The organism is Mesorhizobium sp. WSM4823 (genome assembly GCF_055811195.1).
The window spans coordinates 290,373-346,395 of record NZ_JBVVQL010000005.1 but is presented as its reverse complement, the minus strand read 5'-3'; the positions used below and the strand labels follow the sequence as shown (position 1 = coordinate 346,395).

The 56,023-nt window shown below is 63.1% G+C and carries 52 protein-coding genes, 1 tRNA gene and 2 riboswitches (1 of these 55 running past the window's edge); of the genes, 31 read left to right on the top strand and 22 right to left on the bottom strand.

Annotation, left to right across the window (positions count from 1 at the left end; translation table 11 throughout):
* The 5 genes in view from AC0L26_RS16465 to cbiE are tightly spaced (each overlapping or abutting the next) and all read right to left on the bottom strand, a layout consistent with a single transcriptional unit that may run on beyond the window.
* Positions 1 to 220, bottom strand: the 5' portion of a protein-coding gene (locus tag AC0L26_RS16465) for a cobyrinate a,c-diamide synthase (RefSeq protein ID WP_473633477.1). It extends 1,094 nt beyond the left edge of the window; the window shows 220 of its 1,314 coding nt (coding positions 1-220); its start codon is at positions 218 to 220; its stop codon lies beyond the left edge, outside the window.
* Complete coding sequence (gene cobA / locus AC0L26_RS16460) at positions 217 to 1,035, bottom strand: uroporphyrinogen-III C-methyltransferase (protein WP_473633476.1); 819 nt, start codon at positions 1,033 to 1,035, stop codon at positions 217 to 219. The genes AC0L26_RS16465 and cobA overlap by 4 nt, the downstream gene beginning before the upstream one ends.
* A complete protein-coding gene (gene cobM / locus AC0L26_RS16455; RefSeq protein WP_473633475.1) occupies positions 1,032 to 1,796 on the bottom strand; it encodes a precorrin-4 C(11)-methyltransferase in 765 nt (254 codons plus the stop codon). The genes cobA and cobM overlap by 4 nt, the downstream gene beginning before the upstream one ends.
* Positions 1,793 to 2,179 (bottom strand): cobalamin biosynthesis protein, encoded by a 387-nt coding sequence (locus AC0L26_RS16450; RefSeq protein WP_473633474.1) that lies wholly within the window; start codon positions 2,177 to 2,179, stop codon positions 1,793 to 1,795. The genes cobM and AC0L26_RS16450 overlap by 4 nt, the downstream gene beginning before the upstream one ends.
* Positions 2,176 to 3,417, bottom strand: a complete 1,242-nt coding sequence (gene cbiE, locus AC0L26_RS16445; protein WP_473633554.1) for a precorrin-6y C5,15-methyltransferase (decarboxylating) subunit CbiE — start codon at positions 3,415 to 3,417, stop codon at positions 2,176 to 2,178. The genes AC0L26_RS16450 and cbiE overlap by 4 nt, the downstream gene beginning before the upstream one ends.
* 1 nt (position 3,418) lies before the next feature.
* Between cbiE and AC0L26_RS16440 the strand changes: the two genes are divergently transcribed.
* Complete coding sequence (locus tag AC0L26_RS16440) at positions 3,419 to 4,186, top strand: cobalt-precorrin-6A reductase (protein WP_473633473.1); 768 nt, start codon at positions 3,419 to 3,421, stop codon at positions 4,184 to 4,186.
* Here AC0L26_RS16440 and AC0L26_RS16435 read toward each other — a convergent pair.
* From AC0L26_RS16435 to AC0L26_RS16400, 8 genes are all read right to left on the bottom strand, one after another.
* Entirely contained in the window at positions 4,150 to 4,914 is a 765-nt protein-coding gene (locus AC0L26_RS16435) for a precorrin-3B C(17)-methyltransferase (protein ID WP_473633472.1), read from the bottom strand. The genes AC0L26_RS16440 and AC0L26_RS16435 overlap by 37 nt on opposite strands.
* Entirely contained in the window at positions 4,911 to 5,672 is a 762-nt protein-coding gene (locus AC0L26_RS16430; RefSeq protein WP_473633471.1) for a precorrin-2 C(20)-methyltransferase, read from the bottom strand. Before AC0L26_RS16430 ends, AC0L26_RS16435 begins: the two co-directional genes overlap by 4 nt.
* Positions 5,669 to 6,301 carry a precorrin-8X methylmutase gene (locus AC0L26_RS16425; protein ID WP_473633470.1) on the bottom strand — a complete coding sequence of 211 codons (633 nt, stop codon included), beginning with the start codon at positions 6,299 to 6,301 and terminating at the stop codon, positions 5,669 to 5,671. Before AC0L26_RS16425 ends, AC0L26_RS16430 begins: the two co-directional genes overlap by 4 nt.
* A gap of 2 nt (positions 6,302 to 6,303) precedes the next feature.
* On the bottom strand, positions 6,304 to 7,794 hold the full coding sequence (cobG, locus tag AC0L26_RS16420; protein ID WP_473633469.1) for a precorrin-3B synthase: 1,491 nt from the start codon (positions 7,792 to 7,794) through the stop codon (positions 6,304 to 6,306).
* On the bottom strand, positions 7,791 to 11,462 hold the full coding sequence (locus AC0L26_RS16415; RefSeq protein WP_473633468.1) for a cobaltochelatase subunit CobN: 3,672 nt from the start codon (positions 11,460 to 11,462) through the stop codon (positions 7,791 to 7,793). Before AC0L26_RS16415 ends, cobG begins: the two co-directional genes overlap by 4 nt.
* An 18-nt stretch (positions 11,463 to 11,480) precedes the next feature.
* The gene (gene cobW / locus AC0L26_RS16410) at positions 11,481 to 12,518 is read right to left on the bottom strand and encodes a cobalamin biosynthesis protein CobW (RefSeq protein ID WP_473633467.1); all 1,038 of its coding nucleotides are present in this window, start codon (positions 12,516 to 12,518) and stop codon (positions 11,481 to 11,483) included.
* Positions 12,515 to 12,949, bottom strand: a complete 435-nt coding sequence (locus tag AC0L26_RS16405) for a DUF1636 family protein (RefSeq protein ID WP_473633466.1) — start codon at positions 12,947 to 12,949, stop codon at positions 12,515 to 12,517. Before AC0L26_RS16405 ends, cobW begins: the two co-directional genes overlap by 4 nt.
* A 39-nt stretch (positions 12,950 to 12,988) precedes the next feature.
* Positions 12,989 to 13,192, bottom strand: a riboswitch (cobalamin riboswitch).
* Positions 13,193 to 13,221: 29 nt separating this feature from the next.
* Positions 13,222 to 14,421: a winged helix-turn-helix domain-containing protein gene (locus AC0L26_RS16400; RefSeq protein WP_473633465.1), complete on the bottom strand. Its 1,200-nt coding sequence runs from the start codon at positions 14,419 to 14,421 to the stop codon at positions 13,222 to 13,224.
* A gap of 333 nt (positions 14,422 to 14,754) precedes the next feature.
* On the opposite strand from AC0L26_RS16400, the gene AC0L26_RS16395 reads away from it, so the two are divergent.
* From AC0L26_RS16395 to AC0L26_RS16290, 22 genes are all read left to right on the top strand, one after another.
* Positions 14,755 to 15,120: an NADH-quinone oxidoreductase subunit A gene (locus tag AC0L26_RS16395; protein WP_023798850.1), complete on the top strand. Its 366-nt coding sequence runs from the start codon at positions 14,755 to 14,757 to the stop codon at positions 15,118 to 15,120.
* Complete coding sequence (locus AC0L26_RS16390; RefSeq protein ID WP_027156092.1) at positions 15,111 to 15,692, top strand: NuoB/complex I 20 kDa subunit family protein; 582 nt, start codon at positions 15,111 to 15,113, stop codon at positions 15,690 to 15,692. Before AC0L26_RS16395 ends, AC0L26_RS16390 begins: the two co-directional genes overlap by 10 nt.
* 8 nt (positions 15,693 to 15,700) lie before the next feature.
* Positions 15,701 to 16,306 (top strand): NADH-quinone oxidoreductase subunit C, encoded by a 606-nt coding sequence (locus tag AC0L26_RS16385; RefSeq protein WP_473633464.1) that lies wholly within the window; start codon positions 15,701 to 15,703, stop codon positions 16,304 to 16,306.
* Positions 16,307 to 16,315: 9 nt separating this feature from the next.
* Positions 16,316 to 17,506 carry an NADH-quinone oxidoreductase subunit D gene (locus AC0L26_RS16380; RefSeq protein ID WP_473633463.1) on the top strand — a complete coding sequence of 397 codons (1,191 nt, stop codon included), beginning with the start codon at positions 16,316 to 16,318 and terminating at the stop codon, positions 17,504 to 17,506.
* Positions 17,507 to 18,829: an NADH-quinone oxidoreductase subunit E gene (locus tag AC0L26_RS16375; protein ID WP_473633462.1), complete on the top strand. Its 1,323-nt coding sequence runs from the start codon at positions 17,507 to 17,509 to the stop codon at positions 18,827 to 18,829. It abuts the gene before it with no gap.
* Between the two features lie 10 nt (positions 18,830 to 18,839).
* Positions 18,840 to 20,144: an NADH-quinone oxidoreductase subunit NuoF gene (gene nuoF / locus AC0L26_RS16370; protein ID WP_473633461.1), complete on the top strand. Its 1,305-nt coding sequence runs from the start codon at positions 18,840 to 18,842 to the stop codon at positions 20,142 to 20,144.
* A 152-nt stretch (positions 20,145 to 20,296) separates the two neighbouring features.
* Positions 20,297 to 20,986 carry an NADH-ubiquinone dehydrogenase gene (locus AC0L26_RS16365; RefSeq protein ID WP_473633460.1) on the top strand — a complete coding sequence of 230 codons (690 nt, stop codon included), beginning with the start codon at positions 20,297 to 20,299 and terminating at the stop codon, positions 20,984 to 20,986.
* A gap of 75 nt (positions 20,987 to 21,061) precedes the next feature.
* Positions 21,062 to 23,143, top strand: coding sequence for an NADH-quinone oxidoreductase subunit NuoG (gene nuoG, locus AC0L26_RS16360; RefSeq protein ID WP_473633459.1), 2,082 nt, complete (start codon positions 21,062 to 21,064; stop codon positions 23,141 to 23,143).
* A gap of 2 nt (positions 23,144 to 23,145) precedes the next feature.
* Positions 23,146 to 24,189, top strand: a complete 1,044-nt coding sequence (gene nuoH, locus AC0L26_RS16355; RefSeq protein ID WP_095483491.1) for an NADH-quinone oxidoreductase subunit NuoH — start codon at positions 23,146 to 23,148, stop codon at positions 24,187 to 24,189.
* A complete protein-coding gene (gene nuoI / locus AC0L26_RS16350) occupies positions 24,189 to 24,680 on the top strand; it encodes an NADH-quinone oxidoreductase subunit NuoI (protein ID WP_473633458.1) in 492 nt (163 codons plus the stop codon). The genes nuoH and nuoI overlap by 1 nt, the downstream gene beginning before the upstream one ends.
* Positions 24,681 to 24,893: 213 nt before the next feature.
* Positions 24,894 to 25,514 (top strand): NADH-quinone oxidoreductase subunit J, encoded by a 621-nt coding sequence (locus AC0L26_RS16345; protein ID WP_292395718.1) that lies wholly within the window; start codon positions 24,894 to 24,896, stop codon positions 25,512 to 25,514.
* A gap of 1 nt (position 25,515) precedes the next feature.
* Positions 25,516 to 25,824 (top strand): NADH-quinone oxidoreductase subunit NuoK, encoded by a 309-nt coding sequence (gene nuoK, locus AC0L26_RS16340; protein WP_006335669.1) that lies wholly within the window; start codon positions 25,516 to 25,518, stop codon positions 25,822 to 25,824.
* Between the two features lie 11 nt (positions 25,825 to 25,835).
* A complete protein-coding gene (gene nuoL / locus AC0L26_RS16335; RefSeq protein ID WP_352932050.1) occupies positions 25,836 to 27,809 on the top strand; it encodes an NADH-quinone oxidoreductase subunit L in 1,974 nt (657 codons plus the stop codon).
* Positions 27,809 to 29,314: an NADH-quinone oxidoreductase subunit M gene (locus AC0L26_RS16330; protein ID WP_352932048.1), complete on the top strand. Its 1,506-nt coding sequence runs from the start codon at positions 27,809 to 27,811 to the stop codon at positions 29,312 to 29,314. Before nuoL ends, AC0L26_RS16330 begins: the two co-directional genes overlap by 1 nt.
* 18 nt (positions 29,315 to 29,332) lie before the next feature.
* The gene (gene nuoN / locus AC0L26_RS16325) at positions 29,333 to 30,769 is read left to right on the top strand and encodes an NADH-quinone oxidoreductase subunit NuoN (RefSeq protein WP_473633457.1); all 1,437 of its coding nucleotides are present in this window, start codon (positions 29,333 to 29,335) and stop codon (positions 30,767 to 30,769) included.
* Between the two features lie 4 nt (positions 30,770 to 30,773).
* Entirely contained in the window at positions 30,774 to 31,595 is an 822-nt protein-coding gene (locus AC0L26_RS16320) for a biotin--[acetyl-CoA-carboxylase] ligase (RefSeq protein ID WP_473633456.1), read from the top strand.
* A gap of 51 nt (positions 31,596 to 31,646) precedes the next feature.
* Positions 31,647 to 33,317 carry a ribonuclease J gene (locus tag AC0L26_RS16315; protein WP_473633455.1) on the top strand — a complete coding sequence of 557 codons (1,671 nt, stop codon included), beginning with the start codon at positions 31,647 to 31,649 and terminating at the stop codon, positions 33,315 to 33,317.
* A 98-nt stretch (positions 33,318 to 33,415) separates the two neighbouring features.
* On the top strand, positions 33,416 to 33,820 hold the full coding sequence (gene mce / locus AC0L26_RS16310) for a methylmalonyl-CoA epimerase (protein WP_473633454.1): 405 nt from the start codon (positions 33,416 to 33,418) through the stop codon (positions 33,818 to 33,820).
* Positions 33,817 to 34,098, top strand: coding sequence for a DUF1467 family protein (locus AC0L26_RS16305; RefSeq protein WP_473633453.1), 282 nt, complete (start codon positions 33,817 to 33,819; stop codon positions 34,096 to 34,098). Before mce ends, AC0L26_RS16305 begins: the two co-directional genes overlap by 4 nt.
* 670 nt (positions 34,099 to 34,768) lie before the next feature.
* Positions 34,769 to 36,097, top strand: a complete 1,329-nt coding sequence (proS, locus tag AC0L26_RS16300; protein ID WP_473633452.1) for a proline--tRNA ligase — start codon at positions 34,769 to 34,771, stop codon at positions 36,095 to 36,097.
* The gene (locus AC0L26_RS16295; protein WP_473633451.1) at positions 36,094 to 37,380 is read left to right on the top strand and encodes a lipoprotein-releasing ABC transporter permease subunit; all 1,287 of its coding nucleotides are present in this window, start codon (positions 36,094 to 36,096) and stop codon (positions 37,378 to 37,380) included. Before proS ends, AC0L26_RS16295 begins: the two co-directional genes overlap by 4 nt.
* Positions 37,377 to 38,060 carry an ABC transporter ATP-binding protein gene (locus AC0L26_RS16290; protein WP_174654574.1) on the top strand — a complete coding sequence of 228 codons (684 nt, stop codon included), beginning with the start codon at positions 37,377 to 37,379 and terminating at the stop codon, positions 38,058 to 38,060. The genes AC0L26_RS16295 and AC0L26_RS16290 overlap by 4 nt, the downstream gene beginning before the upstream one ends.
* Positions 38,061 to 38,409: 349 nt before the next feature.
* Here the strand turns inward: AC0L26_RS16290 and lipB are convergent, their stop codons facing one another.
* Positions 38,410 to 39,153 carry a lipoyl(octanoyl) transferase LipB gene (gene lipB, locus AC0L26_RS16285; protein WP_473633450.1) on the bottom strand — a complete coding sequence of 248 codons (744 nt, stop codon included), beginning with the start codon at positions 39,151 to 39,153 and terminating at the stop codon, positions 38,410 to 38,412.
* 304 nt (positions 39,154 to 39,457) lie between these two features.
* Between lipB and AC0L26_RS16280 the strand changes: the two genes are divergently transcribed.
* Together AC0L26_RS16280 and AC0L26_RS16275 are read left to right on the top strand one after the other, a co-directional pair.
* Positions 39,458 to 39,542 (top strand) — tRNA-Leu (locus AC0L26_RS16280).
* 382 nt (positions 39,543 to 39,924) lie between these two features.
* Entirely contained in the window at positions 39,925 to 41,634 is a 1,710-nt protein-coding gene (locus AC0L26_RS16275; protein WP_473633449.1) for a GH32 C-terminal domain-containing protein, read from the top strand.
* A gap of 28 nt (positions 41,635 to 41,662) precedes the next feature.
* Here AC0L26_RS16275 and AC0L26_RS16270 read toward each other — a convergent pair whose 3' ends face one another.
* From AC0L26_RS16270 to AC0L26_RS16250, 5 genes are all read right to left on the bottom strand, one after another.
* Positions 41,663 to 42,430, bottom strand: a complete 768-nt coding sequence (locus AC0L26_RS16270) for an HAD-IIB family hydrolase (RefSeq protein ID WP_473633448.1) — start codon at positions 42,428 to 42,430, stop codon at positions 41,663 to 41,665.
* Positions 42,427 to 43,764 carry a glycosyltransferase gene (locus AC0L26_RS16265; protein WP_473633447.1) on the bottom strand — a complete coding sequence of 446 codons (1,338 nt, stop codon included), beginning with the start codon at positions 43,762 to 43,764 and terminating at the stop codon, positions 42,427 to 42,429. The genes AC0L26_RS16270 and AC0L26_RS16265 overlap by 4 nt, the downstream gene beginning before the upstream one ends.
* A gap of 153 nt (positions 43,765 to 43,917) precedes the next feature.
* Positions 43,918 to 45,243, bottom strand: coding sequence for a sensor histidine kinase (locus AC0L26_RS16260; RefSeq protein WP_473633446.1), 1,326 nt, complete (start codon positions 45,241 to 45,243; stop codon positions 43,918 to 43,920).
* Positions 45,240 to 46,004: a response regulator transcription factor gene (locus AC0L26_RS16255; RefSeq protein ID WP_352932016.1), complete on the bottom strand. Its 765-nt coding sequence runs from the start codon at positions 46,002 to 46,004 to the stop codon at positions 45,240 to 45,242. Before AC0L26_RS16255 ends, AC0L26_RS16260 begins: the two co-directional genes overlap by 4 nt.
* 27 nt (positions 46,005 to 46,031) lie before the next feature.
* The gene (locus AC0L26_RS16250; protein ID WP_352932013.1) at positions 46,032 to 46,892 is read right to left on the bottom strand and encodes a MipA/OmpV family protein; all 861 of its coding nucleotides are present in this window, start codon (positions 46,890 to 46,892) and stop codon (positions 46,032 to 46,034) included.
* A gap of 421 nt (positions 46,893 to 47,313) precedes the next feature.
* Between AC0L26_RS16250 and mgtE the strand changes: the two genes are divergently transcribed.
* Positions 47,314 to 48,732: a magnesium transporter gene (mgtE, locus tag AC0L26_RS16245; RefSeq protein WP_352932011.1), complete on the top strand. Its 1,419-nt coding sequence runs from the start codon at positions 47,314 to 47,316 to the stop codon at positions 48,730 to 48,732.
* Positions 48,733 to 48,919: 187 nt separating this feature from the next.
* Positions 48,920 to 49,306 carry a MerR family transcriptional regulator gene (locus AC0L26_RS16240; RefSeq protein WP_023685221.1) on the top strand — a complete coding sequence of 129 codons (387 nt, stop codon included), beginning with the start codon at positions 48,920 to 48,922 and terminating at the stop codon, positions 49,304 to 49,306.
* Positions 49,307 to 49,574: 268 nt separating this feature from the next.
* Here AC0L26_RS16240 and AC0L26_RS16235 read toward each other — a convergent pair whose 3' ends face one another.
* Positions 49,575 to 50,081, bottom strand: a complete 507-nt coding sequence (locus tag AC0L26_RS16235) for a methyltransferase family protein (RefSeq protein ID WP_473633445.1) — start codon at positions 50,079 to 50,081, stop codon at positions 49,575 to 49,577.
* Positions 50,078 to 51,073, bottom strand: coding sequence for an acetyltransferase domain-containing protein (locus AC0L26_RS16230; protein WP_473633444.1), 996 nt, complete (start codon positions 51,071 to 51,073; stop codon positions 50,078 to 50,080). Before AC0L26_RS16230 ends, AC0L26_RS16235 begins: the two co-directional genes overlap by 4 nt.
* Positions 51,074 to 51,385: 312 nt before the next feature.
* On the opposite strand from AC0L26_RS16230, the gene AC0L26_RS16225 reads away from it, so the two are divergent.
* Entirely contained in the window at positions 51,386 to 52,585 is a 1,200-nt protein-coding gene (locus AC0L26_RS16225; protein WP_473633443.1) for an MFS transporter, read from the top strand.
* A 3-nt stretch (positions 52,586 to 52,588) separates the two neighbouring features.
* Here the strand turns inward: AC0L26_RS16225 and AC0L26_RS16220 are convergent, their stop codons facing one another.
* Positions 52,589 to 53,770 carry an aromatic ring-hydroxylating oxygenase subunit alpha gene (locus tag AC0L26_RS16220; protein ID WP_473633442.1) on the bottom strand — a complete coding sequence of 394 codons (1,182 nt, stop codon included), beginning with the start codon at positions 53,768 to 53,770 and terminating at the stop codon, positions 52,589 to 52,591.
* A 117-nt stretch (positions 53,771 to 53,887) separates the two neighbouring features.
* On the opposite strand from AC0L26_RS16220, the gene AC0L26_RS16215 reads away from it, so the two are divergent.
* From AC0L26_RS16215 to AC0L26_RS16205, 3 genes are all read left to right on the top strand, one after another.
* Positions 53,888 to 54,580 carry a gamma-glutamylcyclotransferase gene (locus tag AC0L26_RS16215; RefSeq protein WP_473633441.1) on the top strand — a complete coding sequence of 231 codons (693 nt, stop codon included), beginning with the start codon at positions 53,888 to 53,890 and terminating at the stop codon, positions 54,578 to 54,580.
* Between the two features lie 66 nt (positions 54,581 to 54,646).
* Positions 54,647 to 54,842, top strand: a riboswitch (cobalamin riboswitch).
* A gap of 37 nt (positions 54,843 to 54,879) precedes the next feature.
* A complete protein-coding gene (locus tag AC0L26_RS16210; RefSeq protein ID WP_091575531.1) occupies positions 54,880 to 55,059 on the top strand; it encodes a CbtB domain-containing protein in 180 nt (59 codons plus the stop codon).
* Between the two features lie 15 nt (positions 55,060 to 55,074).
* Complete coding sequence (locus AC0L26_RS16205; RefSeq protein WP_473633440.1) at positions 55,075 to 55,842, top strand: CbtA family protein; 768 nt, start codon at positions 55,075 to 55,077, stop codon at positions 55,840 to 55,842.
* The last annotated feature ends 181 nt before the right edge of the window (positions 55,843 to 56,023 follow it).

Genomic DNA, 56,023 nt, shown 5'->3' with positions numbered 1-56,023 from the left:
CCAGCGCGTTGAGCAACGCAGGCGGCATGGCCCAGCTGTCGAGATTGACGCCGGACAGGCCCGTGGCAGCGGTGTGGAAGCCGGGGTCGATATAGTCGGGACCGGATTTGGCGCCGCGCACTTTCAGGCCGCGCCGGGCGAGCGCGCGCAAGATGCCGATGGTGACGCTGGTCTTGCCCGAACCCGAACGCGGCGCGCCGATGATGATCGAGCGGGTCATGGCTCGCCCGCCAATGCTGCACGCATCGCGACGATGCCGCCGACAACGATCAGCGCCGGTGAGGTCAAGCCGGCGGCGGCCGCCTCGTCGGCGATGGTGGCGAGCGTGGCGACGACGATGCGCTCCTGCGGCGTGGTCGCGGCGACGATCACCGCGGCGGGCGTCGCCGGCGCCAGCCCGCCCTCGAGCAATGCGCCTGATATCAGCGGCAGATTGGCCATTCCCATATAGACGACGACCGGCTGGCCGGTGCGGGCGATTGCCGCCCAGTCGAGGTCGTCATCGGTGCCGGCGGCGTGGCCGGTTGCCAGGATTACCGCCTTGTTGATGCCGCGCATGGTGGCCGGGATGCCGGCGCCGGCAAGCGCGCTGAGGCCCGAAGTCAGGCCGGACAGAACGCGGAACGGAATGTTTTCACGGGCAAGTGCCAGCGCCTCTTCGCCGCCGCGCCCGAAAATATAGGGGTCGCCGCCTTTCAACCTGACGACGCGGCGGCCTTCGTGCGCCAGCCGCACCAGCAGAGCGGTGATGTCGTCCTGCTTCATCGACGGCTGACCGCCGCGCTTGCCGGCATAGAACAGCTCGGCACTGGCCGCCACTGCCACGACATCGGGAGACACCAGCGCGTCGTAAACGAGGGCATCGCACTGCCCAAGTGCCGCCAGCACTTCCAGCGTCAAGCAGCCGGGATCACCGGGGCCGGCGCCGGCCAGCCAGACATGACCCGGCTCCAGCTGGCGCGGCTTGAAGTTCAGCCGGGCCAAAGCCTGTTCGACTGAAGCGTTTCCATTTCTTTTTCCGGTACCGTCGTTCACAATCCGTCCCGTCCGCGAAAACGCCGCTGGTAGTGGGCGTCGTAAAGTGAACTCTCGCCAAAGCCTTCCGCTGCCAGCGAACGGCCGACGAAGATGATCGCCGTGCGTTCCATCGGATCGGCGGCCAATTGCGCCTCGATGGTGGCCAGCGTGCCGGTCAGCACGCGCTCGTCCGGCCAGGAGGCGCGGAAGACGACCGCAACCGGGCAATCGGCGCCATAGAACGGCGTCAATTCGGCGACGACACGGTCGATGGCGTGGATGGCAAGATGAATGGCCAGCGTCGCGCCGGTGCGGCCGAAGCCGGCCAGCGTCTCGCCGGGCGGCATTTTTGACGCACGGCCGGAGATGCGGGTCAGCACCAGGCTCTGCGCGACTTCAGGAATCGTGAGTTCGCGGCGCAGCGCTGCCGCGGCGGCAGCGAAGGAGGGCACGCCCGGCGTCAGCGTATAGGCGATGCCGTGCTTTTCCAGCCGGCGGATCTGCTCGGCGACGGCGCTCCACACTGAGAGGTCACCGGAATGCAGGCGGGAGACATCGTGGCCAGCCTCGTGGGCATCGAGATATGCCGCCTCTATCTCGTCGAGCGACATCGGCGCGGTGTCGATCAATTTTGTGCCGGGGGCGCAGTGCTGCAGCAGCTCGGGCGCGACGATCGAGCCGGCATAGAGGCAGACCGGGCAGCTTTCCAGCAGTCGGCTGCCGCGCAAGGTGATGAGGTCGGCCGCGCCCGGTCCGGCGCCGATGAAGTGGACGGTCATGCCGCGTCTCCACTGATGGCGATCGCGCAGGTGACCGGGCCGAGCACGGTGCGCGGCCCAAGCAGTTTCGCGCCTTTTCCGGCAGCGGCAAGCGCGGAGGCTTCGGAAACCGACGGTGTGCCGGCACGCTCCTGCGACAGGCTCGAGCGGTTGATTACGTGCGACGACGCGGCGATGAGCGCATCGTCCTCGACAACAATCACGGGCAGGGCGAGCTCCCCGCCCGCGGCGAAGATTGCCTGCTCGTCCTGCTTCAGAGAAGCGGTGGCGAGCGCCGAAAGCGCCGTCATCGCCAGGCCATGCGTTTCCAGCGCAGTTTCTATCGCGGCAAGCACATCCCTTGCGCTGACGTCTTTACGGCTGCCGATGCCCGCGACCATCATGGCTTGACCCAGCTCCATTGGGTGACCGGCATAGCTGGCCGCCAGGCTTGCATCGAACCAACCGGTGACACGCGCGATAGGGCGATGCGGGTGAGATCGCCACCGAGCGCAGCGTGACGAGCGAGAAGCAGCGCCTCCATTTCCAGCGTCACCGCATTGGCAACCAGGCGGCCGCCAACGCGCAGCGCCTTGATGGCCGCGGCCAGCACGCCGGTATCGCTGCCGCCGCCGCCGATGAAGATCGCATCGGGCGTGCCCAGCTTGGCAAGCGCCTTTGGTGCCGAGCCTTCGATCACGACGAGGCCGGGCACGCCACAGTGTGAAGCGTTGCGGTGGATGCGGGCGGCGCGGGTCGGGTCGGCCTCGACGGCAATGGCGCGCATCGAGGGATGGGCCAGCATCCATTCGATTCCTATCGAACCCGAGCCGGCGCCGATATCCCACAGCAACTCGCCGCGCCTGGGGGCGAGGGCAGACAGGGTAATGGCGCGGATCTCGCGCTTGGTGATCTGGCCGTCATGCTCGAACAAATGATCGGCAAGGCCTGAAGCCAGCGGCAGGATGCGTGCTTCGGAAGTTGAGTCAACCTCGATTGCCAGCACGTTGAGCGGGTTGATCTTTTCGAGATCGAAGGCGTCCGCTCGCGCCGACCGCAGCCTTTCGTTCGGGCCGCCCATTGCCTCCAGGATTGTCAGCCGTGAGGCGCCGAAGTCGAGTTCGGTCAGCAGCCCCGCAATCGCCGCCGGTGCATCGCCATCCGAGGTCAGCGCTAGGATGCGGCTGCCGGGGTGCAGCAGCGGCCGGATCAGGTCGAGCGAGCGGCCGTGCAGCGAAATGGTCTCGATATCCTGCAGCGCCCAGCCGAGGCGGGCGGCGGCCAGCGACAAGGCCGAAGGTGCGGGGATCACCTGCGTCTCTTGGGCAGGAACCTTGCGAGCAAGGGTGACGCCGACACCGTGGAAGAACGGATCGCTCGAGGCCAGTACGCAGACGCGTCTGCCGGAAAGCGCCAGCACGTCGCGCATTTCGGGATCGAAAGGGGCCGGCCACGCACGTGCTTCGCCTTTGGCGAGTGACGCGACAAGGGCAAGGTGACGCGTGCCGCCGAAGACGAATTCAGCCGCGGCTATCAACTGCTTGGCCTCGTCGCCGAGACCCGCTACACCGTCCTCGCCGATGCCGACGATTGTGAGCCATCTTGAGTTGAGCTTGGCGCCGCGCGGACCCTCAGCAGGCATGATGACCCACCGCATTCTGATCCTCGGCGGAACAACCGAAGCCCGGCAACTGGCGGGAAAGCTGGCCGCGCGCACCGATGTGTCGCTCACGCTGTCGCTGGCCGGCCGCACCGAAAACCCTGTCGCGCAGGACGTGCCTACCCGTACGGGTGGTTTCGGCGGCGCCGATGGGCTGGCGGCGTATCTCCGCGAGACCCAAATTGACCTGCTGATCGACGCCACGCACCCCTATGCGGCGCAAATCTCCGCCAACGCGGCGGAAGCGGCGGGCAACACCGGCGTGCCGATCGTTGCGCTGAGGCGCCCCGGCTGGGAGCCTGTCGAAGGCGACCGATGGACGCTGGTCGCCAATGTTGCCAGCGCGATGACGGCGCTGGGATCGGCTCCACGCCGCGTCTTCCTGGCGCTCGGCCGGCAAGAGGTGGCCGCTTTCGAAGCCGCGCCCCAGCATCACTATCTCATCCGCAGTGTCGATGCGGTCGAGCCAAGGCTTGCTGTGTCCGATGCGACCTATCTCTTGGCGCGCGGGCCGTTTCGGGAGCCGGACGAACGCGCGCTTCTCGAAAGCAGTGGCATCGATGTTGTCGTTTCCAAAAACAGCGGCGGCCAGGCGATCTACGGCAAGATCGCCGCAGCGCGGGCGCTCGGCATAGAGGTGGTCATGATCGGCAGGCCGGCGCTGCCGGATGTTACGTCGGCCGAGACCGTCGAAGCCCTTGATGCGATGGTCAGTCATTTTCTTGGGCCCGCTGCCGAACGCGGCGTGTAGACCAGCGCCGGTTTTGCACCGCGCTTGATGATCCTGGTTTCCGGCGAGCCGATGATGATGCAGGTCGCCATATCGGCCTTTTCCGCATCGGCGTCCGCCAGCAGAAACACCTCGATGCGCTCGTCGGGACGGCCGGCAGCGCGGCCGAAGATAACAGGCGTGGTGCCGGGCAGGATCGCGGTGAGGCATTCGAAGGCGCGGCCAAGCTGCCAGGGGCGCGCCTTGCTGATCGGGTTGTAGAGCGCGATGACGAAACCGGCGCCCGCCGCCGCCAGCAGGCGCAGTTCGATAAGATCCCAAGGCTTCAGATTGTCGGACAGTGAAATGGCGCAGAAATCGTGGCCGAGCGGCGCGCCGATGCGGGCAGCGACCGCGAGCATCGCGGTGATGCCGGGCAGCATTGCGACATCGACGGCGCGCCATTCCGCCGGACCGGCCTCGATCGCTTCGCAGACGGCCGCCGCCATCGCAAAGACGCCGGGGTCGCCGCCGGAGACGACCGCAACATCGTGGCCCTGCGCAGCCTTTGCCAGAGCGTCCTTGGCGCGGGACAGCTCTTCTCGATTGTCCGAGGCGACGCGGGTCTGGTCGGAGCGGAGATCGAGCCGGTCGAGATAGGGTTTGTAGCCGTAGAAGAATTTTGCCTCGGCCACGGCGCGGCTCGCTTCCGGCGTCACCTGGTCGGCATTGCCGGGTCCGAGGCCGATGACGGTCAGGCGGCCGCTCATGCTCCGGCCTCCATCAATGCTTCGGGACGGCCGGACCAGCCGGCGACCAGCACGATGGCGAAGTAGGGCGCCTTGTCGTCCTTCTTGTCGGCCAGCCGCATCGAGATGCCGCCCGGCATGGTGCCGCGCTCGACATAGACGGCACGCGCCAGCTTGCCGGTCGCTTCCAGTGCGCGCCTGATCTTGGGCAGGTTGCGGCCGACCTTCATGATGACGGCGGCATCGGTATCGGCGAGGCGGCGGGTCAGCTCGAATTCGCTCATCGTGCCCGGCAACACGGTCAACACGTCGTCGCCCTGGACGATCGGCGTTCCGGTCGCCGACCAGCAGCCGGACATGGCGGTGACCCCGGGAATGACTTCGGTCGGGAAGCGGTGCGCCAGCCTGACATGCAGATGCATATAGGAGCCGTAGAACAGCGGATCGCCCTCCGAAAGCACGGCGACCATCCTGCCGGCGCTGAGATGCTCGGCGATTTTTTCGGCCGACTCCTCGTAGAAATCGGTTATCTGCGACCGGTAATCGCTGTGATCCTTGTCGATTTCGGTGGTCACGGGATAGAGCAGCGGCAACTCTATCAAATCGGGACGAAAATGGGCGCCGACGATGGCGCGCGCATTGCTGTTGTTGCCGCGCTTGGCGAAATGCGCAACCACGTCGGCCTCGGCCAGCGCGCGCACCGCCTTGAGCGTCAGCAGCTCGGGGTCGCCGGGACCGGTGCCGACGCCGACAAGCCTGCCTTTTGCAATCGCGTTCACAGGCCCGGCCTCGCCAATGCGTTGAGTGCTGCGGCGGTCATGGCGCTGCCGCCCAATCTGCCGCGCACGATCGCGTAGGGAACGCCATAGGAATTCTCGGCCAGCGCGTCCTTCGATTCGGCCGCGCCGACGAACCCGACCGGCATGCCGATGATGACAGCCGGTTTCGGCGCGCCGTCGCGCAGCCTTTCCAGCAGGTAGAAAAGCGCTGTCGGCGCATTGCCGATGGCGACGACCGAATCGGCCATGCGCTCGCCCCACAGGTCGATGGCTGCAGCCGAGCGGGTGTTGCCGATCTTTTTGGCGATGTCGGAGGTTTGCGGATCGCGCAGCGTGCAGATCACCTCGTTGCCGGCCGGCAGCCGCGCGCGGGTCACGCCGCGCGAGACCATCTCGGCGTCGCAGAAGATCGGCGCGCCACCCGTCAGCGCCGTGCGCGCGGCGGCAACAAAATCGCCGGAAAAAACAAAGTGCTGCGCGGCCTCGACCTGGCCGCAGGCATGGATCATGCGGATGGCGACATCGGCCTCGGCGTCGGAAAACCGCGACAGGTCGGCCTCGGCACGAATGATGGCGAAGGAGCGCTCATAGATCGCCGTGCCGTCATGGATATAGTCGTAGGCGGTCATGTTCATTCCTGTCGGTAGAGTTCGGTGACACCGGCCGCGCCAAGCCTTGTCAGGCAGGCGGCGGTGGTCTCGCCTCGAAGTCGTGCGCGGCGGATCGCTGCCGCAATATGGCCGATGCCGCGCGCGGCGTCATAGCCCGGCCTGTATCCGGCAGGAAGGGCCTTTGCCGTCCCGTCCACGACAAGTCCGGCTCCGTTTTCGCCGCCGACCAGTGTCAGCGCCGCCGGCCCGGGATGCGCGCAGCCCTTGGCACAGCCGGAAATGTGAAGCTTGAAGGAGAAATCAAGGATGTCACGATTTTCTGCAGCGATGGTCTCGGCGATGTCACGCGTCGCGATCCGGCCGGAGGCGCAGGCGGGCGCACCGGGGCAAGCGGCGATCCTGGTGCGCGGATCGGTGGCGTCGGTGACGAAGCCGAGGGTGGCGGCGGCTTGCTGAAGGCTCTGATTGGCGGCTGCAGGCTGACCAAGGAAGAGAAGCGTGCGGCCTGGTGCGAGGCGGATTTCGGTTGTGCCGAGGGTGAGAGCACTCTGCGCGAGGTCGATGAGCTTGCCTGCTGGCATGCTGCCGAAGGGCAGGCCGATGCCGAGGGCACGGCCGTTGTTCAGGTCGAAGACACCAATGGGCGGGCGAGAGCGCTCGACGGCGCCCCCCTCTGTCCTGCCGGACATCTCCCCCTCTAGGGGGGAGATTGCCCCTTGGTATCCGCCTTCGCTAATTGCCGAAGTCGCGCCGAATACCAAGGCAGCAGAAGGACGGCCGTCGGCGGAACTGCCGATCTCCCCCCTAGAGGGGGAGATGTCCGGCAGGACAGAGGGGGGCGCGAAGGAATGCCAGCTTGCGAGAGATCTGCGCTGCCGTTCCGTCAAATCTCTTGTACGGGCTTCGCGGCCTTTTTCCGCAACCATCCTTAGAATCGCGACGGCGATATCACGGGCTGCTTCCTCCTCGACCATGGCGAGAGGCCTGGCATTCTGCCCGTCGCCAGCAACGGCTATCAGCCAGCGGGCGCCCGCGTCGGTTCTGATCCCAGCCAGTCGTACGTCGGCCGTCACCGCACCCATCGTCAGTTGCCCGCCGCCGTCGATGACGACTGAAACCTTCGGACCGAGCCTTGCCGTCAGACCAGCCTCTTCAATCGCCTCCCTGATCCGCTCTGCCAGCGGTCGCGGATCGGCGATCTCCTGCGGATCGAAGCCTGCCAGCGGGCCGGTCTCGACCGGAACCCCGGTGCGCACCGCAATCCCGAGCGCGTCGACCTCCACCGCCAGCAGCCGGGCGCTTGCCGGCGTCAGGCCGCGGATCTGCAGGCTGCCGCGGGCGGTCACTTCCATGATGCCGTTGCCGTGCCGCAAGGCGGATTCACCTAGCCCGATCAAGGCTTTCGGCAAGAGTCCTCCGGCGACCGGATTGAGCCGCACCAACAGCCCGTCGCCGGTCTGCATCGGCACGGACAGAGCAGGGCAGGCGCCGCGGCGGGAGAAAGCGTTCATGCCGCCACCCCCAGCGCCTGGGCCTCGGCGATCAGTGCGGCGAGATCGTCATCGATGGAATTGCGCTGCGGATGCCAGAGACCGCGCCGCCGTGCCGACAATAAGCGTTCGGCGATGACCTTCGCGGCGGAAGGGTTTTCGCGCAGGATGAAGGCGCGAACCACGGGATCGCCAAGATAGGCGTCGTGCACGGCTTCGATCAGCGCGCCCGGTATGGCGTGGGTGGTCTCGGCGAAACCGACGAGACGGTCGACCGTCTCGGCGAATTCCGAGGCACCGCGGGGCCCGTGCCGCATCTGGCCTGATATGAAGCGCGGGTTGACCGCGCGGGCGCGGACTACCCGCGACACCGCCTCGCCAACCGAGCGCGGCTTTGGCTTTTGCGGGTCCGTGGTGTCGAGCACGATGACGTCGGCGTTCTTGCCGAGTGCCGCAAGCGCCGCTGAAAAGCCGCCGATGAAGGCGACGTCGGCGGAGCCTTCGAGGATGTCGCGGCCGGGGTCGTCGCCGGTGTGGACGAGAAGGTCGGCCTCAGCGATACGATCCTCGAAGGCGCCGGGCACTGAGACACCTTCGCCCTCGGCGCCGCCATAGGCGTGCGAGGTGGCATCGAGGTAGGCGCGGCCGATCTCCTCGCGCGCGCCCCAGTCGCCGCTCGACAATAAATCCTCGACGCCGGCGCCGTAGGTGCCAGGCGAGGTGCCGAAAATGCGCGGGCTGATCTTTCCATCCGCGCGGGTCCTTGCCGCGAGCGGGTTTTCCGAAGCGTCCTCGTCACGGGCTGCGACGGCGTTGGCCGCAGCGTCGATCAGCGCAATCTGGGTCGGGAACATGTCGCGGAACAGGCCTGATATACGCCAGGTGACATCGACGCGCGGGCGGCCAAGCGTGGCCGGCGGCAGCACCTCGATGCCGGTGACGCGGCCGGTGGCGGAATCCCATTGCGGCCGGCAGCCCATCAGCGCCAGGCCTTGCGCGATCTCTTCGCCACCGGTGCGCAGCGAGGCCGAGCCCCAGAGATCGATGACCAGCGAGCGCGGCCAATCGCCATGCGATTGCATGTAGCTGCGTACCACCTCTTCAGCCGCGGCCGTGCCGAGATCGAAGGATGTCGGCGTCGGCATGGAGCGCGGATCCGATGTGAACAGGTTGCGGCCGGTCGGGAGCACATCGCGCCGGCCCCGCGCCGGCGCACCGGCAGGACCGGCGGCGACATGGCGGCCGTCTAGGGCGGCAAGCAGCGCTGCTTTCTCGGCGGCCGCACTTTGTTCGCGCAGCGGATCGGCCTCGCCCGCGCCGTCCCCCTTGGGCGAGCGGCCATAAATGTGCAGCCCGTCCTTGATGGCGAAGTCCTTGAGGTCGCAGAGCCAGGCGTCGATGCGGCGCAGTGCTTCGTCTGGCGCGTCGGTTTTGGCAACGCCGGCTTCGGAAGCGAGACCGGTCTTCTGCGCGGTCTCGACGATCAGCTTCGCCAGGCGGTCGCGGCGGCGGCGGTCGAGCCCGTCAGCCTGGGCGTATTCGTCGACCAGCCGTTCAAGCCGGTGCTGGTTTTCGTCGAGTCCGGCGCCGGCCAGCGGCGGCGGCAGATGGCCGAGGGTGACGGCGGCGATGCGCCGCTTGGCTTGTGCTGCCTCTCCTGGGTTGGAGACGATGAAGGGATAGATGACGGGCAGGGGACCGGTGACGATCTCGGGAAAACAGGTTTCGCTGAGCGCAACGGTCTTGCCAGGCAGCCATTCCAGCGTGCCATGGGCGCCGACATGGATGAGGGCATGGACGCCGAGCGTCTTGCGCAGCCACAGGCCGAAGGCGATCAGCGCGTGGCGCGGCGGCAATGTCGGGTCGTGATAGTCGGCGCGGCGGTCCGCGGAGCGACCGCGATCAGGGGCGAGCGCCACAGTGATGTTGCCGAAGGTGGCGGCGCGGAAGGGGAAATTTGCGGTGGTGGGCGCTTGAACACCCCCCTCTGTCCTGCCGGACATCTCCCCCTCAAGGGGGGAGATTGGCGGCTCCATTGCCGGCTCTCTTCCTGCAGCGTTGGAGATCGGCGAAAGCAGAGATGAGGGCGCAATCTCCCCCCTTGAGGGGGAGATGTCCGGCAGGACAGAGGGGGGTGCCTCGCGCGAGCCTGCTTCATCTTTTGCCTTACCCCATGCCGCCTCCACGGCGGCGTATGCCGCTTTCGGCAATTCCGTGGAGAAGGCCAGATAATCCTCCAGACTCAATCCCTGCCCGGCCACCTCCAGCATCTCCAGCAACGCGCGCGGCGTTTGCGGAATCCCTTCAACGGCGTAGCCCTGTTCGCTCAGGTCGTGCAGCATCGCCAGCACGCTGGACGGCACATCAAGGCCGACGGCATAGCCGGTGCGGCCGGGGGCGCTCGGATAGTCGGGGATCAGGATGGCGAGCTTGCGCTCTTTGCGGGGCGTCCGCTGCAGGCGGATGAAGGCCTCGATGCGGGCAGCCACTTGCGCGACGCGGTCCGGCTCCGGCCGGTTGGCGAAAGCGCGGAAGGCCAATGCGGGATCGGTTTCGGCCTCGCCCTTGAAGGAAATGGCGCCGGCGAGGATACGGCCGTCGAGCTCCGGCAACACGACATGCATGGCGAGGTCGGCGGGCGCCAGGCCGCGCTGATTGTTTTGCCAGATGTCGCGGCGTGTCGTCGCGACGATGACCTGGAACACCGGCACGCCGGCGCGGTCGAACAGGGTTTCGATGCCGGGTTCGGCACCGGAGGCGAAGGCCGTGGCGGTGATGATAGCGGCAGGCTTCAGGGTCGCGAGCGCAGTCTCGACAAAGGCGAGCGATGCCGGGTCCTTGAGGCTGGAGACGAAGATGGGAACGGGGGCCATGCCGCGCGCGCTTAGCACCTCGAAAAGCGCGTCCACGGGCGCGACATCGGCGGCCAGCAGCATCGAACGGTAGAAGAGGATCGGGATGATGGGCGCGGCATCTCCCTCCCCCTCGAGGGGAGGGTGGCCCGAAGGGCCGGGTGGGGTCGTTGCGGCAGTGCTCGACGTTTTTTTCTGTCGGCGCGCGTCAGAGAGGACCCCACCCCCGGCCTGCGGCCGGACCCTCCCCCTGAGGGGGAGGGGGACGACGCGTTCTACGACCCCAAGTCCCGGCTGATAATATCCCGCCTTTGGCACTCTGACCGGCTCGACGATCGCCGTGTCCATACCGGCCAACCCTGCGAGACGGGTGACCAGCGCCTTCATATTCTCCGCGCCGCCCTCGCGAAAATAGCCGAGCAGCCCGTCCAAGTCCTCGCGGGGCAGCGTCGAGCCTTCGATCAGCCGCAAATCCTCGTCGTGGCTCTCGCCGGGTAGGAGCGCCAGCTTGATACCGCGATCTCGTGCGACAACGGCAAGCTGGTCGCAGCCATAGCGCCACCAGTCATAGCCGCCGAGGATACGAACCAGGACGACCTTGGCGTGCTGGGCGACGCTGTCGATCCAGAGGTCGACGGACATCGGATGGCGCAGGTCGCGCAGAGCCGCAAGCCGCATCGACGGCAGGCGATCCGCGTCCGCCTTCCACGCCGCCGCCAGCCCGGCCAGATCGCTGTCGGTGAAGGACAGCGCCACGACATCCGCAGGCGTCTGCCTGAGATCGACAGGCTCGGCGAGATCGTCGAGCGAGGCGGATGTTGTGGTGAGGATGTGCATCGCGGCTCGTGCCTGAGGTCAGCCGGCGAGGATACGTTCGATGGCCGGGCGGTTCAGCCCTTTCAGGCCGATGACAACGAGGCGCGAGCGGCGGTCATCTTCAGCGGTCCAGGCGCGGTCGTAATAATGATTGACCCGCGGCCCGACAGCCTGCAGCAACAGCCGCATCGGCTTGCCGCCGACCTCGACGAAACCCTTGACGCGCAGCACATTTTCTTCCTTCGCCGCCGTGGCGACGCGCAAAGCCAGCTCATCGGGATTGGCGATCGACGGAATATCGATGACGAAGGAATCGAAGTCGTCGTGCTCGTGGTCGAGCTCGTCGTCGTGATGGGTCTTGCGGTTCTCGATGTCGTCCTCGACGGCGAGGCCGAGGCCGAGCAGCACAGATGGATCGACCTTACCCTGCGAGGCCGGCACGATCTTGACGGCACGCGCGGCGTGCTCACCGATGATGGCATTGGCACGCGCCGAGCCGGCGGCATCCATCAAATCGCTCTTCGACAATATGATCAGGTCGGCGCAAGCGAGCTGGTCCTCGAACACTTCCTCGACCGGATCGTCGTGGTCGAGCGTCTCGTCCTGCGCGCGCTGCGCCTGCAGGGCGTCCATGTCGTTGGCGACGCGGCCTTCGGCCAGCGCCGGTCCGTCGACCACGGCAATGACGCCGTCGACCGTCACCCGGCTCTTGACCGTCGGCCACTGGAAGGCCTGGACTAGCGGTTTGGGCAGAGCCAGCCCAGAGGTCTCGATCAGGATATGGTCGACCTTCGGCGTCAAAGACAGGATCTGGTCGAGCGCCGGGACGAAATCATCGGCGACGGTGCAGCAGATACAGCCATTGGCCAGTTCGACGATGTTTTCCTCGGGGCAGGTGTCGATGCCGCATCCCTTCAGGATCTCGCCGTCGATGCCGATGTCGCCGAACTCGTTGACGATGATGGCTAGCCGCTTGCCACCGGCGTTTTCCAGCAGATGGCGGATCAGCGTCGTCTTGCCGGCGCCGAGGAAGCCGGTGACGACGGTGCAGGGCACGCGGGAGAGGGAAGCGGTCATATCTGATCCTTCAAAAGGTCGAGGGGAGGGATGCGGGCGACGAGGCCGCGCTTCAGGCAATCGGGGCGGCCGCGCCATGGAATGAGGCCATCGGTCGAGGTGGCGAAGAGCTTTGCGCCGGCGACGAGATCGGCGCCGCTGGTCGCGGTCAGGTCGCCGAAGACATAGCTCCAGCAGCCGTCGCGCAGGATCGCGGCGCTCAGCCGGCGCTTGCAGTTGCCGAGGCACTCGACGGTGCGGATACGGATATTCTCGCCTGATGCAGCGCGGCGCGTGTCTTCGGCAAGCAGTTCGCCGGCGCGGGGATGGCCGTCGGAGCCGGTCTCGTCACGGCAGGAGGCGCAGACGATCACGGTGACGCCGGCCAAGGTATCACAATCGCCGGACAATACGTCCGCTGTCTCAGCTGGAAAACTGCTGTCGCGTTCCAAATCAGGCTCCTTGCCCGGAAAACCCGCCAGGCGATCGGATTCTTTAAGTCCTAGACGGCAGGTCTCCTGGCTCGCGGGTCATCGCCTTGGTGCCGCCTTCCCGGGACCGTCCCAGTGGTTTTCGGCCTTGGCTCGTCGCTTACAGTTGCGGGGACAGCCGCGGATTTGAAATCGAGATTTCGCACCGCATTCCCTCTTGGCTCCTCCCTTTGCCGAGAGGAGACCGTCTGAACCGGATTTAGGCTTGTGTATGCAGGCGTGTCAACGCGTGTCTACGACGCGATGATGTCGGCCAACGCCGGACCTAGATCGCCTGCGGGCGTGACTTCAATCCGTTCCAGGCCGAGCCAGCCCTGCATCTGCTTCAATTCGTCGACCAGCGCGGCCGCCGTTTCAGGCGGCGCGCCGGGCTCGGCATAGGCCGCATGGACGCGCAGCACGCCGGCGGGGCGGTCGGCCTTGAGGTCGACGCGCGCCACGATCCTCTCGCCGAGCAGGAACGGCAGCACATAATAGCCGTATTGGCGCTTTTCGGCCGGGGTGTAGATCTCGATGCGATAGCGGAAGTCGAACAGCCTTTCCGTTCGGGAGCGCTCGAAGACAACGGGATCAAACGGAGCGAGCAACGCGCGCGCTTGGATCTTGCGCGGAAAACGGGCGTCCTTGTGAAGGTAAGCCGGCTTGCTCCAGCCTTCGACGCGCACCGGCAAAAGGTCGCCCACCTCGACCAGTTCCTCGATCCGGCCCTTGATGTCGGCGGGAGAGAGGCGAAAATAGTCACGCAGGTCGCCCGCAGTCGCGACGCCGTGGGCGCGGGCGGAAATGCGCAGCAATTCGCGATGCGCATCCTCAGGGGATGGCACCGGCAGAGCGAGCACCGCCGGCGGCAGCACCCGTTCGGGCAGATCGTAAAGCCGCTCGAAGCCACGACGCGCTGCCGTGGTGATGCGGCCGGCCCAGAACAGCCATTCGAAAGCGTGCTTGGCATCGCTCCAGCCCCACCAGCCGCCGTTTCCCTTTTGGCCTTCGAGGGCGGAAGCAGCGATCGGGCCGCGTTCGACGACCTCGCGATAAATGTCTTCAATGTAGCCGGCGCGTTCGCGGCCCCATTTGGCCAGCCCATTGTACATTTCCTCGCCACGCTCGGCCCGTTCCATGCGCCAGCGCATCAGCGGATAGGTTTCGACCGGCAGAAAGGAGGCTTCATGCGCCCAATACTCGAAGACCTTGCGCTTGCGCGTCACGGCGGCGTTATCGAGCAGCGCGAGCGGGTAGGGGCCAAGCCTGGAATAGAGCGGCATATAGTGGGCACGCACCACCGCACTGACGGAATCGATCTGCAGCAGGCCGGTCCGGCCAAGTACACGGGCCAGATGGCGGCGATCAGGCGTGCTATTAGGGCGAGGATCGGCAAAGCCCTGCGCTGCAAGCGCAATGCGCCGGGCCATGGCGAGTGAGATTTTTTCCTTCATGCAGACGGCACTCTGTTGTGGTTCGACCAAAGGTTGGGCGATGATTCCGCGCCATGCTAGCAGGGTTTTGGCGGCATCTATGTCAGGAGAGAAAAGTGGAGTAAAAACCGAAGGAAATCAACAGGAGCGGATCGGACCAGTTTATCAGGATATGCCGTCCAGCACCGTGTTTTGAACAAGGTTTGACTTGCTTCGCCGAAAGCCCTGCGCTAACCCTCGCCGCGTTGCAGCATAGAGCCCCCTAAAACGGTTCAGTGGTTAAACTGTCACGCTTCCGCAAGTGGGTCCGGTGCTGTAATCAGAGTGGATTGGCCGCCAACGGAAAGCTGCAGCATGAACGCATTGTTGAGTTCGTACCTGCCCATCGTCCTGTTCATCGGCGTGGCGCTGGTTGTCGGCCTGGCGCTGCTTGCCGCACCCTTCCTGGTGGCCTACCGCAACCCAGATCCGGAAAAGCTTTCCGCCTATGAGTGCGGCTTCAACTCGTTCGACGACGCCCGCATGAAGTTCGACATCCGCTTCTATCTGGTGTCGATCCTATTCATCATCTTCGATTTGGAGGTGGCCTTCCTGTTTCCATGGGCCGTGTCTTTCAGCCAGATCGGCATGCTCGGTTTCTGGTCGATGATGGTGTTTCTGGCGGTGCTGACCATCGGCTTTGCCTATGAATGGAAGAAAGGAGCGCTGGAATGGGATTGAGCGACAATTCCGGCACGCTCGTCGCGCCGAAGCCAAAGGGCATTCTCGACCCCAGCACCGGAAAGCCGGTGGGGGCGAATGACCCTTTCTTCCTCGAGATCAACAACGAGCTGGCCGACAAGGGTTTCCTCGTCACCTCGACCGAGGCGCTGATCACCTGGGCCCGCAGCGGCTCGCTGATGTTCATGACCTTCGGTCTTGCCTGCTGTGCGGTCGAGATGATCCATACCTCGATGCCGCGCTATGACAGCGAGCGCTTCGGCGTCGCACCGCGCGCGTCACCGCGCCAGTCCGACATCATGATCGTTGCCGGCACGCTGACCAACAAGATGGCGCCGGCGCTGCGCAAGGTCTATGACCAGATGCCGGAGCCGCGCTACGTCATCTCGATGGGTTCCTGCGCCAATGGCGGCGGCTATTACCACTATTCCTATTCGGTGGTGCGCGGCTGCGACCGCGTCGTGCCGGTCGACATCTACGTGCCCGGCTGTCCGCCGAGCGCGGAGGCGCTGCTCTACGGCATCCTTCTGTTGCAAAAGAAGATACGCCGCACCGGCACGATCGAGCGGTGAGCGGTATGATGAGCCTGTCGTTGAATGAACTCTCGACCTATCTCGGCGAGAAGCTGAGCGGCCGGATAAGCGATGCGGTGTTTGCCTATGGCGAACTCACCATCTCGGTCGAGCCGCATGACCTGATCGAGGTGGTGACATTCCTGCGCGACGATAAAAACTGCCAATTCATCTCGATCATCGATGTGTGCGGCGCCGATTATCCGTCGCGGGCCAAGCGCTTCGACGTCGTCTATCATCTGCTGTCGCCGAAGCAGAATATTCGCATCCGCATCAAGGTCCAGGCCGACGAGGAAACCGTGGTGCCGTCGATCACCGGCGTTTATCCCGGCGCCGACTGGTTCGAACGCGAAACCTACGATCTCTATGGTGTGCTGTTCTCCGGCCATCCCGATCTCAGGCGGATTCTGACCGATTACGGCTTCGAAGGCCATCCGCTGCGCAAGGATTTCCCGCTGACCGGTTTCGTCGAGGTGCGCTACGACGACGAGGCCAAGCGGGTCATCTACGAGCCGGTCGAGCTCAAGCAGGAATTCCGCAATTTCGATTTTCTCTCGCCATGGGAAGGGACGGACTACGTCTTGCCGGGCGACGAAAAAGCCAAGACGAATTGAGGCGCCAGAATGGCTGAAACCTCCGTCCGCAATTTTAACATCAACTTTGGACCGCAACACCCTGCAGCGCATGGTGTTTTGAGGCTGGTTCTGGAGCTCGATGGCGAAGTCGTCGATCGCGTCGATCCGCATATCGGACTGTTGCATCGCGGCACTGAAAAGCTGATCGAAGCCAAAACCTATCTGCAGGCCGTGCCCTATCTCGACCGGCTCGATTACTGCGCGCCGATGAACCAGGAGCATGCCTTTGCGCTTGCCGCAGAGCGGCTGCTCGGCATCGAGGTGCCGAAGCGCGGCCAGCTGATCCGCGTGCTCTATTGCGAGATAGGCCGCATCATGTCGCACATCCTCAATGTGACGACACAGGCGATGGATGTCGGCGCGCTGACGCCGCCGCTGTGGGGCTTCGTTGAGCGCGAAAAACTCATGGTGTTCTACGAACGCGCCTCGGGTTCGCGCATGCATGCGGCCTATTTCCGGCCCGGCGGCGTCCACCAGGACCTGCCGCAGAAGCTGGTCGAGGATATCGGCAACTGGATCGATCCGTTCCTGAAATCACTCGACGATCTCGACGCATTGCTGACCGGCAACCGCATCTTCAAGCAGCGCAATGTCGACATCGGCACCGTCTCGCTGGCCGATGCCTGGGCCTGGGGCTTTTCCGGCGTCATGGTGCGCGGATCCGGCGTCGCCTGGGATCTGCGCAAGTCGCAGCCCTATGAATGCTATGCCGAGATGGATTTCGACATTCCGGTCGGCAAGAACGGCGATTGCTACGACCGCTATCTCGTGCGCATGGAGGAGATGCGCCAGTCGGCGAAAATCATGCGTCAGTGCGTCGATCTGCTGCTCGGCAAGGAAGGCAGCGGGCCGGTGTCGAACCTCGACGGCAAGGTGGTGCCGCCGAAGCGTGCGGCGATGAAGCGCTCGATGGAAGCGCTGATCCATCATTTCAAGCTCTACACCGAGGGCTACCGCGTGCCGGCAGGCGAGGTCTATGCGGCGGTCGAAGCGCCGAAGGGCGAGTTCGGCGTCTATCTCGTCTCCGACGGCACCAACAAGCCCTACCGCTGCAAGCTGCGCGCGCCCGGCTTCGCTCATCTGCAAGCCATGGATTTCCTGTGCCGTGGCCACATGTTGGCCGACGTCACCGCCGTGCTTGGCTCCCTCGACATCGTGTTTGGTGAGGTCGATCGCTAAATGTCAGTCCGCCGTCTCGCAGAAGCCAGCCTCCAGCCAGCCTCCTTCGCCTTCAACCGGGCGAATGCGGCGGCGGCGAAGCAATGGATCAAGAAGTATCCGAAGGGCCGCGAGCAATCCGCGATCATCCCGTTGCTGATGCTGGCGCAGGAGCAGGAAGGCTGGGTGACCAAGGCGGCGATCGAGACGATCTCCGACATGCTCGACATGCCTTATATCCGAGGGCTGGAAGTCGCGACCTTCTACACGCAGTACCAGCTCAATCCTGTCGGCACCCGCGCGCATATTCAGGTCTGCGGCACCACGCCCTGCATGCTGCGCGGCTCGGAAGCGCTGATGGACGTGTGCCGGTCCAAGATCCACCACGACCAGTTCCACACCAACGACAAGGGCACGTTGTCCTGGGAAGAGGTCGAATGCCTCGGCGCTTGCGTCAACGCGCCGATGGTGATGATTTTCAAGGACACGTTCGAGGATTTGACGCCGGAGCGGCTTGCCGAGATCATCGACCTCTATGATGCCGGCAAGGGCGCCTCGGTGACGCCGGGGCCGCAGAACGGCCGCATCACCTCCGAGCCGCTTACTGGCCTGACGACGCTGAAAAGCGAAAAGGCAATCCTCAAGACGACCCGCGACAAGGAAGCCAAGGCAGCGGCCAAGGCCGCGCAAGGTGCAGCGTCGACTGTCGCCGCCGCGCCGGCAGCCCCGGTCGCGCCGGCATCGGCTGCCCCCGTTGCGCCATCGAAAGCCAGCAAGCCGAAGACCGATGCGCCTGAAACCAGCCCGGCGCTGGAGTCGCCTTCGGCCACAAAGGTCGCACCAGAGACCGAAAAGGCGGCAAGCGTCGCCGCACCGCGGCATTCGGCTGCCAACGCCAACAAGGCCGCGCCGGAGGTCGAAAAGGTTTCGAAACAGCGTAGCGGCCCCAAGAGCAAGGCTGAGCCAGCGGCTGCTTTCAAGGCGCCGGAGTTGAAGGAGGCGCCGTTCGGCGCTGCCGGCAAAAAAACCGGCGCCAAGACGACCAATGCCAAACCTTCACTCGAGGACAAGAATCGCCCGGCCGGCATCGCAAGGCCGGCACTGGTCGACGATCTCAAGCTGATCTCAGGCGTCGGTCCGAAGATCGAAGGCATCCTGCATTCGCTTGGCATCTTCACTTATGCGCAAGTCGCGTCCTGGAAGAAGGCCGAGCGCGAGTGGGTCGACGGCTATCTCAGCTTCCACGGCCGCATCGACCGCGAAGACTGGGTCAAGCAGGCCAAGGCGCTCGCCAAGGGCGGGGTCGCCGAATATATCCGCGTCTTCGGCAAGAAGCCGGTCTGAGGAACGAACAATGCTTCAGGATAGAGACCGCATCTTCAACAACATCTACGGCCTTTTCGACAAGTCGCTGGCCGGCGCGATGGCGCGTGGCGCCTGGGACGGCACGCCCGGCATCATCGCCAAGGGGCGCGAGTGGATCGTCAACGAGATGAAGGCCTCGGGCCTGCGCGGCCGCGGCGGCGCTGGTTTCCCGACCGGGCTCAAATGGTCGTTCATGCCCAAGCAGAGCGACGGCCGGCCGAGCTATCTCGTCGTCAATGCCGACGAATCCGAACCCGGCACCTGCAAGGACCGCGATATATTGCGCCACGACCCGCACACGCTGGTCGAGGGCTGCCTGATTGCCGGCTTCGCCATGGGCGCGGTCGCCGCCTACATCTATGTGCGCGGCGAGTTCATCCGCGAGCGCGAGGCGCTGCAGCGCGCCATCGACGAGGCCTATGAGGCCAAGCTGATCGGCAAGAACAACATTTCCGGCTACGATTTCGACATCTACATGCATCATGGCGCCGGCGCCTATATCTGCGGCGAGGAGACGGCGCTGCTCGAAAGCCTCGAAGGCAAGAAGGGCCAGCCGCGGCTGAAACCGCCATTCCCGGCCAATGTCGGCCTCTACGGCTGCCCGACGACGGTCAACAATGTCGAATCCATTGCCGTGGCGCCGACCATCCTGCGCCGTGGCGCTGCCTGGTTCTCGTCCTTCGGCCGGCCCAACAATGTCGGCACAAAGCTGTTCTGCATCTCCGGCCACGTCAACAATCCGTGCACCGTCGAAGAGGCGATGTCGATCCCGTTCCGCGAGCTGATCGAGACGCATTGCGGCGGCATCCGCGGCGGCTGGGACAATCTGCTGGCGGTCATTCCAGGCGGCGCTTCGGTGCCGCTGGTGCCGGCCGAACAGATCATCGACGCGCCGATGGATTTCGATGCGCTGCGCGACCTGAAATCGGGTCTCGGCACGGCTGCCGTCATCGTCATGGACAAGTCGACCGATATCGTGAAGGCGATCGCCCGGCTTTCCTACTTCTACAAGCACGAGAGCTGCGGCCAGTGCACGCCTTGCCGCGAAGGCACCGGCTGGATGTGGCGGGTGATGGAACGGCTGGTGCGCGGCGAGGCCCAGAAGCGTGAGATCGACATGCTGCTCGACGTGACCAAGCAGGTGGAGGGCCACACGATCTGCGCGCTGGGCGATGCGGCGGCATGGCCGATCCAGGGCCTGATGCGGCATTTCCGCGGCGAGGTGGAGCGGCGTATCGACGAGTTTTCGCGCAATGCGCACCGGGCAGAGCCGGTGATGGTGGCGGCGGAATAGACAAGAATTCGAAGCGGGCAAACGCCCGATTTGAGATACGGGCAAACGCCCGATTTGAAATACGAGCGAGAGCTCGATTTGAAATACGAGCGAAGGCTCGATTTGAGGAAACAGGCTCGGGGCATACGGAAGAAACGACCAGGAGACCACCTATGTCGCTGAATTCGAAACCCGATCATTTGACGCCAGATTTGGACCCGTTCGAGAAGATGAACCAGGACCTGACCAGGATGATGCCGAAGGAGATGGCGAACGCCGTCAATCTCCTGGCGCACCCTGTCGCGGGTGCGGCAGCGATGTCGGCGCTCGGCATCGGGCTTGCCAATCATGCCTTTGGCGTATGGATGGGCGCGCTCTCGGGCGCCGCCGAGGCCTCGCAGCGCCTGTTCCAGCCGATCGTTGACGATTTCGAGGCCAGGGTCGAACGCTTTTCCGAGACGGGAACGAGTTCCTCGACCAAGGCGCGCGCGGCGACGAAAACCTTGATTGCCGAGGCGCAGTCCTTCGCCAGGGACGTGAATGACATAGCGGCAAACAGCATGGATGATGCACGAAGCGTGGTGGATACGGCTGCCGAGCCGACCAGGTTGATGCCGGAGGACTTCAAGCAGCCCAAAGCCATGGAAAAGCCGGCCAATCCGGCCGATCTCAAGGCGATATCCGGCATCGGGCCGAAGCTGGAAAAGGTGCTGAACAGCTTGGGCATCTGGACCTACGGCCAGATCGCGGCATGGACGCCGGAAGAGATTGCCTGGGTCGACGATTATCTGTCGTTCAACGGCCGCATCGACCGCGACGACTGGCTTGGCCAGGCGGCGGCGTTGGCCGAGGCCAAACATTGAATTGAATACGTGGCGCGGCTTCGGCTGTGGCCCGGGAAGAAAGATTGCGGAACGTCCGCAGGGGTTTGAGACGACATGGCAAAGCTCAAGGTCGACGGGAAAGAGATTACTGTACCCGACCACTACACGCTGCTGCAGGCGGCCGAGGACGCTGGTGCGGAAGTGCCGCGCTTCTGCTTCCATGAGCGGCTGTCGATCGCCGGCAATTGCCGCATGTGCCTGATCGAGGTGAAGGGCGGCCCGCCCAAGCCCCAGGCGTCCTGTGCCATGGGCGTGCGCGACCTGCGTCCTGGCCCGAATGGCGAAACGCCGGAAATCTTCACCAACACGCCGATGGTCAAGAAGGCCCGGGAAGGCGTGATGGAATTCCTGCTGATCAACCATCCGCTCGATTGCCCGATCTGCGACCAGGGCGGCGAATGCGACCTGCAGGACCAGGCGATGGCGTTCGGCGTCGATTCTTCGCGCTATCACGAGAACAAGCGGGCGGTCGAAGACAAATATATCGGGCCGCTGGTCAAGACGATCATGAACCGCTGCATCCATTGCACGCGCTGCGTCCGCTTCACCACCGAGATCGCCGGCATTTCCGAGCTCGGCCTGATCGGCCGCGGCGAGGACGCCGAGATCACCACCTATCTCGAAAGCGCGATGACATCGGAACTGCAGGGCAACGTCATCGATCTTTGCCCGGTCGGCGCGTTGACCTCCAAACCCTACGCCTTCCAGGCGCGGCCGTGGGAGCTGACCAAGACCGAATCCATCGACGTGATGGATGCCGTCGGTTCGGCGATCCGCGTCGATTCGAGAGGCCGCGAGGTGATGCGCATCCTGCCGCGCACCAACGAGGCGGTGAACGAGGAGTGGATTTCCGACAAGACCCGCTTCATCTGGGATGGCTTGCGCACCCAGCGTCTCGACCGGCCATACGTACGCAAGGACGGCAAGCTGGCCCCGGCAAGCTGGGCCGAGGCTTTTTCCGCGATCAAGGACGCGGTGTCGAACGCAGTGCCCGACAAGATCGGCGCGATCGCAGGCGATCTCGCCGCCGTCGAGGAAATCTATGCGCTGAAGCTGCTGATGGCCTCGCTCGGCTCGAAGAACACCGACTGCCGTCAGGATGGTGCCGCGCTCGATCCGTCGCTCGGCCGGGCAAGCTATATCTTCAACCCGACGATCGAGGGCATCGAGCAGGCCGACGCGGTGCTGATCATCGGCGCCAATCCGCGCTTCGAGGCGTCCTTGCTCAACGCCCGCATCCGCAAGCGCTGGCGGGTCGGCAACCTGCCGGTCGGCGTCATCGGCGATGTCGGCGACACGCGCTACGACTATGAGCAGCTCGGCGCCGGACCGGAATCGCTGAAGGAGCTGGCCGACGGCAACGGCAAGTTCTTCCAGGTGCTGAAGAAAGCGACGCATCCGCTTATCATCGTCGGCCAGGGCGCGCTGGCACGGGCCGATGGCGCGGCCGTGCTTGGCCAGGCGGCGAAGCTTAGCCTGGCCGTCAACGCCGCGAGGGCCGACTGGAACGGCTTTTCCGTGCTGCACACTGCGGCGGGGCGTGTCGGTGGTCTCGATGTCGGCTTCGTGCCGGGCGAGGGCGGCAAGGACGTCGCCGGCATGCTGGGCGATACGGACGTGCTGTTCCTCCTCGGCGCCGACGAGATCGACATAGCCAAGACCGGCGGCGCCTTTGTCGTCTATATCGGCACGCATGGCGATCAGGGCGCGCACCGCGCCAACGTCATTCTGCCGGGTGCCGCCTACACCGAAAAGTCGGGCACCTACGTCAACACCGAGGGCCGCGTGCAGCAGACCAATCGCGCCGGCTTCGCGCCGGGCGATGCGCGTGAGGACTGGGCGATCCTGCGGGCGCTGTCGGATGTGCTCGGCAAGAAGCTGCCGTTCGATTCGCTGCCGCAGCTTCGCGCAAAACTCTATTCAGAATACCCGCATCTCGCCCGCATCGACCAGGTCGCGGCCGGTAACGCTGACGATATCGCCGAGGTGGCGAAGCTCGGCGGGCGGCTGAACAAGGGCGCCTTCACCTCGCCGGTCGAGGATTTCTACCTGACCAACCCGATCGCGCGGGCCTCCGCCGTGATGGCGGAATGCTCGGCGCTGGCGAAAAACGGCTTCAGGCAGGCGGCGGAATAAGCATGGACACCTTCTTCTCCTTCTACGTGCTGCCGGCGCTGATCATCCTGCTGAAGTCGGTCGTGCTGATCGTCGTGCTGTTAATCTTCGTCGCCTACATCCTGTACGCGGACCGCAAGATCTGGGCGGCGGTTCAGTTGCGCCGTGGCCCAAACGTCGTCGGCCCATGGGGCACGCTGCAGGCTTTCGCCGACCTGCTGAAGTTCGTGTTCAAGGAGCCGGTGATCCCCTCCGGCGCCAACAAGGGCGTTTTTCTGCTGGCGCCTTTGGTGTCGGCGGTGCTGGCGATCTCGGCCTGGGCGGTTATTCCGGTCAACGAGGGCTGGGCGATCGCCAACGTCAATGTCGGCATCCTCTATGTCTTCGCCATCTCCTCGCTCGAAGTCTATGGCGTGATCATGGGCGGCTGGGCGTCCAACTCGAAATATCCATTCCTCGGCGCGCTGCGCTCGGCCGCGCAGATGGTGTCCTACGAAGTCTCGATCGGCTTCGTCATCGTCACCGTGCTGCTTTGCGTCGGCTCGCTCAACCTGTCCGATATCGTGCTGTCGCAGCAGGATGGGCTGGGCACCCGGGTTGGCCTGCCCAACACCTTCCTCGACTGGCATTGGCTGTCGCTGTTCCCGATGTTCGTCATCTTCTTCATCTCGGCGCTGGCCGAGACGAACCGGCCGCCTTTCGACCTTGTCGAAGCAGAATCGGAACTCGTCGCCGGCCATATGGTCGAATATTCGTCGACGCCGTTCCTGCTGTTCTTCCTCGGCGAGTATGTCGCCATCGTGTTGATGTGCGCGCTGGCCACCATCCTGTTCCTCGGCGGCTGGCTGCCTCCCTTCGACTTCGCTCCCTTCACCTGGGTGCCGGGCCTGATCTGGTTCGTTCTCAAGGTCTGCCTGGTGTTCTTCATGATCTCGATGGTGAAGGCCTTCGTGCCGCGCTACCGCTACGACCAGCTGATGCGGCTCGGCTGGAAGGTCTTCCTGCCGATCTCGCTGGCGATGGTGGTGATTGTCGCCGCGTTCCTCAAGATCACGGGGTTTGCGTGATGTCCGCTCTATCCCAAGCCGCCAAGTCGCTGCTGCTGCAGGACTTCGTCAGTGCATTCTTCCTGTCGATGCGCCAGTTCTTCGCGCCGAAGGAGACGATCAACTATCCGCATGAGAAGGGGCCGACCAGTCCGCGCTTCCGCGGCGAGCATGCGCTGCGCCGCTATCCGAACGGCGAGGAACGCTGTATCGCCTGCAAATTGTGCGAGGCGATCTGCCCGGCGCAAGCCATTACCATCGAGGCCGGCCCGCGCCGCAATGACGGCACGCGCCGCACTGTGCGCTACGACATCGATATGGTGAAGTGCATCTATTGCGGCTTCTGCCAGGAGGCCTGCCCGGTAGACGCCATTGTCGAGGGGCCGAATTTCGAATTCGCGACCGAAACGCGCGAGGAACTTTACTACGACAAGGACAAGCTGCTGGCCAATGGCGACCGCTGGGAGCGCGAACTGGCGCGCAACCTCTCGCTGGATGCGCCGTACCGCTGACATTTGACGCATGGACGAGGCGAGCGGCCTCGTTCAGAGGATGATCCCGAAAAGGTACATCCTCCGGAATTGAAAGTGTCGCATGTTTTCTTTCGATCCGGGTCTTTCAACCCGGTCGAAACATGCGATAGGAACACGCAACTTGCCGGCCGGAGGCGGTGGCAAACATCGAACAGGACGAACGTCCTGTTTGGACAGGAACCGGGGGAACCCATGCTGAGTGGACTAGAGGCGGCCTTTTTCTACCTCTTCGCCTTTATCGCGGTGGCGTCGGCGTTCATGGTCATTTCGGCGCGCAATCCGGTGCACTCGGTGCTGTTCCTGATCCTGACCTTCTTCAACGCCGCCGGCCTGTTCATGCTGACCGGCGCAGAGTTCCTGGCGATGATCCTGCTCGTCGTCTATGTCGGCGCGGTCATGGTGCTGTTCCTGTTCGTCGTCATGATGCTCGACGTCGATTTCGCCGAAATGAAGGAAGGTGCCCTGCAATATGCGCCGATCGGCGCGCTGGTCGGGCTGATCCTGGCGGCTGAGCTGATCGTCGTGCTTGGTGGCTATACGTTCGCGCCGCAACTGGCCGCGACGGTCTCAAAGCCCATTCCGGACCTTGCCGCGCGCTCGAACACGGCAGCGCTCGGCGACATCCTCTATACCGACTACCTCTACTACTTCCAGGTTGCGGGCCTCATACTGCTGGTCGCCATGATCGGCGCCATCGTGCTGACGCTGCGCCATAAGCCGGGCGTCAAGCGGCAGTCGATCGCTGCTCAGGTCGGCCGCACGCCGGCAACGGGAATGGAAATCCGCAAGGTCAAGACGGGCGAAGGAATCTGAGATGACCGTCGGCATCGCACATTATCTGACCGTATCGGCGATCCTGTTCACGCTCGGCGTGTTCGGCATTTTCCTCAATCGCAGGAACATCATCGTCATCCTGATGTCGATCGAGCTGATCCTGCTCGCGGTCAACATCAATTTCGTCGCCTTCTCGGCAGCACTCGGCGATCTCGTCGGACAGGTATTCGCGCTGTTCGTGCTGACGGTCGCGGCGGCTGAAGCGGCGATCGGCCTCGCCATTCTCGTCGTCTTCTTCCGCAACCGCGGTTCGATCGCGGTCGAAGACGTGAACATGATGAAGGGTTGACGGAAACCACCATGTATCAGGCCATCGTCTTCCTTCCGCTGCTCGGCTTCCTGATCGTCGGCCTGTTCGGCACGTCGCTCGGCGCCAAGGCGTCCGAATACATCACCTCAGGCTTCCTGGTGATATCAGCCGTGCTGTCTTGGGTCGCCTTCTTCTCGGTCGGCTTCGGCGAGGGCGAGGTATTCACCGTGCCGGTGATGCGCTGGATCCAGTCAGGCGGGTTAGAGGCGGCATGGGCGCTCAGGATCGACACGCTGACGGTGGTGATGCTGGTCGTGGTCAACACGGTCTCGGCGCTGGTCCACATCTACTCGATTGGCTACATGCATCACGACCCGAACCGGCCGCGCTTCTTCGCCTATCTGTCGTTGTTCACCTTCGCCATGCTGATGCTGGTGACATCGGACAACCTCGTGCAGATGTTCTTCGGCTGGGAGGGCGTCGGCCTCGCCTCCTACCTGCTGATCGGCTTCTGGTACAAGAAGCCGTCGGCCAATGCCGCCGCGATCAAGGCCTTCGTCGTCAACCGCGTCGGCGATTTCGGCTTTGCGCTCGGCATCTTCGGCGTGTTCGTGCTGTTCGGGTCGGTCAATCTCGGCACCATCTTCGCTAATGCGGCGACGTTCATCCCGGCCGAAGGCGCACCGCAGGGTGCTGCCGTGCTGACCTTCCTCGGCTATGCGCTCGACAAGCAGGCTGCGATGACCGTCGTTTGCCTGCTTTTGTTCATGGGCGCCATGGGCAAGTCGGCACAGGTGCCGCTGCACACCTGGCTGCCTGACGCCATGGAAGGCCCGACGCCGGTCTCGGCGCTTATCCATGCCGCCACCATGGTGACGGCCGGCGTGTTCATGCTGGCGCGGCTGTCGCCGCTGTTCGAACTGTCGCATTCGGCGCTGATCGTGGTCACCTTCATCGGCGCCTTCACCGCTTTCTTCGCGGCAACCGTCGGCCTCGTCCAGAACGACATCAAGCGCGTCATCGCCTATTCGACCTGCTCGCAGCTCGGCTACATGTTCGTGGCGCTCGGCGTCGGCGCCTATGGCGCGGCCATCTTCCATCTGTTCACGCATGCCTTCTTCAAGGCGCTGCTGTTCCTCGGCTCCGGCTCGGTGATCCATGCCGTCTCCGATGAGCAGGACATGCGCAATATGGGCGGCCTCAGGACGCTCATCCCGAAGACGTACTGGATGATGGTGATCGGCACGCTGGCGCTGACCGGCGTCGGCATTCCGGTGACGGTCATCGGCACCGCCGGCTTCTTCTCCAAGGACGCGATCATCGAAAGCGCTTTTGCCGCGCACAATCCGGTCGCCGGCCTTGCCTTCGTGCTGCTGGTCGTCGCCGCCTGCTTCACCAGCTTCTACTCCTGGCGGCTGATCTTCATGACCTTCCACGGCCAGCCGCGGGCGAGCCACGAGGTCATGCACCATGTCCATGAATCGCCGCCGGTCATGCTGGTGCCGCTGTTCATCCTGGCGGTGGGCGCTCTGTTCGCCGGCGTGATCTTCCATGGCGCCTTCATCGGCGAGGGCTATGCCGAGTTCTGGAAGGCGTCGCTGTTCACGCTGCCGGAAAACCACATCCTGCACGACATGCACGAAGTGCCGTTGTGGGTGAAGCTGGCGCCGTTCGTCGCCATGCTGATCGGCTTTGCGATTGCCTGGCAATTCTACATCCGCGCGCCGGAGATGCCGAAGAACCTGGCGGCGCAGCATCGCGGGCTCTACGCCTTCCTGCTCAACAAATGGTATTTCGACGAGCTGTACGATTTCCTGTTCGTGCGGCCGGCAAAACGCCTGGGCCACTTCCTATGGAAGACCGGCGACGGCACTGTCATCGACGGGCTCGGTCCGGACGGCATTTCGGCGCGCGTCGTCGACGTCACCAACCGGGTCGTCAAGCTTCAGACCGGCTATCTCTATCACTATGCCTTCGCCATGCTGATCGGCGTTGCCGCATTCGTCACCTGGATGATGCTCTGATGACCGCCTGGCCGATCCTCTCGCTGGTCACCTTCCTGCCGCTGGTTGGTGTGCTGCTCATCCTGTTCGTGCGTGACGACAGCGAAAATGCCCGCCGCAACATTCGCGCCATCGCTTTGTGGACGACCAGCATCACCTTCATCATCTCGCTGTTCATCTGGACCGGCTTTGACAATTCCGAACCCGGCTTCCAGTTCGTTGAGAAGGTTGCCTGGCTGGATTCCGGCATCTCCTACCATATGGGCGTCGACGGCATCTCCATGCTGTTCGTCATCCTGACCACCTTCCTGATGCCGCTCTGCATCCTGGCTTCGTGGGAATCGATCGAGAAGCGCGTCAAGGCCTACATGATCGCCTTCCTGTTGCTGGAGACGCTGATGATCGGCGTGTTCTGCGCGCTGGATATCGTTTTGTTCTACGTCTTCTTCGAAGCCGGCCTGATCCCGATGTTCATCATCATCGGCGTGTGGGGCGGCAAGCGGCGCGTCTACGCCTCGTTCAAGTTCTTCCTCTACACGCTGGCCGGCTCGGTGCTGATGCTGCTCGCCATCATGGCGATGTTCTTCCAGTCCGGCACCACCGACATCCCGACGCTGCTGACGCACAACTTCCCGGCCACCATGCAGACCTGGCTATGGCTGGCCTTCTTCGCGTCGTTCGCCGTGAAGATGCCGATGTGGCCGGTGCACACCTGGCTGCCGGATGCCCATGTCGAGGCGCCGACGGCCGGTTCGGTGATCCTGGCCGCCATCCTGCTGAAGATGGGCGGTTATGGCTTCCTGCGGTTCTCGCTGCCGATGTTTCCGATCGCCTCGGAGATGTTCGCGCCGCTGGTCTTCGCGCTGTCCGTCGTCGCCATCATCTACACTTCGCTGGTGGCGCTGATGCAGGAGGACATGAAGAAGCTGATTGCCTATTCGTCGGTCGCTCATATGGGCTTCGTCACCATGGGCATCTTCGCGATGAACCAGGAAGGCGTCCAGGGGGCGATCTTCCAGATGCTGTCGCACGGCCTGGTCTCCGGCGCACTGTTCCTGTGCGTCGGCGTCATCTACGACCGCATGCACACGCGCGACATCGACGCCTATGGCGGGCTGGTCAACAACATGCCGAAATACGCCACCGTGTTCATGATCTTCACCATGGCCAATGTCGGCCTGCCCGGCACCAGCGGCTTCGTTGGCGAGTTCCTGACCATGCTCGGCGTGTTCCGGGTCAACACCTGGGTGGCGTTCTTCGCCGCCACCGGCGTTGTCCTGTCGGCGGCCTATGCGCTCTGGCTCTATCGCCGGGTGATCTTTGGCGCGCTGACCAAGGACAGCTTGAAAAATCTGCTCGACCTGTCGGCGCGCGAGAAGGTGATCATCTATCCGCTGGTCGTGCTGGTCATCTTTTTCGGCGTCTACCCGGCGCCGGTCTTCGACGCGACTGCCGAATCGGTCAAGGCGCTGGTTACCAATGTCACCGCATCCATCGACGCCGCGCAGACCGCGGCGGCGAACTGACTGGGAGGTTTGCGAACCATGACGCCGGACCTTCTCTCCAGCCTCTCGCTCTCGACACCAGAGCTGATCCTTGCCATCGGCGCCCTGGCGCTGCTGATGCTGGGCGCCTATTCGCGCGCCAACACGACAACCACAGTGAGCGGCCTTGCCGTCGCCGTCCTGGTGGTAGCCGGCGTCTGGACGATCTTTTCAACCGGGCAGGGCAATGCCTACGGCGAAGCCTTCGTCCAGGATCCCTTCGCCCGTTTCATGAAAGTGCTGGCGCTGATCGGGTCGGCGGTCACGCTGGTCATGTCGATGCGCTTCGCCAAGGCGGAGCATTTCGACAAATTCGAATATCCGGTGCTGATCCTGCTGTGCACGCTCGGCATGATGCTGATGATCTCGGCCAACGGCATGATCGGGCTCTATCTCGGCCTCGAATTGCAGTCGCTGGCGATCTATGTGCTGGCGGCGATCAACCGCGACAATCTGCGCTCGACCGAGGCGGGATTGAAATATTTCGTCCTTGGCGCGCTGTCGTCGGGCATGCTGCTTTACGGCATCAGCCTCGTCTACGGTTACACCGGCAATACCGGGTTCCAGGAGATCGCCGCGGCGCTAGGAGGCGGCGAGCGCCAGCTTGGCCTCGTCTTCGGCCTGGTCTTCGTGCTGGCGGGCCTTGCCTTCAAGATATCGGCGGTGCCGTTCCATATGTGGACGCCGGACGTCTATGAAGGCGCCCCGACACCGGTGACGGCCTTCCTCGCGGCGGCGCCGAAAATGGCGGCGATGGCGCTGATCGTGCGCGTCACCATGGGTGCGTTCAAACCGATCGCCGCCGACTGGCAGCAGATCATCGTCTTCATCTCGATCGCGTCGATGGCTCTCGGCGCGTTCGCGGCCATCGGCCAGACCAACATCAAGCGGCTGATGGCCTATTCCTCGATCGGCCATATGGGCTACGCGCTGGTCGGCCTCGCCGCCAACAGCCAGGCCGGCGTGCGTGGCGTCGCCATCTACATGCTGATCTATCTGGTGATGACGCTCGGCACCTTCGCCTTCATCCTCGCCATGCGGCGCAAGGAGGGCAATGTCGAGCAGATCGGCGATCTGGCCGGCCTGTCGTCGACCAATCCGATTATGGCGACGATCCTCACCATCCTGATGTTCTCGTTGGCCGGCATCCCGCCGCTCGCCGGCTTCTGGGGGAAGTGGTACGTGTTCCTCGCCGCCATCAATGCCAATCTCTACGCGCTGGCGATCATCGGCGTGCTGGCCTCGGTGGTGGGCGCCTATTATTATCTGCGCATCATCAAGATCATGTGGTTCGACGAACCGGTCGGCGGCTTCGTGCCGATGGCGACCGAGCTTCGCGTCGTGCTCGGCGTCTGCGGCGCCTTCGTGCTGTTCTACGTGCTGATCGGCGGGCCGATCGGCACCTATGCCGAAGCCGCCGCCAAGACATTTTTCTGACAGGATGGCATTTCGGCTGGCCCCAACAGCGGCGTCGGAAGGGTTCCGGCTCGAGGCACATGACACGGTCGGTTCCACCAATGCGCTGGCGCTGGAGCATGCGCGGGCGGGAGACCCGGGCAAGCTCTGGGTCGTTTCGAAAAAACAGGAAAGCGGGCGTGGCCGGCGCGGCCGGGTGTGGGCGACGCCCGAGGGCAATCTTGCGGCGACGCTGCTGGTGGTCACCAATGCCGATCTTCGCTTGGCCGCGACGCTCGGCTTCGTTGCCGGCCTGGCGCTTGCCGATGCGCTCGACGCCGTCGTGCCGAAGGGCAGGATAGCAATCGGCCTCGACGGCGGCAGCGATGGGAAGAACCGTTTCGAGCTGAAATGGCCGAACGATGTGCTCGCCTCCGGTGCCAAGCTTGCCGGCATCCTGCTGGAATCGGCGATGCTTGAAGGCGATCGCTTCGCAGTGGCGGTCGGCATCGGCGTCAATGTTGTGGCATACCCAGAGGATTTGCCTTATCCCGCGACATCGCTTAGCGCGCTGGGCGCTGCCTGCGATGCCGAGACCTTGTTTTTGGCGCTGTCGGATGCCTGGGCCGAGAATGCGCGGCTGTGGAATGAGGGGCGTGGGCTTTCCGCCGTCAGGCGGCGCTGGCTGGCGCGCGCGGCAGGGCTTGGCGGGCAGGTTGCTGTCAGAATTGACGGTAATGTGGTGCGCGGGACGTTCGAGACCATTGACGAGGACTGCCGTTTCGTGATCCGCGACGATGAGGGTTCGGTTCTGACGATCGCCGCCGGCGATGTGCATTTTGGCGCGGTCGCGTCGGCTCAGGTTTGACGGGCCCAGATTTTGACGGGCTTGGTTTGACCGGCCAGGAAAGGAAAGATCATGGCGAAAGCTGAAAACGCCGAACTCGTCTTCGTGCCGCTCGGCGGCGTCGGCGAGATAGGCATGAATTTCGCCCTCTATGGCTACGGGCCGGCCAATGCGCGCGAATGGATTGTCGTCGATGTCGGCGTCACCTTTCCCGATGCCAGCCTGCCTGGCGTCGACCTGGTGCTGCCCGACACGCGCTTCATCGAGGAGAACATCGCCAATCTGCGCGGCATCGTCATCACGCACGCGCATGAGGACCATTACGGCGCGCTGCTCGACACATGGCCGAAGCTCAAGGCGCCGGTCTGGATGACGCCGTTCGGTGCCGGATTGCTGGAAGCCAAGCGGCAGGGCGAGCAAGGCGCACCGAAAATCCCGTTGACGATCTACCGGGCCGGCGAAAAATTCACCATCGGCCCGTTCGAGATCGAGGCCATTCCCGTCGCGCATTCCATTCCCGAGCCGATGTCGCTGGCGATCACCTCGCCGGCCGGCACCGTCATCCACACCGGCGACTGGAAGATCGATCCGGCGCCGACGATCGGGCCGATGACCGACGAGGCCCGCTTCCGCGCCTATGGCGACAAGGGCGTGCTGGCGCTGATCTGCGATTCCACCAATGCGCTGCGGGAAGGGGAGTCGCCATCGGAAGTGGCGGTGGGCGAAGGCCTCAAGGGCGTCATCCAGAGCGCCAAGGGCCGTGTCGCGGTCACCACTTTTTCCTCCAATGTCGGGCGCATCGTCTCCATTGCCAGGGCGGCAAGGGACGCCGGCCGACAGTGCCTGGTGCTCGGCCGCTCGCTGAAGCGCGTCATCGATGTTGCCGGTGAGCTCGGCTATATGGACGGGCTCCCCGAATTCATCGCCGAGGAGGATTTTGGTTTTATTCCGCGTGAAAACCTCGTCATCATCTGCACGGGCAGCCAGGGCGAGCCGCTTGCGGCACTGGCGAAACTGTCACGCGAGGAGATGAAATCGGTGTCGCTGACGGCAGGCGACACAGTGGTGTTTTCCTCGCGCACCATTCCCGGCAACGAGAAAGGGATCCTCGAGATCAAGAATCGCCTCATCGATCTCGGTATCAAGATTATCGAGGACGGCGATGCGCTGGTGCATGTCTCCGGACATCCGCGCCGCAGCGAATTGCGTAAGATGTATGAATGGGTACGCCCGCAGATCGGCGTTCCCGTGCATGGCGAGGCGGCGCATCTGGTGGCGCAGGGCTCGCTGATGTCGACGTCGGGCATCGGCCAGGTGGCGCAGGTGCGCGACGGCGACATGCTGAGGCTTTATCCAGGTGCTGCCACGATCATCGATCAGGTGCCGTTCGGCCGTATCTACAAGGACGGCAGGCTGATCGGCACCGACCAGGCGATGGGTATTCGCGACCGGCGCAAGCTGTCCTTTGCCGGTCATGTGGCGGTCAATGTCGTGCTCGACGATAAATATGAACTCGCCGGCGATCCCGATCTGGTCGCCATCGGCGTCGCCGAGGCCGACGCCCGCGGCGAGAGCCTGGAAGATCTGATGATCGATGCGGCAATCGGCGCCGTGGACTCCATCCCCCGTCAGCGCCGAAAAGACCTCGACCTCGTGCAGGAGGCAGTGCGCCGCGCCGTCCGCGGCGCCGCCAACGAAGCCTGGGGCAAGAAGCCGCTGGTGACAGTGTTCGTCACAAGGTAAGGGAATAGGCAATAGGGCAGTACGGCAGTAGGGGGAGAAAGTAGTTTTTCCCTACTCCCATACTGCCCTATTGCCTTACTGCCCTAAGGACGCAGTCAATGCTCGGACGCCTGAACCATGTCGCGCTTGCCGTGCCGGATCTGGCCGCGGCGGCAGCGGCCTATCGCGATACGCTCGGCGCTCGGGTGACCGCCCCGCAGGCGCTGCCTGAGCATGGCGTAACGGTGGTGTTCGTCGACGTCGGCAACACCAAGATCGAATTGCTGGAGCCGCTCGGGGAGGGGTCGCCGATCGCGGCATTTCTTGAGAAGAACCCCTCGGGCGGCATGCATCATGTCTGCTACGAGGTCGATGACATTCTTGCCGCACGTGATCACCTCAAGGCCAGCGGTGCCCGCGTCCTCGGCGACGGTAACCCGAAGACCGGCGCGCATGGCAAGCCGGTGCTGTTCCTGCATCCCAAGGATTTCTTCGGCACACTGGTCGAACTGGAGCAAGCATGAGCTGGGTTTCGTTTATCGCCCTGTTCTTCATCACATGGTGGGTGGTGCTGTTCGCCGTGCTGCCGTTCAGCATGAGGACGCAGGACGAGGATCAGGACGTGACGCTGGGCACGGTCCACAGCGCGCCGCGCGGACCGCATATGCTGCGCGCCATGCTGCGGACGACGATCGTCACGATGGTTCTTCTTGGCATCTTCTATGGCATTACGAGGGGGCTCGGCCTCGGCATCGACGATATCCCGCACATCGTGCCGGATTTCAGCCAGAGCCCGCGTTAGCATAGCCGGCAACGCATTATCCGTCGTCCTGAACGCGAGCGCCGCTGGGGGAAAACAAAGCCGGCTTCGGGATTTGTTTTGCTGCCGCGAGAGCGCCGTGCACTCCACGAAATGTATATTTACGCGCGTCAATTTCTTGTTTTATGCACGGCGTTATCTCAAAAGCGGCCGCGTATCTTCGAGCGGCACGTCTGGATAAAGCGATTTGGCAATTCGTCATGCTAAGCAAATGATTGCACAAAAAAAATGCAAGGCACGAGGCCTTGCAATTTAAACGCGTCCGATCTGTTTCCGGTGTCCGGCGGCAGCGAGTAACCGCGCCTAGATCGCATCCTCCCAAGACTTTGACCGCGTAGGAGGGCAGATTTCTTTCCGCCCTCTCGGTTATCGGGGCACATTAGACCAAGGCGGGTGAAAATGTCACGCAGAATTTTGCCTGGAAATAGGCAATCTCGTGCTGCACTGCACAATAGTGTGGCAGGCGTTGCTTGCGAAACGACCAGCAAGTCGGATGCGGCACTGCGGCACCTTTGCGGCGCCTCAATGGGTGCCCCCAATGGGCGCCCTAGGGGCGGGTTTCCATTCGGTCATGAAATGGCTATGAAGCCGGGGCAAGCAAGCCAGCGCTGCGCCGATTCCGGTGCGGCAACTCTCTCTCACGGACCAGTCCATGCGTTTGTCGCGCTATTTCCTGCCTATCCTCAAAGAAAATCCGCGCGAGGCCGAAATCGTCTCGCACCGGCTGATGCTACGCGCCGGCATGATCCGCCAGCAGGGGCAAGGCAGTTTTTCCTGGCTGCCGCTCGGCAAACGGGTGCTGGACAAGGTCTGCCAGATCATTCGCGAAGAGCAGAACCGGGCCGGCGCGCTCGAGATCCTGATGCCGACCATCCAGTCGGCCGAGCTGTGGCGCGAAAGCGGCCGTTATGACGATTACGGCAAGGAGATGCTGCGCATCAAGGACCGGCAAGATCGGGACATGCTCTATGGGCCTACCAACGAGGAGATGGTCACCGAGATTTTCCGCGCCTATGTGAAATCCTACAAGGATCTGCCGCTCAATCTCTATCACATCCAGTGGAAATTCCGCGACGAGGTGCGGCCGCGATTCGGCGTCATGCGTTCGCGTGAGTTCCTGATGAAGGATGCCTATTCTTTCGATCTCGACTTCGAAGCCGCCAGGACAGCCTATAACAGGATGTTCGTATCCTATCTCAGGACGTTCACGCGTATGGGGCTGCAGGCGATCCCGATGCGTGCAGACACCGGGCCGATCGGCGGCGACCTCAGCCACGAATTCATCATCCTGGCCGACACCGGCGAGAGCCAGGTCTATTGCCATCGCGACTATCTCGCGCTTGACGTGCCGGGGGCGGACACGGACTTCTCCAACGATGCCGCGATCGGTGATATCGTCAAGACATGGACGACTCCCTATGCCGCGACCGACGAGATGCACGACGAGGCGGCGTGGGAGAAGGTTGCGACGAGCGACCGTGTCTCGGCGCGCGGCATAGAGGTCGGCCACATCTTCCATTTCGGCGACAAATATTCGAAACCGATGGGCGCCAAGGTAACCGGGCCCGACGGCAAGGATCATTTTGCCTCCGGGGGATCCTACGGCATCGGCCCGACGCGGCTGGTCGCGGCGATCATCGAGGCCAGCCATGACGACAACGGCATCATCTGGCCGGAGGCGGTGGCGCCTTTCGACATCGGCCTGATCAACATGAAGGCCGGCGACGCCGAGTGCGACCGCGTCTGCGATGAGCTCTATGCGGCGTTTGTCGCCGTCGGCAAGGACGTGCTCTACGACGACACCGACCAGCGGCCGGGCGGCAAGTTCGCCACCGCCGACCTGATCGGCCTGCCGTGGCAGGTGATCGTCGGGCCGCGCGGCGTGGCAGCCGGCGAGATCGAGATCAAGAACCGCAGGACCGGTGAGCGTGAGACGCTGCCGATCGCAGACGTGAAGAAGCGTTTCGGTTCTGCCGCATGAGCGAAGCCGCAGTAGCGAAACCCCTGGCCGCCGGACCCTTTTCCGTCTTCGAACGCATGGTCGCGTGGCGCTATCTGCGCTCGCGCCGCAAGGAGACGGTGATTTCCGTCATCGCCTCGATCTCCTTCCTCGGCATCATGCTGGGCGTCGCCACGCTGATCGTGGTGATGGCTGTCATGAACGGGTTTCGCGCCGAACTCCTGACGCGCATTCTCGGCGTCAACGGCCATCTGATCGTGCAGCCGCTCGACATGCCGCTGGAGGACTACGCGCAGGTTGCCGACCGCATCAACGGCGTGCCTGGCGTCAAATACGCCATTCCCCTGATCGACGGGCAGGTGCTGGCGCAAGGCAATGTCGGCGGCGGCTCAGGGGCGCTGGTGCGCGGCATACGCGGCGAGGATCTGGGCAAGATTTCTATCGTCGCCAACAACATCAAGCAGGGCTCGATCGCCGGCTTCGACACAAGCGAAGGCGTCGCCATCGGCAGCCGCATGGCCGACAACCTCGGTCTTGTGCTCGGCGACACGATCACGCTAATCGCGCCCGACGGCGACGTCACGCCGCTCGGCACGACACCGCGCATGAAGGGCTATCCGGTCACGGCGATCTTCGAGGTCGGCATGTCGGAATATGACAGCTCGATCGTCTACATGCCGTTTTCGGAAGCGCAGCTCTATTTCAACATGGACGGAAGGGCCCAGACGATCGAGCTCTATGTCGACAATCCCGACAATGTCGACGCGCTGAAGCCGAAGATCGAGGAAGCGTCGCAGCGGCCGATCACCATGGTCGACTGGCGAGAACGCAACAGGACATTTTTCGATGCGTTGCAAGTGGAGCGCAACGTCATGTTCATGATCCTGACGCTGATCGTGCTGGTGGCGGCACTCAACATCATTTCGGGCCTGATCATGCTGGTGAAGGACAAGGGCCACGACATCGCCATCCTGCGCACCATGGGCGCCACGCGCGGCGCGATCCTGCGCATCTTTCTGATGACGGGCGCGGCGATCGGCGTGGTGGGCACCATCGCCGGCGTGCTGCTCGGCGTCGTTATCTGCCTGAACGTCGAGCGAATCCGCCAGTTCTTCTCCTGGCTGGCCGGCGAGAGGCTGTTCAATCCCGAGCTCTATTTCCTTAGCCAGCTGCCCGCCCGCATGGACGCCAGCGAGACGATCTCGGTGGTGCTCATGGCGCTGGCGCTGTCGTTCCTGGCGACGCTGTTTCCGGCATGGCGCGCGGCCAGGCTCGATCCGGTCGAAGCGCTGAGGTACGAATGATGGCCGAGGCCATTATCGAGCTGAAGAGTGTCGAGCGGCACTATGTTCAGGGGCCGCGCAAGCTCACGATCCTCAACGGCGCCGATTTTTCGCTGAAGCGCGGCGAGATCGTGGCGCTGGTGGCGCCTTCGGGCACCGGCAAATCGACGCTGCTGCACACTGCCGGACTGCTGGAACGGCCAGACGCCGGCGATGTCATTCTGGCCGGCCGCGCCTGCGGACGGCTTTCCGACGACGAGCGCACGGCGATCCGCCGCAACGATGTCGGCTTCGTCTATCAATTCCATCACCTGCTGCCGGAATTCACGGCGCTGGAAAACATCATGATGCCGCAGCTGATAAAAGGGCTGACGCGCAAGGAGGCCGCCGAGCGGTCGGCGCAACTGCTCGACTATATGCAGATCGGCAAGCGCGCGCAGCACCGCCCCTCCGAACTGTCCGGCGGCGAGCAGCAGCGCGTCGCCATCGCGCGCGCCGTCGCCAATGCGCCGCTGGTGCTGCTGGCCGACGAGCCGACCGGCAACCTCGATCCGGTCACCGCCTCCTATGTGTTCGAGGCATTGGGAGCGCTGGTTCGGCAATCGGGGCTGGCGGCACTGATCGCCACCCACAATCACGAGCTTGCCTCGCGCATGGACCGTCGCGTCACGTTGGCCGACGGCAAGGTTGTTCCGCTCTAAGCGCGCCGTCCGGCATGTCCTGATGTTCTTTTCACGGACGTTCAGCGCGCGAACGGCCGATATTTGCCCATAAACCTTTCCTTAACCGTGCCGAACTGAGCGCCCAGAATTTCGCGGCACGCTCGGATTGCGGTCGTTGACATTCGAACAAAATTAGAACAAAATACGAACATACTGAAAACAGGAGAGAGTTATGACCGGTCTTGTTCAGGATGTCGTGTCACTGGTGTGCATGAGCACGTTTCTTATTTCCATGGCGATCTGGATCGGAGCGATGTGAGGCAGCGCGCCCCGTTTTCTTTGCGGGGTGAGGGGCGGCGTCGGAACTCGGTGGTTCAGCGCCGCTTTGTCAGCCGGCCTTGCGGGCCGTTTCGACAAGCAGAGCTGCGGCGGGTCCGAAGACATCCTCGAAAGCGGATTTCAGGGCGAGATCGAGGTCGGCCATCCCTAGGGGAAGTCCGAGGTCGACGAGACTGGTGACGCCGTAGTCCTGCACGCCGCACGGCACGATGCCGCTGAAATGGCTGAGATCGGGCTCGACATTGATGGCGATGCCGTGAAAGCTCACCCAGCGCCTCAATCTGATGCCGATGGCAGCGATCTTGTCCTCGGCGAGCGATCCGTCGGCCAGGGCGGGGCGATCCCGCCGCACCACCCAGACGCCGACGCGGTCCTCGCGTCGTTCGCCGCGCACGTTGAAGGCGGCGAGTGTGCCGATGATCCATTGCTCAAGGGCCGCGACGAAGACGCGGACGTCCTCGCGCCGCCGCTTCAGGTCGAGCATCACATAAGCGACCCTCTGGCCTGGCCCATGATAGGTGTATTCGCCGCCGCGCCCGGCGGCGAACACCGGGAAACGGTCGGGTTCGATCAGGTCCTCGATACGGGCGCTGGTGCCGGCAGTGTAGAGCGGCGGATGCTCGACCAGCCAGACCATCTCGCCGGCGGCGCCGCTTCGGATCGCTTCGGCACGCGCCTCCATTACGGCAAGCGCATCCGGATAGGCGGTGAGGCCGGGTTCGATCCGCCATTCGACCGGCGCCGAACCGGGCAGGGGCAGGAACGACGTGGCGATCTGGCTGCGTTGTGTCATGGCGTATCTCGTCTAAAGCGGCCGCGTTTGAAGGAACTGTGGGCGCGCTTTAAATTTTGTTTTATGCATATCGTCGTCCCAAACCGCTGCGCACCTTCGGTTCAAGCCCGAGGGCATGTTTTTGGGCGACATGCATTGGCCTCACATATGGCGGCAATCGGCTGAAACGTCCAGTTCCGAACACGTTCCAACCCTTTGCAGGCTAATGCCGAATCCCGGGGCAATTAATGCACGACGCGCCCTTGTTTCGCCGGAGACGATTTGCTACACGCCGCGAGCCGGTTCGTTTCGGCTCCTACCACGTGCGGTCGTGGCGGAATTGGTAGACGCGCAGCGTTGAGGTCGCTGTGGGGCAACCCGTGGAAGTTCGAGTCTTCTCGACCGCACCAGCTATACCCAATAAGCTGCTTTTTTTATTGCGTAATTTTCTGTTTCCCCGCAGCTCTTCCCAAGACTGTTTGTGCGAACTGAAACACTGCGCGAGGCTGCAGATGGTTGGGCGCGGAATGCCGCGCCCTGGTTTGTCCCGCCTCAAATGCCGGATGCTTCAAAGACCGACCTGTGCCGCGAAGCGGACCACCGAGAACCCTGTCTTGCGCCAAGGAGCTGAGACCGACGCTGCCGGCGATTGACGTCGAAGACCGTCGATCCGGGGAATGGCTTTGCTAAAGTGAAAATCCAGTTTTAACCTCCTGCGACACATTTCCAGTTCGATAACCGGGTTTGATACTCTATCTGTCGGGGAACGCCGCACAGAACGGAGCCATCTTCATGAGTGACAGCCAGGTAAGGATTGCGGGAGGGAACACCATTCGAAGCCTGCATGCCGACCTGCCAGTCAACGCCACGTTCCATATCTGGCTTAAAGCGACCAAGCCGGGCGTTGCGGGCTCGCTGTCTTTTTCCAATGTCCGTGGCAAGTTCGGCGAGGTCAGCGTTACGAACGCCGAAGAGTATGAATTCAGAATTTTTCACGTCTTCGGCGGTGGCAGCGTCGAACTGGATTACGACACGGATCAAGCCTCGGTATCGGTCGCCTACTGGTTCGCACTGGCCGATGTGCTGGAGACAGGTATTACAGTTCTCCACACCAATCCGGGAAATGCCCCGCCGAACATCCCCGACAGCTATCATTTTCGTCCGCCGTTCGGCTGGATGAACGATCCAAACGGATTTGGCCGGTTCGAAGGCCGCCCACATCTCTTTTATCAGCATTATTCCCATGGGCTTCGGTGGAATACGATGCATTGGGGGCACGCCGTATCTTCGGATTATTTGCGATGGCGCCACATGCCTATTTTCCTGTTCCCATCGGAAGATCTTACCGCAAGGCCCGACAAACGGGGCGGCGCGTATTCCGGCTCGGCCATTCCGCTTGCCGATGGTCCGGGCATTCGCGTCTTTTTCACCGAGCAGGTACAGGACCGCATCCCAGAACAGCAAATCCAACTCACTGCCACTTCCAGCGACCTGATCACGGCGGGAAATGCGGATGTCGTCCTGCCCTACCGCCCGCTTGACCAGGGACTGACGGCGGACTTTCGCGATCCATACGTCTTCAAGGGACCGGATGGCCGCTGGAAAATGCTGCTGGGCAGCCAGAGCGATGAGGGTGGCGTCGTCCTGCTCTATGAAACGCATGATCATACGGCTGCCACCGGCTGGACCTATATCGGCAAGCTTCTGGTCGAGAAACACTATCGGACGACGGCGATCGAATGTCCCTGTCTGCTGCCGCTCGACGGGCCTGCGACCGAACCCGCGACGCGGTGGGTTCTAATCCTCGGGCTGATGAACAGCGAGGACCAATCCACCCGGCGCAAGAACCTGACAATGGCCATCGTGGGCTGGTTCGATGGCCAGACCTTTGCCAAGGAATTCGAACAGGAACTGGACTTCGGGACGGACAACTACGCCTTCCAGGCCTTTGTCGACGGTGATGCTATCGTCGGCGTGGGCTGGCTTGCCAACTGGGCCGATACCGGGCCGGCGATCGATTTCCCCACAGCCATGACGCTGCCTCGCAATATTCGTCTGTCTGCCGGCGAGCTGTATACCCCGCCCATCGGGGCTGCCGAGAGCCTGCGGAGCCATATTCTGGACCGAACGCGCCTTGCAGCCGGAGAGCAGGTGAGCTTTATCAACGGCGCCGTCGAAATCCTGTTCGAGTTGGAAAAGCCGGGTGCCCATTTCCGCCTGACGCTCAATCATCCTACTGTCCGCCTCGAGGTTGTGGGCGATGAGGAGGGGCTTGCCATTCGCCATGAAGATGGCGGCGCGGGCCCTCACTATATCGCCAAGGGGGCCCGCCCAAAACGGCTGCGGATATTCCTCGACTACGGATCGATCGAGGTCTTCGCGGATCGCGGTCGTTGGGCCGGCACGAAACGGATCAACGGTTTTGAGCCGGTACAATCCGCACGTCTCATCGCCGAACCGGGCGCCGTTCTACACGCGACGGTATGGGCACTCAAACCGTGACAACGAGATCGATACTTCCAGCTCAGGATTAGGCATTCTCAAACACCGACCAATGGACGAGGCCTTCGACGACGCCAAGGGCGAACTGCTCCTTCGCGCTGTAAATCAGCCGGTTCTCTCGAGCCATGTCACGCAGTTCGGGAAGGGCATTGGCGACGACAATCCCGCGTGCATCCGGCAGCTCGAACATACTGCGATCGTTGTTGGTATCGCCGGCGACAACCACCTCATCGAGGCCGATGCCGAGTTCATTGCAGAGCCAGACCAGCGCCTGTCCCTTGTCGGCTGAGCGCGGCAGTATGTCGAGATCGCGTCCGCTCGAATAGACCATCGTCACCGACAGGCCGGCTTCGATCAGCGCACGCTCGATATAGGCTAGGGCGTCCGGACTTGCGTCATGCAGGTACCAGCTCGATTTGAAGGCGTGTTGATAACCGTCGGGTTGCCGGACGGTTTCTTTGAGCGATCCGAGCACCGCATCGACCTTCTCAAGGGACCAGCCTTCCGAAAACCTCTGGGTAAAGTGCGCCAAATCGGTAAGCTTTGCGGGGCGCGAGCTGTGCCGCGGGCCGGCGAGCATCGTGCCGACACCCCCGATCACGTAGTCCGGCGTCGGCAGGCCGACTTCGTCGACGAAGTTCAAAATGTCGTCGGCCAGACGACCGCTGTTGTAGACGAGAACCGGCCGATGCGCGGGGTCGAGCGCTTCCCATTTGGAACGAAAGCGCGCCGTCGCCGGCGCATCGCCTGTGAGGGTGCCGTCGAGATCACTCGACAAAAGCGCGATCGGTTTCAATCGCCGTCGTTCCACGGCTCGTCCCAATCATGGTCGTCGACCGCCTTCAACACCGGACGTCCCTCGACGAGGCTGACCAGCTGTTGCGCGATACCTGTCCAGGTGAACAGGCTGCGCGCCTTGTGCGCGCCCATGCGGCCCAGTCGGCCGTAGAGGCGCTGGTGCTTCATCGGCTTGACGATTGTGATGCCCAGATCTTCCTTGTCGAACGGATCGCCGAAGAGCGCGTGCCGGCCATAACTGATCCCGCGATAGAGGCCGCCATGGATCGTAACCACGGTGGGCGTCCCGCAGGCCATGGCCTCGATCGCGGTCATGCCGAAAGGCTCGTAGCGGCTCGACAGGACGAACATGTCCGCCGCCCGATAGGTGTCGGCCAGATCCTCGTCGGCGACATAGCCTGAAAAGACGACACGATCCTGTAAGCCTAGCTGTTCAACCTGTTCCTTGAGCTGGTTCAGGATCTTTTGTTCCTGCTCGTCCATGTTCTCGCCGCCGACCGCGAGCCTCAGGACTGCATCCGGCACACGCGGCGCCACTACGGAAAATGCATCGATCAGCAGGTCGTAGCCCTTGTTGGTGGCGAGCCGGCCGAGCGCCAGGATCGTTCGCCCCTCGAAGCCGAGCCGGTGGCGGATCATCCGGCGAGACGCCTCGCTGACGGGGAAGAACCGGTTGTCGTCGTAACCGGGCGGGATCATGTGCACGCGGTCACGCTCGAGGCTATAGTCCTCGACCAGCATGTCCACCTGCGGCGGCGTTGTTGCAATCACCATGGCGCAGCTTCGATAGATGATCGTCTCGTGCTTTATGCGCTCGGCGAAATTGAATTCGGCTTCGAATGTATCGGCCTTATCAGGGTAATCCGTCTTCATCTGACGCTGCTTCCATATGCCAAGGGAATGCGGCGTATGGATGTGCGGGATGGTGAGCGCTTCCGACAGTCGTTGCCCCGCGACGCCCGCATCCCAGTAGTGACTGTTGATGAAGTCGTAGGAGAGGTTTTCCTTTCGAATTAGCCGCAGCGCGCTTTCACACCACTCGAGCAGGTGGCGATGGAGATATTCCTTCGGAATAAAATCGGGTCCGCCACAGGCGACACGCAGAACACGAACCCCGTCGGCCACTTCATCGACAGGAGGTTGGTCTTCAAATCGTCGTGTCCAGATATCGACGGCATAGCCCAATTGGGCCAGTTTTTTGGCCAGTTCCAGGACATAGACCACCTGTCCGCCGGTATCGGCCGCACCAAGTGGCGGGTTGGCTGCAACGTAGCCGTGGGTTGAAATGAGTGCAATTCTAGGTATCGCCGCATCCGAGTTGTCGTTCGGCATCTCTATCCTTCTCTACGATTGATCTCCGTACGCCCGCGGTCGAAGCAAGCGCAGGTTCAACTATATAGGCAACGCAGCCTTCATCGGCAAATATTGAGAGACCCGATTTTGCCGCCCTGCTCCAACGCACCGTGCCCTCTCGGTGCGGGCCGTCTATGACGGCTGGACACTTGGTCCATTCGGCAGATCGACGGTAACGACGAGCCCGGTTGGCTGGTTGTCCTGCAATTCAATCTTGCCGCCGTGGCCCTGGATGATGTCCGCAACGATCGAGAGGCCCAGACCGAAACCATGCTTCGACGTACCGCCGCGCGACGTGTCCTCCTTGAAGAACGGTTCGAAAACACGGGCGCGCGCGGGTGTTGGAATGCCCGGCCCATCGTCAACGACCTCGATGCGCGCCGCTGTATCGGTCTGCGTCAACGCGACGGTGACGTTGCCGGCGAACCTGACGCCGTTGTCGCACAGATTGGTGATCGCCCGCGCCAACGCATTGGGTTTGCACCAGCCCAGAAGCCGATCCGGCCCGGAATACGAGACCGGAAACCCGACATCCGAAAATTCGGCGCAGACGGTTTGCAACACGCTGGCGATGTCGACACGCTGCAGCTTCTCCGTCGAGACATCGTTGCGCAGATAGGTCAAAGTCTCGTCGATCAGATCTTCAATATGCTGGATATCGGACAGCATCGCGGTTCGAATGAGCCCATCGTCCATGCGCTCGGCGCGAAGCCGTAGTCGCGTCAAGGGCGTGCGCAGATCGTGGCTGACGCTGCGCAACATGCGCGTGCGGTTTTCGATCATCGTCCGGATGCGTATTCGCATCCTGTTCAGCGCGCGCGCCAGCCCGGCCATCTCGATAGAGCCGCGTTCGACGAAAAGCTCGTCGCCATTCTCGATCTCGGCCGAACCGACGGCCGCCGAGATGCGTTTCAATGGCTCCGTCACGGCCCATACCGCAAAGAACCAGATCAAGGTCGGCAAGGCGATGAAGGCCATAAACTTGTAGAACAAGGAACGGATGAGGTCTGATGTCAGTAAGGCATCGGGTACTCCGAGGTGAGCCAGGATGGTCTGCTGATCCAGGCCAATGACAAACGCGGATCGACCATCGACAGTCACCCACCGTCCCTCAATCGGCCTCTTCCCGAACCCGAGAAACCGTTCGACGTTTCGCCACTGCGCATAAGAATATGGAATACCGTCGATCTGTTCTTTCGAAAATATCTTGAAATCCAGGCCCGCACGAGCCGTCGCTGCCAGAATCTCGTCACGAGCCTCCGCTGGTGCTTCGCGCAACAGGCCTGCAATCACGGTGGCGCGCAGGAGACTGTCGTCAATAACGGGCAGGTCGATATTCCTGGTAAACCTTTCGACGACCGATCCGGTAGACATGATCACAATCACCGCGACGAAAATGATTGCCGCGAGTTGCCCACGCACTGACTGCGGCAGGCTGCGGCGGATGAAATTCCTCATGCTTCCTCCACCGTCGCGGTGAAGATGTAGCCGCCCAGCCGAACAGTCTTGAGAAGCACCGGATCGCGTGCATCCTTTTCGATCTTCTGGCGGATCCGGCTGATATGGACATCGACGCTTCGCTCGATCGGGCCGGCAAGCCCGGCATGGGTTACGCCGAGCAGTTCCTCGCGTGAGAGAACCCGGCCGGCATTGCGGCAGAACGCAAGCAACAGGTCGAATTCATGCATCGTGGTTGAAACCCGCGCATTGCTTGGATCATGCAATTGCCGGCGTACCGGATCGAGCCGCCAGCCGTTGAAGCGAAGCACCCTCGAGCGATCCCGCTCTTCGGGAGCGCTGGCGGTGCGGCGCAGCAACGCTCGTATCCTGGCCGTCAGCTCGCGCGCGCTGAATGGTTTCGTCATGTAGTCGTCAGCGCCGATCTCCAGCCCGAAGATACGGTCGATTTCTTCGCCAAGCGCGGTCAGCATCAGGATCGGAACGTTCGTGTGCGCGCGAAGACGGCGGCAGATGCTGAGGCCGTTTTCGCCGGGGAGCATGACATCGAGCACGATGAGATCGAATTTCTGCTTGCGAAGCGCGGCGTCCATCCGGATGCCACTCTCGGCTATTTCCACGATCATGCTGTTTTCAGTGAGCGTCTCGCCCAGCATGCGCGCGATTTCGACATCGTCTTCGACAATGAGGACACGCCAAACTTGGCTTGTCGATTTGGACTCGGCGTTCAAATCGCCTTGGTGTCGTGCGACGTTTGCCATTGCCTGGACTGGTACCTGTGTGGGCGGTCAGAACCGATATCCGACGAGAAGCATGCCTGACGGCTGGATCTTTTCGGCGACGATCGGACTGTCGGCGGCGTCACCGACGAGAACGCCGACTCCCGCTTCGCCGCGCACCATCCAGTTCTGGTTGAGCATATATGTGGCGGACACCGAAAAATCGGCGCGCTTCAATCCGGCGCCGGCATCGTAGCGCGCCAGCCCGGAGCGAGCCGATTGTTCCGGCGTGACGCCGAAATAGGCCTGCATGTGATTTTCATCGGCAAAGACGGCGGAGGCGCGGGCGCCGACCATCAATGATTGGGACAGCGGGTGGTTGACCTCGATCCCGACCTCGCCCACCAGGCCGTCGCTGCCGCCGATGGTCTTGTCCACTTGCGCGAAGATTTCAGCCGGGCCGAAATTCACCGTGGCCTTCGCGCCCACGGTTCCACCCATGCCGATGTCTCCCAGCCCGCGCAGACGGTCGGCATCGTCTTCATCGCGGCCCATTTCATAACCAAGCCGCGCACTGAACTCGAACCGGTCCTGTTCATAGATGGCGATGTCGGCGCCTCTCGGATCGATCGTCACCACGTCGCGGAACGTCGCCGTGACAAAGGGCACCGGCATGACCTTGAACTCGTCGCTGCCCTCGTACTTTGGAACGATGATCGCGCCGCCGCCCAGGACGACATGCCAGTCGGACAGTTTTTGCTCGAAACGGGCGAAACGGGAAGGTTCGGGCGGTGGAAGGGTGAGATCGTCCGAATTCACCGCAATGGCATCAGCGGCAAGTGCTATTCCCGGATGCGTTGAAAACAGTATGGCCATTGCTGCAAGAGATGCCCGGCCGGCAAATATTCCAGAGTCCATTTTGGCGAACATGCATGCTCCAGTATAGCGAGGCGATATGCCTCCGATGCTCTCCACCATTTCAGATGAAAGTGGCCGCATGCGTGAAGTGATGTTAAGTTTTGTTGCGCAATCGTGGTTTCATCTTGGCGGCTCTAAGAGAGAACGATGATGGCAGATGATCAATCCATTCCCGCTTCGGACGATCAAGAGCGATCTCCCGCCCGCTAACCCGGTCGCATCGGCCTTCGCCTCGTACAGAACAGGGCGCATTTTCGGCTGATATTTCCATGCGTTGCGCCATGGGAGCAGCGGACTCCCAAGCCGGAATCGTCCCGCCGCCCTATCTTTGTGTTTGGGCATCGGATTTTGCCAAAACCGGTTTCCACTTTTAGGTCCGATGCTCTAGACCTGACGGGCACCTTTTCCGGAATTCTGATGGCGGGAGGCGCTGGTGGAAGGCCAGGACGAACAGACGACCGGCGCCAGAGCCGCTGAAGACAGCCACGCCGACATCTATGGCGAGGACGGCGCCATTCTGTCGTCGTTCCTGGCTCAGATCGGTGCTGCGATCGCCGATCGCGACACGCTGACGCTGAAGCGTGAAGTCGACGACCTGCACCAATCGGAACTCGGCGATCTGCTCGAGGCGCTTCATCCTGAACAGCGCCGCGCGCTTGTCGAATTGTTGGGTACCGACTTCGATTTTTCCGCGCTGACCGAGGTCGACGAGGCGATCCGCCGCGACATCGTCGACAGTCTGCCCAACGCGCAGATCGCCCAGGGGGTGCAGGACCTCGATTCCGACGACGCGGTCTACATTCTCGAGGATCTCGAAAAGGAAGACCAGGACGAGATCCTGTCGCAACTGCCGTTCACCGAGCGGATCAGGCTGCGCCGCTCGCTCGACTATCCCGAAGAGACCGCCGGCCGCCGCATGCAGACCGAGTTCGTCGCGGTGCCGGCGTTCTGGACGATCGGCCAGACCATCGACTACATGCGCGAGGACCAGAACCTACCCGACCGCTTCAGCCAGATCTTCGTCATCGATCCGAGCTTCAAGCTGCTCGGCGCCATCGATCTCGACCAGATCCTGCGCACCAAGCGCTCGGTCAAGGTCGAAGAGGTCATGCATGAGACCAGGCACGCCATTCCGGCGACCATGGACCAGGAAGAGGCCGCGCGGGAATTCGAGCAGTATGACCTTTTGTCGGCTGCCGTCGTCGACGAGAACGACCGGCTGGTCGGCGTGCTGACCATCGATGACGTCGTCGACGTCATCCAGCAGGAAGCAGAGGAGGATCTGCTGCGCATGGGCGGTGTCGGCGATGAAGAACTGTCGGACAGCATCCTTTCGACCTCGCGCTCGCGTGTTCCGTGGCTGCTGGTCAATCTGCTGACGGCTTTCTTGGCGGCTTCGGTGATCGGCCTGTTCGACCGAACGATCGAGCATATCGTGGCGCTGGCCGTACTGATGCCGATCGTGGCGGGCATGGGCGGTAATGCCGGCTCGCAGACCATGACGGTCACGGTGCGGGCGCTGGCGACCAAGGATCTCGACATCTATAACGCCGGCCGCATCATCCGCCGCGAGATGGGCGTGGGCTCGATCAACGGCATCATCTTCGCCATCCTGATAGGCCTCGTCGCAGCTGCCTGGTTCCGCGATCCCAACCTGGGCGGCATCATCGCAGCGGCGATGATCATCAACATGTTCGTGGCCGCACTTGCCGGCATCCTGATCCCGCTGCTGCTCGACCGGTTCAAGATCGACCCGGCGGTGGCTTCGGCGGTTTTCGTCACGACGGTCACTGACGTCGTAGGGTTCTTTGCCTTTCTCGGCCTTGCCACATGGTGGTTCGGCGTGCGCTGAGCGAACGCGCGGTTACGCCTGCAATTGACTTTTACGTAAATGCCATGCGAGGTTCCGACGCAGACGGAGGCGCTTGCCGATTCCGGCGCAGCATGGGTCTCATTCGAGACGCAACGCGAAGCGGCGCACAAAGTTCAGGCATTTGGCCGATTAGGCATTTGGCCGATTAAGGCATTTTGGAGTGAAGATGCGGGAATATTATTCGATCACCGAACTGACCCGCGAATTCGATGTTTCGACGCGGACGCTGCGCTTCTACGAGGACGAGGGGCTGGTGCAGCCGGTGCGGCGCGGCCGCACGCGGCTGTTTCGCCCGTCGGACCGGCATCTCATCCGTCAGATCATGCGCGGCAAGAGGCTCGGCTTTTCGATCAACGAAATCCGCGAAATCATCCAGATGTACAAGGAGCCGCCTGGGGAGGTCGGTCAACTCAATCTGATGATCAAGCGCATCGAGGAAAAGCGCGAGGATCTGCGCCAGAAGCGCCGCGACCTCGAAGAGACCCTGGCCGAGCTCGACCAGGCCGAGGAATCCTGTGTCGAGCGGTTGGTGGAGCTCGGCGTCAACACCTGAACCTTCGTCATCCAAGGGCGAAGCAGGAGCGAAGCTCCGTCGCGGAGACCCTAGGATCCATGCCGTTGCCTCAGCCGTGGCGTGCAGCGGTTCAGAATTCTGGAGCGTAGCAGCGCTTAGAAGTAGCGGCATGGATCCTCGGGTCTGCGCTGCGTCGCTGCGCTCCTTGCTCCGCCCGTGGATGACGAAGAGACGGGCGTTTCGGCTAGTCGCCGAGGTATGCGATCTGCCAAAAAACTCTGTGCGGTGGAACCCGAGCTGCCGGCTCTCAAATCCAGCGCCGCACCTTTTTCGCGTAATCCCGGTATTTCTTGCCGAATTTCGTCGCCAGGACTTTCTCCTCGCCTTCGACCGCCATCTTCTGAGTCAGGAAAGCCGCGATGATCGCCAGCGGCAGGAACCACACGATCCCCGAGACAAGGGCAACGCCGATCAGCAGCAGCGTGTTGGCCAGATATATCGGGTTGCGGCTGACAGCGAAGGGGCCTGATGTCACCAGGTGATCCGGCACGGCATTTGGGTGGAGCGTGGTCTTTGCCTGGATCATTATGCGGATCGCCGTGAACCAGAGTGCGACGACGCCGAACAATGCCACCCAGCCGGCCGCGAACAGGATGTCGCCCAAAAGGCCGCCGATCCATGGCAGCGGGTAGAGCAAGCCAAGTGCGATGCTGATGGCGATTGCCGCGAGATAGATCACTGGCGGCCACGGTATAAGGCCCGGTTTCGGCTGCCCTGGTTTCGGCTGGCCCGGTTTGGTCTGATGGTCGGTCATTGTGCTCCTCCCTCCATCAAAGTGCTGTCGGCTTTGGCAGTGCAGGCACCGGCGAGCTCGTCGAGATGTGCCTTCCAGTCCGCAGCCTGGTCGTTGCGGTAGAGCCGATCAAGCGTGGCCTCGCCCTCGAGCGTATCGAGCATGCACACACAATAGCTGGAGCAGAACTCCGTGTCGCGCGATTGCTCGCACGACATCTGGCATTCTTTCAGGAAGGTCACCTGCCTGGTTTCGACCGATGCCGGCATGATCTGCGAAAACAGCCAGACCGAGCCGATCAGCACCGGCTGGTGGATCAGATAGAAGGCGAGGCTGTGCCGGCCGATAAAGACCAGCGGATTCGTCCAGCGGCCGGGCGTGAAGCTCGCCAGCCGCATCAGCACACCGGAGGCTGAGGCGAGCTTTGCCGCCGCGATGCCTGCCAGCACGGCGCCGAACCACGGCAACAGCGGGACATAATCGTTGGAGCGTGGATTGGTTGCCGACAGGCCGACCCACCACAGGGCCGGATGGTCGAAGATCCCGGACCTGAGGTAGAGCGGCGCGGTGATGACGAAAGCCGCGACGACAAGCGTCAGCGGCGCCGGCAGCCGCAGAAACGCCAGGCCGAGCAGGCTGGCCAGCGCGATCTCGTGCAGGATACCGAAGAAGATGAAGCTGTCGGGCGTGGCAAACCTTGTGGCGGCCGATATGGCGAGCGCCGCCCCGGCGACCATGGCGAAGCGTTTCCAGAAGCCGTTCCAGCGGATCTGTTTGCCATGGGCGAGGAACAGGCTGATGCCGACCAGGAACAGGAAGGTCGAAGCGATGCAGCGCGCGTAGAATTTCCACCAGCCGACGGCGGTCAGGCCAGGATCGGTGTAGCCGAAGAATTCGAGATCCCAGGTGAAATGGTAGCTCGCCATGGCAAGCAAAGCGATGCCGCGGGCGACGTCGATGGCGATGATGCGCTTCGTCTTCGATTGATCCTGAACGGGCGTGTCGATGCTCATGGTCTCGCAATTCTGATTCAGCAGAGCAAGACGACTATCACGATTGCCCTGGACAAAAGAAGGCGGCCACGCATGGCCTCTACGCCGGTTCGTGCCGGCTTTAGAGCGACGTGCGTCCAGTTGGACGCATCGTGCTTTTTCGAAAATCGATTCCGATTTTCGGGCCGGCGCGTTAGGCCAGCGCCGGAAAGCCTTTGACCAGCTTCGCTTTTTGCCGTGAACGGGTCGGTTTCCTGTTACCGGCCCAGGGATGGCCACGGCAGATTTGGCCCCACGTCCTGCATTGGGCGATTCTGCTTCGGGGGGACAGAAATGGCTACCCATGTGCGCCATCCAATCGGGCTTCCGGCGTTGCGGCCGGCGGATGCGCGCACCTTCGCCTCGCTCTATGCGGTCGAATCCTTCGCGCGCGCCATCGTGTCGAGCGTCATCCCGATCCAGGCCTACGAAATCCTCCGCAACGAGCAGATCGTCTCGATCCTCTACACCGTCGTGGCGCTGCTCGGCCTGTCGGTGACGCTGTTCATGCCGATGCTCATCCGGCGCTTTGCCCGGCGCTGGGTCTACACTGCAGGCGCCTGCCTGCTTGCCGTCGGCTCGCTGTTCTTTCTCACGCACACGCTTGCCGGCCAGTTGGCGGGCATGCTGTGCCGCGTGATGGGCGCCAGCGCGCTGTCAATCACGCTCAGCCTCTACATCATGGACCACATCCGCAAGACCGATTTCATGAAGGCCGAATCGCTGCGCATGGCGTGGTCGATGCTCGCCTGGACCAGCGGACCGACACTCGGCATCTTCCTCTACACGCGTTTTGGCATCTATGCCGCGCATGGCGCGGTCGCCATCTTCGCCATGGCCCTGCTGGCGCTGTTCTGGACCTACCGGCTCGGCGACAATCAGTCGATCCGCCCGGGCAAGACGCGGCCGGCCAATCCGCTCGCCAACATTGGCCGCTTCGTCGCGCAGCCTCGTCTCAGGCTGGCCTGGCTGATCGCCTTCGGTCGCTCCTGCTTCTGGACGACGTTTTTCGTCTATGGGCCTTTGTTCATGGTGATCACGGGCGAGGGCGAGATCGCCGGCGGCCTGCTGGTTTCGGCGGGCAATGCGCTGCTGTTCACGGCCATCTTCTGGGGCAAAGTGGGACAGCGTTTTGGTGGCCGGCGAACCATGACATCAGCCTATTTCGCCATGTCGGCCACGCTGCTGGCGGCGGGCGCCGTCGGCGAATCCGTGCCGTTTCTTACCGGCGCCTTGCTGCTGTGCGGCGCGTTCTTCGCCATCGCTCTCGACGCGCTGGGCTCGACCGCCTTCATGCGCTCGGTGCGCTTCTACGAGCGGGCGCAGATGGCCGCGGTCTATCGCACCTATCTCGACCTTTCCGAGTTGACGCCGCCGCTGGTCTATTCGGTGGTTCTGGCGTTTTTCGGGCTGGGCTCGGTGTTCGCCACGCTCGGTGTTTTGGCCGCGGCCTGCGGCTATGTCACGTGGCGCTATCTGCCGAAATCGTTCTGACGCTCATGGTTTGGATGTAGGCGCAGAATGGCGTTCGCGTACCCAGTTGTGGAAGCGGTGCAGTTCATATTCCTCGGGCATCAGCACCCCGGCCTTGTGGCGCATCGAGCGCAGGCCCTTCTGGTTGACCTCGCAGATATCAGCATCCTCCTCCAGCACCTGCCTGCCGAAGGCGACGATGTTGTCGATATCGGTCGTCGGATCGGCGAGCGCTTCGGGCGAGAAAAGCCATTCGGCGGTCAGTTCGGTCTGCTCCGGGCCGAGCGGCACCAGCCGCACGGTCCTGACATAGTCGACATGGCCAACGATGAACATCGACGGCAAATGGGTGGCATAGGTCTGCCCGGCGGCGCGCTCGGCTGAAGTGAGGTCGCAAAAGACCGGGCCGTGGACGCGCCCGTCGCGCGACCAGGTCTCGGCTCCGGCCCGCAGGCCACCGGAGAACTCCGGCGCATCATTGTCGGCGTGACGGGCCCATTCGGGATCGTCATGCCGCCCCATCAGGCCGCGGCCATAGATCGGCACCAGCCGCGACAGGTCCTTGTGAACGCCAGGGCAATGCAGGCACTCGTTGAAGTTCTCCCAGAAGATCTTCCAGTTGCAGTTCATCACCTTGCGCAGCACATGGCCCGACACCAGCGTTTCCAGCGGCCAGTTGGCGAGATCGCCGGATGCGGGATCGAAGGATGTTTCAGCCGAACCGGCGGCATCTTCCCTGAGATTGACGAAAATAAAACCGCGCCATACCGACAGGGCGACGCGATAGAGCGGGTGATCGGCCTTGTCGAAACCTTCAGGCAGCGATTTCGACGGCACCCGCACGAGATCGCCGCGCAGCGAATAGGACCAAGCGTGGTAGGGACAGGTGATCAGCCGCGCCTTCAACCGTCCCTCGCTCTCCCGGCAGAGCTGCGAGCCGCGATGCCGGCAGGTGTTGTGGAAGGCACGCAGCTCGCCGGTCTCGTCGCGCAGCACGACGATCTCCTGCGTGCCGACACGGAATGTCCTGAAAGCCAGCGGCTGCGCAAGGTCAACCTCGCGGCAGACGAGCAGCCAGCTTCGATACCAGATGTCGTCGAGATCGCGCTGATGGACGTCGGCGTCCCAGTACGCCGATGACGGCAGCGCCGGTTCAAGCCGGGTCAAACCACTATAGGGATCGTGCTCGCTCTGGCTGGGTTGCATGGCTGACTCCTGTTATGGGCCAGCCGACACCCCGGCAAATCTTTTGTCAATTGGGGCGACAGCATTGCCGGAGTCGGTTGTGATGCCTAATCATGCCGGAAGCAAAAGGATTGGGACATGGCCGCACGACAGATGTCGCTCACAGCCGAACTGGTGACGCGCTGTTGGCGCGAGATCGAGGATGCCGGTCCCGATCCGGACGCGGCGCATCTGGATGACCGCGACTATGACGCAATGCTTGACGACTTCCAGGCTGAACTCCCAACCTCCGAACCGCTGTGGTTGTTCGGCTATGGCTCATTGATCTGGAAGCCGGAAATCGACCACGTCGAGGAACGTGTCGCCGTAGCGCGCGGCTGGCACAGATCTTTTTGCATGAACATGACACGCTGGCGCGGCACCAAGCAGAGTCCGGGGCTGATGATGGCGCTGGACCGTGGCGGACAGTGCAAGGGTGTAGCCTTTCGGCTGAGCGATGGCGATCGCCGCGCGCAGCTCGACAAGCTTTTTCGGCGTGAGGTGACGCTGAAGCCGACGAGCTATCGTCCGCGCCTGCTTTCGCTGGCAAGCGACAGCGGGCCGTTCAAGGCGCTGGCCTTTGTCATCAACCGCAAGGGGACGACCTATGCCGGACCGCTCGGGGAAGAAGAGGTGGTCGAAAAGCTCTCTACATCCTGCGGCCACTGGGGATCAGGCGCCGACTACCTATACAACACTGTGAAAAACCTGGAAGAGCGCGGCATTCACGACCGCCAGCTGTGGCGGCTGCAGCAGCTGGTTGCCGAGCGGATCGCTGCCTCGAAGCCTTGAGACCGCGTGGCGCATTCACGCTGGTAACGGGCGGAATTTGGTTTGCCGGCCGCGACGATTCTGCCTATAGTCGAAGCTGTCGTCGGTTCCGTTAGGGACCAAGAGGGAATGCGGTGAGGGTAAATTTCTTGCCCAATGCCGTGGCTGCCCCCGCAACTGTGTGCGGTAGTCCTCTCCATATGCCACTGAAGAGTTTCTTCGGGAAGGTGGGGAAGGGCGCTGATCCGCGAGCCAGGAGACCTGCCGGCGACAGGAGAACTGACTTCTATGCCCTCGGGTGGAGGGCGAAAGGACAAGACATGAATACCGCTTCCGTCTCGCTCGGCGCTTCCGTCTCCTCGCAGTCGCGCTTCATGCAGCTGGCGCTTGCTGCATTCCTCGGCATTTTCGTCATGGGCTTTGTCGGCTTCTCGCATATCGATGCGGTCCACAATGCCGCCCACGATTATCGCCATTCGATGGCGTTTCCCTGCCACTGACGAGGGGCTGACATCATGACACTGTTTCGCAACGTCGTGTTCATCGCGGCGATCGCAGGGCTCGTGGCTGGCGTCGTCCTCGCCTGCATGCAGGCCTATGCCACCGTGCCGCTGATCCTGAAGGCGGAAGTCTACGAACAGGCTGGCGGCGGCCACGCGCATGACCATGCCGCTGCCCCCGCCGCTGATACCACAGCCATGGCCAGCGCAGCACCGGCGCCTGCCGAAGTTGCCGCTCCGGAAGACGAAGGCTGGGCACCGGCCGATGGCTTCGAGCGCTTCGCCTTCAACGTGGTTGCCAACGTCGTCACCGGCATCGGCTTTGCGCTGATCCTGGTCGCCGCTTCGGAATTCGCCGGCGGCATCGGCAATTGGCGTCAGGGCCTGTTCTGGGGGCTTGCCGGATTTGCCGTGTTCACGCTCGCTCCGAACCTGGGCCTGCCGCCCGAACTGCCGGCGATGCCGGCCGCCGATCTTACCCAGCGCCAGATCTGGTGGATGGCGACAGTGGTGGCGACGGCGGCCGGTCTCGGCTTGCTCGCCTTCCGCAAGTCGCTGCCGCTGGCGCTGCTTGCCGTGGCGTTGATCGTGGCGCCGCATATCGTCGGCGCGCCGCAGCCCGACAGTTTCGAGTCGCCGATTCCGGAAGGCCTGCACCACCAGTTCGTGGTGGCGGTGACGCTGACCAATCTGGTGTTCTGGCTGGTGCTCGGGGCTGTCGTCGGCGTGGTGCGTGGCCGCTTGACCGGCACTGCGACCGGCCTGCGCGACAGCTTTGCCTGATCGCGTTGCTTCTGGCGGGACGCTGACCCTGGTCATCGGTGGTGGGGGGGGGGGGGGGGGGGGGGGGGGGGGGGGGGCGGGGGCGGCGGGGGCGGGGGGGGGGGGGGGGGCCCCCGCCCCCCCCCCCCCCCCCGCGCGCGCCCCCCGAGCGCCCCCCGCCACCCCACCAACACCCGACACC

What these genes read in the sequence shown, in the direction of transcription:
- cobM (WP_473633475.1), bottom strand. Translation starts at nt 1,796, where the DNA reads ATGACCGTCCACTTCATCGGCGCCGGACCGGGCGCGGCCGACCTCATC.
- AC0L26_RS16450 (WP_473633474.1), bottom strand. Translation starts at nt 2,179, where the DNA reads ATGATGGTCGCGGGCATCGGCAGCCGTAAAGACGTCAGCGCAAGGGAT.
- cbiE (WP_473633554.1), bottom strand. Translation starts at nt 3,417, where the DNA reads ATGCCTGCTGAGGGTCCGCGCGGCGCCAAGCTCAACTCAAGATGGCTC.
- AC0L26_RS16440 (WP_473633473.1), top strand. Translation starts at nt 3,419, where the DNA reads ATGACCCACCGCATTCTGATCCTCGGCGGAACAACCGAAGCCCGGCAA.
- AC0L26_RS16435 (WP_473633472.1), bottom strand. Translation starts at nt 4,914, where the DNA reads ATGAGCGGCCGCCTGACCGTCATCGGCCTCGGACCCGGCAATGCCGAC.
- AC0L26_RS16425 (WP_473633470.1), bottom strand. Translation starts at nt 6,301, where the DNA reads ATGACCGCCTACGACTATATCCATGACGGCACGGCGATCTATGAGCGC.
- cobG (WP_473633469.1), bottom strand. Translation starts at nt 7,794, where the DNA reads ATGAACGCTTTCTCCCGCCGCGGCGCCTGCCCTGCTCTGTCCGTGCCG.
- AC0L26_RS16415 (WP_473633468.1), bottom strand. Translation starts at nt 11,462, where the DNA reads ATGCACATCCTCACCACAACATCCGCCTCGCTCGACGATCTCGCCGAG.
- cobW (WP_473633467.1), bottom strand. Translation starts at nt 12,518, where the DNA reads ATGACCGCTTCCCTCTCCCGCGTGCCCTGCACCGTCGTCACCGGCTTC.
- AC0L26_RS16400 (WP_473633465.1), bottom strand. Translation starts at nt 14,421, where the DNA reads ATGAAGGAAAAAATCTCACTCGCCATGGCCCGGCGCATTGCGCTTGCA.
- AC0L26_RS16395 (WP_023798850.1), top strand. Translation starts at nt 14,755, where the DNA reads ATGAACGCATTGTTGAGTTCGTACCTGCCCATCGTCCTGTTCATCGGC.
- AC0L26_RS16390 (WP_027156092.1), top strand. Translation starts at nt 15,111, where the DNA reads ATGGGATTGAGCGACAATTCCGGCACGCTCGTCGCGCCGAAGCCAAAG.
- AC0L26_RS16385 (WP_473633464.1), top strand. Translation starts at nt 15,701, where the DNA reads ATGAGCCTGTCGTTGAATGAACTCTCGACCTATCTCGGCGAGAAGCTG.
- AC0L26_RS16380 (WP_473633463.1), top strand. Translation starts at nt 16,316, where the DNA reads ATGGCTGAAACCTCCGTCCGCAATTTTAACATCAACTTTGGACCGCAA.
- AC0L26_RS16375 (WP_473633462.1), top strand. Translation starts at nt 17,507, where the DNA reads ATGTCAGTCCGCCGTCTCGCAGAAGCCAGCCTCCAGCCAGCCTCCTTC.
- nuoF (WP_473633461.1), top strand. Translation starts at nt 18,840, where the DNA reads ATGCTTCAGGATAGAGACCGCATCTTCAACAACATCTACGGCCTTTTC.
- AC0L26_RS16365 (WP_473633460.1), top strand. Translation starts at nt 20,297, where the DNA reads ATGTCGCTGAATTCGAAACCCGATCATTTGACGCCAGATTTGGACCCG.
- nuoG (WP_473633459.1), top strand. Translation starts at nt 21,062, where the DNA reads ATGGCAAAGCTCAAGGTCGACGGGAAAGAGATTACTGTACCCGACCAC.
- nuoH (WP_095483491.1), top strand. Translation starts at nt 23,146, where the DNA reads ATGGACACCTTCTTCTCCTTCTACGTGCTGCCGGCGCTGATCATCCTG.
- nuoI (WP_473633458.1), top strand. Translation starts at nt 24,189, where the DNA reads ATGTCCGCTCTATCCCAAGCCGCCAAGTCGCTGCTGCTGCAGGACTTC.
- AC0L26_RS16345 (WP_292395718.1), top strand. Translation starts at nt 24,894, where the DNA reads ATGCTGAGTGGACTAGAGGCGGCCTTTTTCTACCTCTTCGCCTTTATC.
- nuoK (WP_006335669.1), top strand. Translation starts at nt 25,516, where the DNA reads ATGACCGTCGGCATCGCACATTATCTGACCGTATCGGCGATCCTGTTC.
- nuoL (WP_352932050.1), top strand. Translation starts at nt 25,836, where the DNA reads ATGTATCAGGCCATCGTCTTCCTTCCGCTGCTCGGCTTCCTGATCGTC.
- AC0L26_RS16330 (WP_352932048.1), top strand. Translation starts at nt 27,809, where the DNA reads ATGACCGCCTGGCCGATCCTCTCGCTGGTCACCTTCCTGCCGCTGGTT.
- nuoN (WP_473633457.1), top strand. Translation starts at nt 29,333, where the DNA reads ATGACGCCGGACCTTCTCTCCAGCCTCTCGCTCTCGACACCAGAGCTG.
- AC0L26_RS16320 (WP_473633456.1), top strand. Translation starts at nt 30,774, where the DNA reads ATGGCATTTCGGCTGGCCCCAACAGCGGCGTCGGAAGGGTTCCGGCTC.
- AC0L26_RS16315 (WP_473633455.1), top strand. Translation starts at nt 31,647, where the DNA reads ATGGCGAAAGCTGAAAACGCCGAACTCGTCTTCGTGCCGCTCGGCGGC.
- mce (WP_473633454.1), top strand. Translation starts at nt 33,416, where the DNA reads ATGCTCGGACGCCTGAACCATGTCGCGCTTGCCGTGCCGGATCTGGCC.
- AC0L26_RS16305 (WP_473633453.1), top strand. Translation starts at nt 33,817, where the DNA reads ATGAGCTGGGTTTCGTTTATCGCCCTGTTCTTCATCACATGGTGGGTG.
- proS (WP_473633452.1), top strand. Translation starts at nt 34,769, where the DNA reads ATGCGTTTGTCGCGCTATTTCCTGCCTATCCTCAAAGAAAATCCGCGC.
- AC0L26_RS16295 (WP_473633451.1), top strand. Translation starts at nt 36,094, where the DNA reads ATGAGCGAAGCCGCAGTAGCGAAACCCCTGGCCGCCGGACCCTTTTCC.
- AC0L26_RS16290 (WP_174654574.1), top strand. Translation starts at nt 37,377, where the DNA reads ATGATGGCCGAGGCCATTATCGAGCTGAAGAGTGTCGAGCGGCACTAT.
- lipB (WP_473633450.1), bottom strand. Translation starts at nt 39,153, where the DNA reads ATGACACAACGCAGCCAGATCGCCACGTCGTTCCTGCCCCTGCCCGGT.
- AC0L26_RS16275 (WP_473633449.1), top strand. Translation starts at nt 39,925, where the DNA reads ATGAGTGACAGCCAGGTAAGGATTGCGGGAGGGAACACCATTCGAAGC.
- AC0L26_RS16265 (WP_473633447.1), bottom strand. Translation starts at nt 43,764, where the DNA reads ATGCCGAACGACAACTCGGATGCGGCGATACCTAGAATTGCACTCATT.
- AC0L26_RS16260 (WP_473633446.1), bottom strand. Translation starts at nt 45,243, where the DNA reads ATGAGGAATTTCATCCGCCGCAGCCTGCCGCAGTCAGTGCGTGGGCAA.
- AC0L26_RS16255 (WP_352932016.1), bottom strand. Translation starts at nt 46,004, where the DNA reads ATGGCAAACGTCGCACGACACCAAGGCGATTTGAACGCCGAGTCCAAA.
- AC0L26_RS16250 (WP_352932013.1), bottom strand. Translation starts at nt 46,892, where the DNA reads ATGTTCGCCAAAATGGACTCTGGAATATTTGCCGGCCGGGCATCTCTT.
- AC0L26_RS16240 (WP_023685221.1), top strand. Translation starts at nt 48,920, where the DNA reads ATGCGGGAATATTATTCGATCACCGAACTGACCCGCGAATTCGATGTT.
- AC0L26_RS16235 (WP_473633445.1), bottom strand. Translation starts at nt 50,081, where the DNA reads ATGACCGACCATCAGACCAAACCGGGCCAGCCGAAACCAGGGCAGCCG.
- AC0L26_RS16230 (WP_473633444.1), bottom strand. Translation starts at nt 51,073, where the DNA reads ATGAGCATCGACACGCCCGTTCAGGATCAATCGAAGACGAAGCGCATC.
- AC0L26_RS16225 (WP_473633443.1), top strand. Translation starts at nt 51,386, where the DNA reads ATGGCTACCCATGTGCGCCATCCAATCGGGCTTCCGGCGTTGCGGCCG.
- AC0L26_RS16220 (WP_473633442.1), bottom strand. Translation starts at nt 53,770, where the DNA reads ATGCAACCCAGCCAGAGCGAGCACGATCCCTATAGTGGTTTGACCCGG.
- AC0L26_RS16215 (WP_473633441.1), top strand. Translation starts at nt 53,888, where the DNA reads ATGGCCGCACGACAGATGTCGCTCACAGCCGAACTGGTGACGCGCTGT.
- AC0L26_RS16210 (WP_091575531.1), top strand. Translation starts at nt 54,880, where the DNA reads ATGAATACCGCTTCCGTCTCGCTCGGCGCTTCCGTCTCCTCGCAGTCG.
- AC0L26_RS16205 (WP_473633440.1), top strand. Translation starts at nt 55,075, where the DNA reads ATGACACTGTTTCGCAACGTCGTGTTCATCGCGGCGATCGCAGGGCTC.